The organism is Ostreiculturibacter nitratireducens, assembly GCF_032670585.1.
In the GTDB taxonomy this organism is placed as follows: domain Bacteria; phylum Pseudomonadota; class Alphaproteobacteria; order Rhodobacterales; family Rhodobacteraceae; genus Ostreiculturibacter; species Ostreiculturibacter nitratireducens.
Genome location: NZ_JAVQHL010000001.1, coordinates 1,463,630 through 1,509,306 on the forward strand (window position 1 = coordinate 1,463,630; position 45,677 = coordinate 1,509,306).

Consider the following 45,677-nt stretch of genomic DNA (forward strand, 5'->3'; position numbering starts at 1 on the left):
CGTACCGGGGCCGCCGTTCGTGGTCACGAGGATTTCGGCGAAGACCGACAGAAGGAAGATCGTCTGGATCAGGATCACGACGGTGATGGCGCGCGCGAGGTGCGGGAGCATGATGTACCAGAACCGGCTCGGCCAGCTCGCGCCGTCCATCTCCGCGGCCTCTAGTTGCTCCTGGTCGAGCGACTGCATCGCGGTGAACAGGATCAGCGTCGCGAAGGGAAGCCATTGCCAGCTGACGATCAGGATGATCGAGAGCAGCGGAATCTGTCCGAAAAAGTCTATGGGCTGGAAACCCAGGCTCCTCGCGACCTGCCCGAAAATCCCGTTCACGGGATTCATGAACATGTTTTTCCAGACGAGCGCCGAAACCGTCGGCATCACGAAGAAGGGCGCGATCACCATGATCCGGATGATGCCCTGACCGAACATCGGTCGGTCCAAGAGCAGCGAGAACGCGATGCCGCCGACAACCGTGATCAGCAGGACGCCCCCGACCAGCACAAGCGTGTTGATCATCGCCGCCTTGAAACTCGGGTCGGTCACGAACCAGTAGTAGTTCTCCCATCCCACGAAGGGATTACCGGTCGGCGTGATCAGGTTGTACCGCAGAAACGAAAAATAAAGCGTCAGCGAAAGCGGCACAATCATCCAACAGAGCAGGAGGATCACCGAGGGCGAGATCATCATCCTGGCCGCGGCGCGGGAAGCCTTGGTTGCCATTGGTTCCTCCCTCAAGGTTTTGATCGCAGCGTTGAAGGAAAGGCCCAAACAGGCCCTTTCTAAAAAGCTACACTAAAGGATTCTTGCGGCATCTGGAAAAGCGGGCCGATCCACCGGGACCGGCCCGCCCTGGGAGGAGGTTACTTGATGTAACCGGCCTTGGTCATTTCGCGGACCGCGAACTGCTGGCTGTTGGCCAAGGCCTCTTCGACCGTCATCTGGCCGGCGAGCGCCGCAGAAATCTGCTGGCCAACGTAGTTGCCGATGCCCTGGAACTCGGGGATCGCAACGAACTGGATACCGGTGTAGGGAACCGGATCACGGGTCGGATTCGCCGGATCCGCCGCAAAGATGGCTTCCTTGATGGTCGCAGAAAACGGCGCTGCTTCCAGGTAACGCGGATCATCGGCAATCGAAGCGCGCGTGCCGCTCGGCACGGCCACCCAGCCTTCGGTTTCGCCGACCATCTCGAAGTACTCTTTCGAGGTGCCCCACTTCAGGAAATCCTTGGCGACATCGATCTTCTGAGAGGTTGCCGGGATGGCCAGTGCCCAGGACCAGAACCACCCGGTACCCTTGTCGGTCTCCTCTTTCGGCGCCTGGAAGAAGTCGGTCACGTCGGCAACGCTCGACGTGTTCGGGTTGCGCACGTCGTTGGCGGCCGAGGTCGCGTCGACCCAGGTTGCGCACTTGCCGTCCTTGAACAGGGCCCGGTTTTCGTTGTGACCGTTCGCGGTCGCACCCGGAGGCCCGTACTTGGTCATCAGATCGACGTAGTACGTGATCGCCGCGTTCCACTCGGGACTGTCGAGCTGCGGCTGCCATTCCATGTCGAACCAGCGGGCGCCGAACGCGTTGGCGAGCGGGCCGACGAACGCCATGTTCTCACCCCAGCCGGCCTTGCCGCGCTGGCAGGTGCCGTAGATGCCGTTGTCCGGGTCGTGGAGCTTGGCCACGTAGTCGTCGCGGAACGAGGTGTAGGTGATCTGCTCGGTCGGCGCCGTGAGACCGGCCTTCTCGAACAGGTCGGTGCGGTAGAAGGTGAACGACGTCTCCGAGTACAGCGGCACGGCGTACAGGTGGCCGTCGGCCGACAGGCCGTTGCGCACCAGCTGGAAGATGTCTTCGAGATCGTAGTCGGCGTCATCGCCGAAATCGTCAAGCGGCGCCAGCCAACCGTTGGCACCCCAGATCGGCGTTTCGTACGCGCCGATGAAGATGATGTCGAACGAACCGCCTTTGGTGGAGATATCCTGTGTGGTCCGCTGACGGAGGACGTTTTCCTCCAGCACAACCCAGTTGATCGTGTTGCCGGTAGCTTCTTCCCACTGCGGGGCAAGCTTCTGCATGACGATCATGTCGGCGTTGTTAACAGTCGCGATGGTGATTTCTTCGGCGAAAGCACCGGTGCCGGTGACAAGCGCCATCGCTGATGCAGCAAATAAGGATTTTCTCAAGGTCATCCGATTCCTCCCATGGTCTTAAGAATTAACCGACACGCAGCTAACGACAGGCTCGCCAATGCGTCAAGGAAAAAGTTTACGCGCGTAAATATAAGGTCTGAACCCCTGACCTAACCGCGCGACGGATTGCGCATCATGCGGAGGCGCGCATCACCAGCTTGCCGTCGAACAGCGTCGTTTCGCGCTTCTCGGCTTTCCCGCCGGATTCGATCAGCCGGAACAGCGTTTCGACGCTGCGCTCGGCGATCGAGGCATAGTCCTGCGCCACCGTTGTCAGCGACGGCGAAGTGAAGCGCGAGAACGGGTGGTCATCGTGCCCGGCGATCCGGAGGGCAAAACCGGCACCGCGCCCCACGCGCAGGCCTTTTTCATAGGCTGCCGCGAGGAGGCCAATGGCGAGGCGGTCGTTCGAGCACAGGATGGTATTGGTGGGCAATCTACCTTCGGAGATCACCCTGATCCCCTCGGAGTAGCCGACCTCTTCAAATCCCCAACCCTCACCGTTGACGTGAATCACGTTGGGGGTAAGGCCAAGCGACTCCATCGCACCGATATAGGCGCGCCGGCGCTTGTTCGCGTTCGGGTTGACCGGGGGCATCTCGAAGAAGGTCGGCGGCTCGCCGGTCCGGGAAAGGTACTCGACGATGAGCCCGATACTTTGGAAATTGTTCGAACCCACGAAGGCCTCGCCAACGTCGTCGAGGTTGCTGTCGAACAGGACGGTGGGCACGTCTTCGCAAAACTTTTCGATAATGCGCCGATCGGAGGCGCGCCCGAGCGGCGCGAGCAGAACGCCCGCGGGCTTGAGCGAGCGGAGGCTGTCGAGAATATCGTTTTCCCGGTGAGTATCGCCGTGAGAGCTGAAGAGCGCGGGCCAGAACCCGGCCTGGATGCAACGGCGCTCGATATTGCGGCCAATCTCGGCGAAGAACGGGTCGGCAAGATAGGGCACCACGATACCGACGTACTTTGTCAGACGCCGGTTCTGGTTCATGGCGAAGATGTTTGGCCGGTAGTCGTATTCCTCCAGCGCCTCCTGGATCTTGAGGCGCGTGGATTCCCGGACGCTGCCGGGGTCATTGAAGAATTTCGACAGCGTTGGGCGGGATACCCCGCTCACGGCCGCGAGTTCTTCCATGTTTCGGATCTTGGATTCGTCCATCTGGATATGCCTACACCTGTCGGGCAGCCCCCCTTTACACCGCCGTCGCCGAAGATTCCGCCGAAATCCGCAGTCCCCCTAGATTAAGGGGAAAACTTACTGCGCGTAAAGTTTCATGTTGACTTGAGGTATTACCAATGGCACCGCTTGAACTGCGGTCGGGAAGCTGCACGGCCCGTTTTTCGCGAGGCTGGCCAAGCTCTTTTCTTGGCGTCGCGCCGCGACTGCGGCAGATCCTCAGGGCTGTAGCAGGACGGATTTGGGCATGAAGAAGATCGTCGTCATCGGGGAAATTCTCGTCGAGATCATGGCCGACAGCATCGGGGAAGGGTTTCGTGAGCCCATGGCGCTTACCGGCCCGTTCCCTTCCGGCGCTCCGGCGATCTACATCGACCAGGTCGCCCGCACGGGCCAACCCTGCGCCATCCTGTCGACGGTGGGCGACGACGATTTCGGCCGTCTGAACCTGGATCGGCTCAGGGCGGATGGCGTCGATGTCTCCGCTGTGGGCATCGATCCTGATCGCCCGACGGGCAGCGCCTTTGTGCGCTACCGCGCTGACGGGTCACGCGATTTCATCTTCAACATCCGCCACAGCGCCTGCGGCGTACTGCCCGACAGCGCGGCCGCCAAGAAGGTGCTGGATGGCTCGGATCACCTCCACATCATGGGCTCCTCGCTATCGAGCCCGAAGCTTGTCGACCTGAACCTGCGGGCGGCCCGTGCCATCAAGGCGCGCGGCGGCACCCTGTCCTTCGACCCGAACCTCCGCAAGGAAATCCTCTCGGCGCCGGGGATGCGGGCGGCGATGAGCGAAATCCTCGGCCTGACCGATCTGTTCCTGCCCAGCGGGGGGGAACTGGTCCTGCTTACGGACGCCAAGGAAACCCGGGCCGCCGTCGCCGAGTTGCTGGATCATGGCGTCACGGCCGTCGTGCACAAACTCGGCGCTGTCGGGGTGCATTACCACGACGCCTCGGGCGATGTGTTCGTCCCCGCCTTTGCCGTCGAAGAGGTCGATCCCACCGGGGCGGGGGATTGCTTCGGCGGTGCATTCACCGCGCTATGGTTGCGCGGGACCGACACGCGCGAGGCGCTTACGCTCGCTGCGGCCGCAGGCGCGTTGGCCGTCACCCGCCGCGGCCCGATGGAAGGCGCATCCACGCTCGACACGCTTCGAGCGTTCGTTGCCGGGAAGGCGAAGGAAACGACATGACCCATCCGCTCTTCGGGATTGCGGCCGCCTTCCACGAGGGCAAGCCTGCCGGAATTACTTCAGTGTGCTCGGCCCACCCGGTCGTCATCGAGGCCGCGCTGCGACTGGCGAAGGAAACGGGGCGTCCGGCCCTGATCGAGGCGACCTGCAACCAGGTCAACCAGGAGGGCGGCTACACCGGAATGACCCCTGCCGATTTCCGCGTCTTCGTCGAGAAGATCGCGGACAAGGTGGGGCTCGCCAAGAGGCAGATCATTCTCGGTGGTGATCATCTCGGCCCCAATCCGTGGAAGGACCTTCCCGCCGACGAGGCGATGGAAAAGGCCGAGGCAATGATCGCCGCCTTCGCTGCGGCGGGCTTCACGAAGCTCCATCTCGACACCTCCATGGGCTGCGCGGGCGAACCGGTGGCGCTGCCGGACGAGACGACCGCAACCCGCGCCGCGCGCCTGGCCGTCGCTGCGGAGGCCAACAGGGGAGCAGTCGATCCCGTCTACGTGATCGGAACCGAGGTCCCGGTTCCCGGCGGCGCGCTTGAGGAACTGGACGAACTTGCCGTGACGACTCCCGAGGCGGTCTCTCGCACCCATTCCGTCCATCGGGATGCCTTCGCCGCTGCGGGCGCGCAGGGCGCCTTCGCCCGTGTCGTCGCCATGGTCGTCCAGCCGGGCGTAGAGTTCGGACACGCGGATGTCGTCCACTTCGAACCCGAAAAGGCAAGGGATCTTTCGGCCAGTCTGGCCGGATTGCCCGGGATCGTCTTCGAAGCCCATTCGACCGACTATCAGACCGAGGCTGGTCTCACGGCGCTCGTGCGGAATGGATTTGCCGTACTCAAGGTCGGACCCTGGTTGACCTTCGCATTGCGGGAGGCGCTCTACGCGCTTGACGCCGTGGCCGATGTGCTTGAAGGGCACCCGCCCCGAGGCGCGCTCATGGCCGCGATGGAAGAGGTGATGCGTGCAGCGCCGAACAACTGGAAGAAATACTACGAAGGCGACGAGACGGAACTCTGGCTGCAGCGCCATTTCAGCTACTCCGACCGCATCCGCTATTACTGGCCCTCTCCGAAAGCCGAAGAGGCCGTGGCCCGATTGCGTGCCCGCCTTGATGGCAAGGCCATTCCCGAACCAGTGCTAAGCCAGTACCTGCCCACCGTTTCCGCAGGCGGCGGGGCCGAAGAGATCATGGTAGCCGCCGTTCAAAACGTCCTGCGCATGTACGAGCGGGCCTGCGCCACTTAGCGCAGTCCCCACAGCGTCGCGGGATCGTAGCGACCGAGGCTCCTTGCGGGGCTACGCAGGGGGTTGGCAGACTGACGCGAGCCGATTCCATCGAGGACAGTGACGCTGTCCATTGATGAGCACAAAGACCGGGCCGTTCGACCAGCGAGACGGCCTCTCTTCTCGCATTTCCTGGTGACGGAACTCTCCGAAACCTCGCCTGCGTGATCCAGCGCCTGCCAGAGGCAGTGCATCTCGCCGTTGATCTTCTTGAACATCTCGTAGAGGTGCCATTTCCGGCGCCTTGATCGCATACCCTCGATCCGATGTTTCCCCGCTCTTGGCAGCGGATATCGGCCCGAACCGATGCCCCCTGAAGCGGAGGTTCCGTGGCTGGCGTCGATCCCGCGCTTGTGGAGCAAGTCTTCGACGGTTCAAAGCGACAACGGGAAACGAGCGCAGAGCACTCCTGCCAGCCGGATATTCTCATGGCTGGTCTCGAAATAGCGAAGGAACTTGGCCTCGGCATTTCCAGAAGCCGTGCTGGCCCCGCCCCGCTCACGCCAAGTCGCCCTGACACCGCCCTCTGATCTGCCGCCTTGGGGCTGGCGTTCTGCGGCGGAGCGGCCATACTGCCGATCAAGAGGCTGACGACATGCACGACGAACCGCACCACGAGAACGAACTGGACGAGATGACGGCGCGTGTGCGCGCGCTGGAGACGATCCTCGTGGAAAAGGGTATTGTCGATCCCGCCGCGGTCGACGCCATCATCGAGACCTACGAGCACAAGGTGGGCCCGCGGAACGGGGCCGCCGTCGTTGCCCGCGCCTGGACTGACCCGGACTTCGCGGACCACCTTCGACAGGACGCCACCGCCGCGATAGCTTCGATGGGGTTCGTGGGCCGGCAAGGTGAACACATGGTTGCTGTGTTCAACACGCCCGAAGAGCACAACCTTGTCGTTTGCACGCTGTGTTCCTGTTACCCGTGGCCTGTGCTTGGTTTGCCGCCCACATGGTACAAGGCGCCCGCCTACCGGTCGCGAGCAGTGCGCGAGCCTCGTGCGGTTCTCGCGGAATTTGGCGTGACCTTGCCCGAGACGACCCGCATTCGCGTCTGGGATTCGACTGCCGAGATCCGCTACCTCGTCATCCCCGAGCGCCCGCCGGGCACGGATGGAATGGATGCCGAGGCTCTCGCAGATCTCGTCACCCGAGACAGCATGATTGGCTGCGGACTGCCGCGGCACCCGGAGACGTCATGAACGGCCCCCAGGATGTCGGCGGCCGGCATGGTTTCGGCCCGGTCACCCTGGAAGAGGAAGACGTCCGATTCCATGCGGAATGGGAAAAGAGGGTGTTGGGGATCACGCTCGCATCGGCAGCGCTCGGCTATTGGAACATCGATGCGTCCCGACATGCCCGCGAAAGCCTCGTGCCTGCGATCTACTACAATGCCAGCTACTACGAGATATGGCTCCGTGCCCTCGAGAACTTGCTGGAGCGCGCGGGCGAAATCACCAGGGACGAATTGGCAGAGGGGCATGCCCGGAGCCCGGGCCGTCGCGCCGATCGTTGTCTGACGGCAGCGTTCGTTCCGGAGGTTCTGGCCAGAGGCGGCCCCACCGAGCGTCCTGGATCGGATCCGATCTTTGCCGTGGGTGACCGCGTGCGCACCCGCAATCACCAGCCTGCAGGTCATACACGCCTGCCATCCTACGCCCGAGGCCACACTGGCGTCATCGAGGCGCTTCATGGCGTGCACGTCTACCCCGACAGCAACGCGCATTTCGCGGGCGAGAGTCCATGTCCTCTCTATTCCGTTCGGTTTGAGGCCAGGGAACTGTTCGGCGAAGATGCAGACCCGACGCTGTCCGTCAGCATCGATGCGTGGGAGCCCTACCTTGAACGCGCCTGAAGCCCCCTTTGTTGAGCCGTGGCAGGCTCAGCTCTTCGCCCTGACCGTCGCGCTCAATGAGGCGGGCCACTTCACCTGGACGGAATGGACGGCCGTGTTTGGGCCGCGCGTTCAAGCGGTCGAGGCAAGTTCTTACTGGCAGATCTGGTGCGAGGCGCTTGTCGAGCTTCTGGAGCGTTGCGGGTTCGCGGATGCGGCGGAGGTCCAGGCGCTCACCGAGCGCTGGAAGGCCGCGGCACGCGCCACGCCGCATGGAAAGCCCATTGTGCTTTCCGCAGCACCGTGAACGTGCAGTTCCTGCCCTTTTCCAGCTGATGCGAGACTGATGCGAAACCGTCGCGGCTTGCCCGACCCGCCGCCCCTCGAACGCACCGCTCGGCAAGTGCAGCTGCGCGGTTGATCTTGAGGGTCGCCCGGGGGAAGAGGTTGCGTTCCTAGTTGAAGCGGTTGTGGATCGAGGCGCAGACAGCGGCGTACTTCTGAAGGCTGCGCATCCGCCCGAAGCGGAGCATCGCTCGTTCCTGTCGTCGGAATGGCAGATGGGAGTTCCATGAGCGGTTGTTCGGCCACCGCCCGGCCTCATGGCGGGCATGGCCGAAAGCGATGTCCGACGCCGGTCGCTCCCCTCTCAGAGCGGTACAATCGATTGCGAGTCCGACAGCGCACGCACGCCCCGCTCGGACAGGACATAGTCGTTTTCGATGCGCACGCCGGCGCGCAATTCAGGGCCATAGAGACCTGGCTCCAGCGTGAACACGTCGCCGACCTGGAAGTGGTCATCCCAGCGCGGGTTGATGCGCGGGGTCTCGACCGGATTGAGGCCGATGCCATGTCCCAGGTGGCTCTTGAACCGCCAGCCGCGATAACCGTCAAGGAAACGACCGACCTCGTCGTAGACCGCCCGGCAAGACACGCCAGGGCAGATCATCGACAATGCAAGTTCATGCGCCTCGACGACACGCCGGGCCGCGTCGAGCTGGGCGGCGCTCCACTCCCCGCCGACCGGATAGGTTCGGCAAAGGTCCGAGTAGTAGCCATGAAGCATCACGCCGGTGTCGATCGGGATCAGATCACCGGCTTTCAGCGGCTCGGTGCGTGGCGACCCGCCTGGCGAACCCCCGCGATAGTCGTTTCCCAGTTCGCCGATGGGCTGCCCCGCCGACGATACCGCCGCCGCCTGGTAAGCCGCAAAGAGGTCGATCTCGCGAGTGCCTTCGACCAGGAGCGGCTCAATTGCCGCATAGGCGGCTTCGCCAGCGGCAGCGGCGGCCTCGATCAAGGCGATCTCGTCAGGGTCTTTCGCGCGCTGGCGGGCGAAGAGCTGGCGCTGCATGTCGACTGGCTCGACCCGCCCCACCAGGGTCAGCGGCAGGTCTCCGTCGCTTCCCAGATTGCCGGAACTGGGAATGATATCCAGCAGCGCCTCGACGGCAAGATCGCGCAATCCGGGCCGGAGCGAGGACAGAAATGCCGCCTCGAACACCCGTTCCTCGTCAGCGAAGACCGTCCCTTCGGCGCCTGCCGGACGGCAGATCACCGACGGTCCGTCAGCAAGGATCAGGGCTGCAGCTGGAAATATCTCCCTTGCGCGGTAGTTGAACAACCGCGTCAGCTGGCCCCGGTCACGCACGAGAATCGCACCACATCCCGTCTCTCTCAGATCCGCGCGCAACGCTTCCTGGCGCTTGCGGCAGAAATCCTCGTTCATCTCGTGCCGGACCGTTCTCTGGCGGTTCATGTCGCCCCCTCGTCTGTGTCGTCGCTGGAATAGAAGCAGATCGTCACGTCTTGCTCTCCTTGGTCCGAACCGGACTGCAGGAACTGTCCTGCCAAGGAAGGACCTCTTCTTGCGAGGCCGCAAGAACACCCAAGCCGCTGCAACCCTATCAGGGCAGAACCATCCCGCAATGCCAAAGCAGGAAGCCGAAACCGTGCATGATCGCGCAGCATACGATCCCCTCGCGCGACTTGAGACGCGGGAAGGGCTTCGATTTTCCATGCCTGACCTCAATGCGGCTCCGCTGCCCGGCTGAAGAAAAGGCGAGCCCTGACACGATCTGCAAGAGGCCGGTGGAGAACATATTCCCGAATTGGCGGATTCTGCGCTTGCATGCGGTCCGGAAGGTTCCGTATCAACTCAAATCAAGTGACCTGCTTGACCGCCACTGGATGTTCGGGCTCGAGCCTCCCGGAAGGCAGCTGGGCTACCGGAATGGAGCCGGAGCGATCGGCATCCGTGCGGGGGCAATGGCTCTCTTGTCCGGATCGTCACGGAAAAGGAGGGACCATGCGATATCATACACCGTCAACTTTTGAGGACGCGGTTGCGATTGCAGCCGGATCTGGGGGCGTGACGCGTTTTCTGGCGGGAGGCACGGATGTGCTCGTCCAGATGCGTGCGGGGATGGTGACCCCGGACGATCTTATCGACATCAAGCGCATTCCCGGCGTGCGTGACATTTCGCAGACGGCCGATAGCGGCTGGCGGATCGGCATCGCCGTGTCCGGCGCGGAACTTGGCGAGCATGCGGGCCTCTCCCGCGACTGGCCCGGCGTCGTCGAGGGGATGGAACTGGTCGGCTCGACCCAGATCCAGGGCCGCGCGACGCTGACGGGCAACCTGTGCAACGGCTCGCCGGCGGCGGATTCGGTGCCGGGGCTGGTCGCGGCCGGCGCGAGGGTCGCGATCACGGGGCCGGAGGGCACGCGCGAGGTGGCAATCGAGGAGATCCCGGCAGGCCCGGGCAGGACCACGCTGAAGCACGGCGAGGTTATTTCCGCCGTGATACTGCCGGCGCGCGGCAAGAACGGCGGCGACGCATACCTGCGCTTCATTCCGCGCACCGAGATGGACATCGCCGTGGTCGGCTGCGCGGTCAACCTTCGGGTTGACGGCGACACGATCACCGAGGCGCGAGTGGCGCTGGGCGCGGTCGCGCCGACGGTGATCCTGGCGCCCGAGGCGGCGAAGGCCATCATCGGCACGAAACTCGACGAGGCGGCGCTCGAGGCGCTGGCGAAGGCGGCGTCCGCAGCCGCGACCCCGATCACCGACAAGCGCGGCACGGCCGAGTTCCGCACCCACGTGGCGGGGGTTCTGGCCAAGCGGGCGGCGCGCATCGCCTACGCCCGCGCGAAAGGAGCCGAGAAATGAGCAAGATCCATGTGACAACCAGCGTGAACGGCGACCCGGTCGAGTTCCTCGCCGACCCGCGCGAAACGCTGCTCGACTGCCTGCGCGACCACCTCGGCCTGACCGGCTCGAAGGAAGGCTGCGGAACCGGCGACTGCGGGGCGTGCTCCGTGATGCTCGACGGCCGGCTGGTGAGTTCCTGCCTGGTCCTGGGCGTCGAGGCCGAGGGCAAGCGGATCGACACGATCGAAGGCATGGCGAACGGCGGCGAGCTCCACCCGCTTCAGCGCAAGTTCATCGAACTTGCGGCGCTGCAATGCGGGTTCTGCACGCCGGGAATCCTCGTGGCATCGAAGGCGCTGCTGGAAAAGAACCCGGACCCGAGCGAGGAAGAAGTGCGCTACTGGCTGGCGGGCAACCTGTGCCGTTGCACCGGCTATGACAAGATCGTGCGCGCCGTCCTGGACGCGGCGGCGGAAATGCGGGGGGCGGCGTGATGGCGAAAGACGAGATCAGGACCGAATACAAACTGGTCGGCACCCGGCCCAACCGGCCCGACGGGCTCGACAAGGTTACGGGGCGGGCCCGCTACGGCGCGGACTTCTCGCTGCCGGGGATGCTCTTCGGCGCGGTGGTGCGTTCGCCGCATGCGCACGCGCGCATCAAGCGGATAGACGCATCGAAGGCGCTGGCGCTTGACGGTGTGAAGGCGGTGGTCACGCGTGCCGACTTCCCGACCGGCTTGACCGGCGAGGACTGGAACCTGCAGGAAAACACCATGGCCGGCGACGTGGCGCTCTACGACGGTCACGCGGTCGCGGCGGTCGCGGCCACCTCGGCGCTGCTGGCGCAGGACGCGGCGCGTCTGATCGAGGTCGAATACGAGATCCTGCCGCACGTCACGGACGTGGACGAGGCAATCAAGCCCGGCGCTCCGGCGATCCGGCCAGGCTCGGCCGACCACTCGGTGCCCCCGCACGAGGGCGAAACGCCCGACATGTGCCGGCACAACGTGGTGCGCAACATCGAGTTCGGCCATGGCGACATCAAGGACGGCTTCGCCAAGGCCGACCTCGTGATGGAGCGGACCTACAAGACAGAGGCCACCCACCAGGGCTACATCGAGCCGCATGCCTGCGTCGGCCAGATGGGCGAGGACGGCAAGGGCGAGATGTGGGTCTGCACGCAAGGCCACTGGTTCATCCGCCGGATGTGCGCGGCCGTTCTGGGCATAGAGGCCGCGCAGCTGCGCGTGACCCCGTCCGAGATCGGCGGTGGCTTCGGCGGCAAGACGACGATCTTCATGGAGCCGCTGGCGCTGGCGCTCAGCCGCAAGGCGGGCGGCCGTCCGGTCAAGATCGTTATGAGCCGCGCCGAGGTGCTGCGGGCCACGGGGCCGACCGCGTCCTCCTCGATGGACGTCAAGATCGGGATGACGAAGGACGGCACGCTGACCGCCGCCCGGGCCGAGTTCCGGATGCAGGGCGGGGCTTTCCCCGGGGCGCCGGTCGACATGGCGCTCTACTGCGCCTTCGCCCCCTACAAGATCCCGGCGATCGAGCACATCGGTTACGACGTTCTGGCCAACCGCCCGAAATGCGCGGCCTACCGCGCGCCAGGGGCGCCGATGGGGGCCTTTGCGGTGGAAAGCCTGATCGACGAGATGTGCGGCGAGCTTGGCCTCGACCCGATCGAGGTGCGCCTGAAGAACGCCGTGAAGGAAGGCGACAAGTCGAGCTACGGCCCGACTTTCGGCAAGATCGGCCTGGTCGAGACGCTGGAGGCGGCCCGCGCGCATCCGAACTACAGCGTGCCGCTGGGGCCCAACCAGGGACGGGGCGTCGCCTCGGGCTTCTGGTTCAACCATGGCGGCGAAACATCGGTGTCGCTGGCGATATCCGAGGACGGCACCGTTCAGGTTTCCGTCGGCACCCCCGACATAGGTGGCAGCCGCGCCTCGATCGCGTTGATGACGGCCGAGACCCTCGGCATCCCCTACGAGGACGTGCGGGTGAACGTGGTCGAAACCGGCGCCCTCGGCGTCAACGAACCGACCCACGGCAGCCGGGCAACCTTCGCCAGCGGCAAGGCCGCCGTCGAGGCGGCGCGCCAAGCCGCGCGCGAGATGTGCCGGCGCGCGGCCAAGGAATGGGGAATCGATGAAGAAGCCGTTGTCTGGGAAGACGGCGCGGCCAGGCCTGCGGGGCCCAATGCCGGCAAGTTCCCCCCGATGACCATAGCCGAGATCGCGTCAAGGATGGGCAGCACCGGCGGCCCGATCTCGGGCCACCACGAGTCCGTTCCGGGAGGCGTCGGCGCCAGCTTCGGGACCCACGTCGTGGATGTCGAGGTCGACCCCGAGACCGGGCGCACGACCATTCTGCGCTATCTCGTGGTGCAGGACGCCGGCCGGGCAATCCACCCCTCCTATGTCGAGGGCCAGTACCAGGGCGGGGCTGCGCAGGGCATCGGCTGGGCACTGAACGAGGAGTATGTCTATGGCGACGACGGGCGGCTGCAGAATCCGGTGTTCCTCGACTACCGAGTGCCGGTGGCATCGGACCTGCCGATGATCGACACTGTGATCGTCGAGGTGCCCAACCCGGGCCACCCCTACGGCGTGCGCGGTGTCGGCGAAACGGGGATCACCCCGCCCTTGCCGGCCATCGCCAACGCCATCGCCGTGGCGACCGGCGCCCGCCTGCGCCACCTGCCGATGAACCCGCCGAGGGTCTTGGCGGCAATCCAGGCCAAGGACCGTGGTTGAGGTAAACCTCTGGTCCGGCCTGCGCCGGTTCACGGACGGAGAGATCGTGGTCTCGGTCGAGGCCACGACAGTCGGGGAATTGCTGGATGCGCTGGTCAAGGCGCATCCAGGCCTCGCTCCAGTGATCGAAGCCGGCGTCTCCGTCGCCGTTGACGGCGAAATCATCACGGGCCGCCAGCACCCGGTGCCCGCAGGCGCCGAGGTCTACCTCATGCAACGCCTGAAGGGCGGCTGAGGCAAGGGACCCGCGCCCAAGAAGCGCCCTGCCACGCTTCAAGGCGAGTTTGCCTGACACGCCCACCAAAACACCGGCGGGCGAATGGATTCTCCGTCTCGACAATCCGTTGGCCTCCCCCGGACGCGAAGCGAAAGCCTGAGCGCACGGGGGCGAACCTGCTGCGAACCGCCGTTCGCTCAGAGGTCAACCGACGGGAGCGATGGTTTCGCGGCGGAGGCTGTCACGGATCGAATTTGCATGCGCCGCGATCGCTTCCATCGGGGCGAACCAGACCTCACCCGTCTCCAGCGCGCGCTCGATGAGCCGTTCCATCTCCCGCCAGCGGGCGAGCCGGCCGGTGAGGAATGGGTGCAGCACCGGCATCCAGAATCCACCCGCCTCATGCATCGCGTCGAATTCTTCGGCGAAGGCACGCACGCCGTCCGAGGGCGCCCGGATTGGCATCAGGTAGTCGATCTCGGCGAAGTGGGCGAAAGGCGGCCAGTCGTCGGTGCCCCAGTGCGGCGGAATCTCGATCAAGTCGCCCTTCGGCGTCTCCACGAGGTATGGCAGGTCGTCGGCCATCATCGAGCTGTCGTAGAGGAAGCCGTGGTCGACAAGCCGGTCGACCATCGCCGGGGTCAGCGAATAGACTGGGGCTCGGTAACCACGCGGCTTGCGCCCGGTCATCGAAACATGCACTTCCATCGCGCGCTCGAACAGCTCGGCCTCGACCGCGTCGGAATGCCCCATCGGGTCTTCGTGCATCCAGGAATGGTGGCCGATTTCATGGCCGTCCCTCAGGATCGCCTCCACCGTGGCGGGGTATTCCCGCATCACCCAAGCAGGAATGAAGAAGGTCTGGGTAAGGCCCAGGCGTCGGTAGCTCTCGAGGATGCGCGGCACCGCCACCGTCGGGCCGTATCGGCCCATCGAGACTGCCTGCAACCGGAGGTCGGCATCGTCCGGCCGGGCGGCGCGGATCAGTGAGTCGGCGTCAATGTCGAAAGTGACACAGGCGGCGCTGCGCTTGCCTTCGGGCCAGTCGATTGGGTGCAGAAACATTGGGGCGGGCTCCCGGATCTAGGGGCGCGTTCATGGGGCATTGCCCTGGTCCGCGCATACGGAAAACAGCGCGACGAGATCGTTGCGCAGACGCGTCTCGATCTCGTCCTGTGTCATGTCGTCGGAGGAGATGAACTCTATGAATCGGGCGTTCTGGAGCTGGAACAGCGCGCGGCCGAGATGCAGCGGGCTTACCTCCTTGGCGAGGCGCCCCGCGGCCTGCATCGCTTCGAGCCGCCGCACCAGGACGAGGGCAAGCTGTTCGTCGAGCTTGGAATAGGCCTTGCTGAGTTGGGTGCCCGCTTCCGTCGTGACAGCCGCGATCACCTGGCGCCAGATATCCTTTTCAAGATTGGTGATCGCGTGCTCCATGATCTGGCGTGCGAATGAGAGCGTGAGCGCGACCAGCCCGCCATCTTCGCGCGACAGCGACGCGTCGAGCCGCTCTATCAGCCGCTTGTCGCTTTCGATAACGAGGGCGAGCAGCACACCGGCCTTGGTTCCGTAGTAATTGTGCACGGTCACGCCGGACACGCCGGCGGCGACGGCGATGTTTTCGATCGTCGTCTTGTCGTAACCCTTCCTTTTGAAAAGGTCTTTGGCAGAAGACACGATCCGGTTGCGCCGGTCTTCCTTCTGTCGTGCACGCAGGCTGCTCACCACTTCCTCCTTGGGTTGACCGTGACATTCGGCCAGCGGGCTATTTTGGTCAAGAACAAATTTTTATTGCATAAACCTTTTTAGTCTGTACAGAATTTGGCATGGACAAGATTTCACGCCAGCAGCGGAGAAAAACCATGCGCCAAGTTCTCAACATCGCCGCCGCCGCGGCGCTTCTGGCGGGAGGCGGCGTCGGCGCCGCGGCCGCCGATACCGTTAACATAGGCATCTGCGTCTCCTGGCCGGGCTACGCGATGCTCAAGGTCGCCGACGACAACGGGCTCGTCGCCGACCACGACCTCAACTTCACGATCTTCGAGGACCCGCTCGGCGGGCATGCCGCGCTCGCGGCCGGGCAGATCGACGTCTACGGCTGCACCGCCGACTACACCCCGCTCGTGGTCGACCGCGGCACCGACGTGGTGAACGTGGCTTTCATGAACCCGTCCTACGGCGTCGACCACGTGATCCTCGCCCCCGACATGGCGATCACCGAGCTGCCCGGAAAGAAAGTGGCCGCGCCGCAGGCCTACATTGGCCAGCTCCTGATGGGTCTCTGGCTGGATTCGGAGGGCATCGCCCCGGACCAGGTGGAATGGGTGAACCTGAACGCCGACGAGGCGGTCGGGCCGATGATGTCGGACGACCTCGCCGCGGCTTACATGTATGAGCCGTGGATTTCCAAGGTGCTTGAAGCCAAGCCGGGCGCGAAGAGCGTGGTGGACACCTCGGATCCGGACATGCTGAAGACCGGCATCTTCATGGACGCGCTCTACATGAACAAGAACTTCATCGCAGAACACCGTGACACTGCGGTCGCGGTGCTCAAGGCGCGCTGGGAGGGCCTCGGCTACTGGAATGCCCATACCGAGGAGGTGAACCAGCAGATGGCCGACTTCCTTCAATGGCCGGTCGAGGATATCGGCTACGTCATCGGCAACGACGGCAAGAGCCTGCTTGGCGGCATCTACATGATGGACTTCGACGAAAGCGCCCGCATTTGCGGCGTGCTCGATGGCGATGGTCCGTTCGGGATGGCCAATGGCTCGATCGTCGACACCGTCGCGCTCACCAACGACTGGTGGATCAAGCTCGGCCTGATGACCAACAAGATCGACGCCGCCGCGGGCATCGACTGCAGCCTCATGGCCGATCTCGTGGCTGCCGGCTACCGCCAGGAACTGACGGCACACTGACGCATCGCGGGGAGCGCCGCACTTGGCGCTCCCTGCTCCACCAATCGGAGCATGGCCGTGACGGAGCGTTCGCGATCCAAACCTTTCCTCCGGCTGCGCAAGCCGGTCGGCCGACGCCAGAGCATTTCCTCTGCGATAGCCATCTGGGTTCTGTTCTTCGGTGTCTGGGTCTTCGCTTCGGCTTCCGGCATGGTCAACGAGTTGCTGGTACCCGCGCCGCAGCAGGTCTTCGCCACGACCATCGACCTGTTCTTCGGTCGCGGCTTCGCGTCCGACGTGTTGATATCGATCGGCCGCGTTCTCGCCGCCTTCGCGATGGCGGTCGCCGTCGCCGTGCCGCTCGGCGTGATGATGGGCAGTTTCCCTGCCATCGAGGCGTTCATAGCCCCCTTCGTTTCGGCCTGGCGCTACCTGCCGGCGCCGTCGTTCATCCCGATCCTGCTGATGTGGTTCGGCACCGGCGAGGCGCCCAAGTTGGCGCTCCTGTTCATAGGGGTGATCTTCTTCCTCATCACCCTGATCATGGATCACACTAAGAACGTGCGCGAAGAGCTGGTGGAGACGGCGCTCACGCTCGGCGCGCGCCGCGGGACGGTGGTGAGGCGCGTCATCTTCCCGGCCGTCTTGCCCGATATCGTGGTGGCGATGCGCCAGATGCTGGCTATGGCCTGGACCTACCTGGTCATCGCCGAGATTGTCGCTTCGACCACCGGCATCGGTGCGATGATGATGCGCGCCCGCCGGTTTCTGAAAACCGACGAGATCCTTTCCGGCATCATCGTGATCGGCGTGCTCGGCCTCGCCTTCGATCTCTTGTTCGCCGCCCTGCACCGCTGGGCCTTCCCCTACCTGCGAAAGGCCTGAACATGACCGCGACGACCACCGACTCCGCTCTGGAAATCCGCGGCATCACCAAGGCGTTCGACCTCGGCGGAGGCCGCAGCGTGACGGCGGTCAAGGACATCAACTTCGCGGTCGAGCGCAATTCGATTTGCGTGTTGCTCGGCCCGTCCGGTTGCGGCAAGTCAACGATCCTGAGGATGATGGCGGGCCTCGAAACCCCGACGTCGGGCGAAATCTTCATCGGCGGCCGAACAGTCGACGGCCCCGGACGCGACCGCGGGATGGTTTTCCAGGCCTACACCTCGTTCGACTGGCTCACCGTCCGGAAGAACGTCGAGTTTGGCATGGATATCAACGGGGTCGCCCCAGCCGAGCGGCGCGAGAGGGCGGACCGTTTCATCAAACTTGTCGGCCTCGGCAAGTTTGCAGACGCCTACCCCTCGCAGCTCTCTGGCGGCATGCGCCAAAGGGTGGCCATCGCCAGAACGCTGGCGAATGATCCCGAAGTGCTTCTGATGGACGAGCCTTTCGGGGCGCTCGACGCCGAGACACGGTGGCTGATGCAGGAACTCATGATCGATGTCGCGGAGAAGACGAACACCACGATGGTCATCGTCACTCACGACCTCGAAGAAGCGATCTTTCTGGCCGACAAGATTGTGTTTCTGTCCAGCCATCCAGGCCGGGTGAAAGAAGAGATCGTGCCGGCGTTCAAGCAGGGCCATCGGATCGGCGACAAGGAACGCGCGGTGAAACTCGACGGCTACGCCGAGCTTGAGTCGCACCTGATGCGGCTGATGCGGGAAGAGGGGCGTGGCGCGGAATGAGTGTAAGCTTCGATTTCACCGGCAAGACGGTGCTGGTGACCGGTGCGTCGAGTGGCATTGGCCATGGCGTGGCTGAGGGCTTTGCCCGCGCCGGGGCGGACCTGATCATTCTGTCGGATACGCAGGCGATCCATGACGCGGCCCAGCGGATGCCGGGCAAGGTCCGCGCGATCCAGTGCGACATCGCCAATGCCGCGATGGTCACGGAAAGGCTCGCCGGGATCGACCGGGTCGATGTGCTTGTCAACAACGCAGGGCTCGAGCGCCCCACCCCGCTCACCGGCGAAAACCCGGCGGGCAACGCGACCTTCGAACGCATCGTCGCGATCAACGTCACCGGCACGCAGAACGTGACCGACACGTTGGTGACACGTATTCCAGACGGCGGACGCATCATCCTCACCGCCTCGATCTGGGCGCGCACCGCCGTGCCCGGGTTTTCGGCCTATGTGGCCAGCAAGCATGCGCTGGTCGGATTGGCGCGGACCTGGGCACAGGAGCTGGGGCCGCGCGGCATCCGGGTGAACGCCGTCTGCCCGGGCTGGGTCAAGACCGGCCCGGCGATGAACTCGCTACGCGAACTGGCGAAGGCCAGTGGGCGCAGCGAGGCCGACGTCGAGGCCGAGATCATGTCCGCGCAGGCGATCGACGGCCTTATGGAACCGGCCGACATGGCCGACATCTACATGTTCCTCGCCTCGTCGGGCGGGGCCAACATCACCGGCCAGGCGATCAACGTCGACCGCGGCGAGGTTATGTCATGAGCCTCGCTGGCAAGGTCGCCCTCGTCACCGGGGGCTCGCGCGGGATCGGCCGGGCGATTGCGCTGGCGCTGGCCCGGAAGAGGGCAAAGGTCGCCTTCTGCCATCCCGGCGATCCGGCCGCCGGCGCGACGCTCAGCGAGATCCAAGGCCTGTCCATGGGGATGGAACAGACCGCCGACGTGTCGGATGAAGCGGCGGTGGAGGCGTTCTTCGATGCCGCCACGGACGCGTTCGGCCCGCCGGACATCCTCGTCAACAATGCCGGCATCCTGCGCCAGAGCCCGCTCGCCAAGACCGGTGTGGAGGAGTTCGACCGGGTGATCGCGGTGAACCTGCGCGGCACCTTCCTCGCCTCGCGCGCCTTCGTGCGCCGTGCTCAGGCGGGCCGGATCATCAACATTGCCAGCGACCTCGGCATTCTCGGACGCGAGGAGATGTCGGCCTACACCGCATCGAAGGGGGCGATCATCGCGCTCACTCGGACACTGGCGCGCGAATTGGCCCCGAATATCCTGGTGAACGCCATCGCCCCCGGGTCGATCGAAACGGACATGACAAGCCCCGCGAGCATGAGCCCCGAGCAGCTTGCGAAGGACATGGCGACACCGCTCGCCCGCTTCGGCCAACCCGAAGATATCGCCGCGATGGCCTGCTTCCTCGCGGGCGCCGAGAGCAACTTCGTCACCGGCCAGTGTTTCGGCGTGAACGGTGGCAGTGTTATGACCTGACAGGACCCGAAAAATGACAAGCGACCCCTTCTTTCACCCCGTCTCCGGTTTGGATCTGCCCCGTTTCGCGGGCATACCCACCTTCATGCGCCTGCCGTATGTGCCGCTCGACCACCCCCGGCTTGCCGAGGTGCAGATCGGCCTGATCGGCTCGCCCTGGGATTCGGGCACCACCAACCGGCCGGGACCGCGCCACGGGCCGCGCCAGCTACGCGACATGTCGACGATGATCCGCGCCCAGAACGGCGCGACCGGGGTACGGCCGTTCGAGTTGGCGAACATCGCCGATCTCGGCGACGTGGCCCCGAACCCCGCCGATCTGCAGGACGCGATGGCACGGATCACCAGGTTTTTCGAACGGGTCCAGGCGGCCAGCATCCGCCCCCTGGTCGCCGGCGGCGACCACCTCAATTCGCTGCCGATCCTGCGCGCGCTGGGCAAGTCCGAACCGCTCGCGATGATCCATTTCGACAGCCACACCGATCTGTTCCACAGCTATTTCGGCGGCAACATGTATACCCACGGCACCCCCTTCCGCCGGGCCATCGAGGAGGGGCTGCTCGACCCCAAACGCGTGGTCCAGATCGGGATCCGCGGCACGACGTACGACAGCGAAGACCGCGATTTTGCCGACAGTGTCGGTGTCCGAGTGATCCCTATCGAGGAATTCCATGCCCGTGGTCCCGAGGACGTGATGATCGAGGCGAAGGAAATCGTAAGCGAGAGGCCGACTTACGTCTCCTACGACATCGACTTCATCGATCCCGCCTTCGCCCCTGGCACCGGCACGCCCGAGGTCGGAGGCCCCAATTCATACCAGGCGCTACAGGTCGTCCGCCTGCTTGACGGGGTCGACATCGTCGGCGCAGATCTCGTCGAGGTCTCGCCTCCATTCGATCAGTCCGGCGCCACGGCGTTCCTGGGAATCTCTGTGATGTTCGAGATCCTGTGCCATATGGCTGGTGCGGTGAACGGCTAGACGGACGGGAGCTGTCCAGACGGTGGTGTCAGACTAGGCTCAGGACCTATTGATCTCGCGCTTGCGGCATGATTCAGGCTCCGCAATGAGGCCTGAGCATGAGCAACCTTTTCTGGCTGACGGACGCGCAGATGGCGCGCCTTCAACCGTTCGTCGGGCAATCGATCCACCGGATCGATTGCTGATCCGCCTCACTCCCCAAGAGCCATGGCAAGCCACGCGTCGACGACCGGCGTGTCCTGAGCGGCATAATCTTCATCAATCGCAATGGCTTGCGCTGGTGCGACGCGCCCAGGGAATATGGACCGTCGAAGACGCTCTACAACCGCTGGAAGCGTTGGGGCGACATGGGGGTCTTTGCCCGGATGATGGAAGGTCTGGCCGCCGAGGGCGCCGAGCAGGAGACCGTCACGACCGACGCGACCTACCTGAAAGCGCACCGCACGGCTTCGAACCTGCGGGCGAAAAAGGGAGATGCGGGTGTCTGATCGGGCGCACGAAGGGAGGGCTGAACACCAAGCTGCATGCGGTCACGGATGCGAAGGGCCGCCCTCTGCGTTTCTTCATGACGGCGGGCCAGGTCAGCGACCATACTGGCGCTGCCGCGCTGCTGAGTAGCCTGCCCGGGGCCGACTGGCTGCTCGCCGACCGGGGCTATGATGCAGATTGGTTCCGCGACGCCTTGAAAGACAGGGGATCAGGCCCTGCATCCCGGGCCGGAAGTCCCGCGGCAAGCCCGTCAAATATGACAAGCGCCGCTACAAACGCCGCAACCGGATCGAGATCATGTTCCGCAGGCTAAAGGATTGGCGGCGCGTGGCGACCCGTTACGACAGATGCCCAAAGGTCTTCCTGTCCGCCGTCGCTCTCGCCGCAACCGTCATGTTCCGGCTTTGAAAATCAATGAGTCCGGAGCCTGATGGATCGTCGCGCCCATCGGCCGCCAACCTGCGGCGGATCGCGCTCCACTTCGGGGTCCGGCCTGCTGAACTCATGCTGCCGCAGGAGGAATTCGAAAACCATCCCAACGTCACGTCTCTGCTTTACGGCGCGGCGCAGGGCAACGTCGGTCCCGATGGGTTCGACAGCGCCTTCCTGGGACAGACGATCCCGCTTCGCCGATATCTTGGCTACTACCTGAGCTATTTCCTCTCGCATAGCTGGGAGAACTCGGTCATCTGTGCCATGGTCCGCCTCGACGAGTACGAGGGCATGGTGCGGTGCCGATCGCTCGAGCGTTCGGTCGATCCGGAAGACGGTTCACTGTTCCTGTCCAAATATAGTGGACGCGTCGCTTTTCTTGGCGGCCGCATTTTTGTCATGGAATTCCGGACGCTGGCGCGCGACGCACTGGTGGAGACTGTACTCAAGCCGAACATGCGCATTACCGCCAGCCGGATGATATCCAGGCTCGTTTTGAAGTAGCGGAAGGGGCTGCGCTTCGTCATGGGCAGACGCTGTCCGGCACCTCGGCCCGACGCAAACCAAGTTCTTCTGACAAGGCCGGCCAGGAAGGCGCGCGGGCGCGATGCATCTGGGTCAAGAGGCCGAGCCGATCCTGGCGCGGACCACGGATGCCGGGTGACGCGGCGCCTGGGAGAATACCTCTTCGACGAAGGCGAAAAAGGCAGCGCGGCGGGCCTCGCGGCGGGAGCGGAGCGCCTCGCGCTCATGTGCGGTCGGTGCTGTGTGGGCGGCGGCGGGGTGCTTCATCAGGTCGGTGTTGAAAGGCATCATCATGGCTGGTCTCCTTGGCTGGTGACCCAAGATTGCCGGGCCCAGTGCCACTCCGCTTGAGGGCAGGCCTTGGAAACCCCTGCGTTTGCCCTGTGATTTTGCTGGGGACGCCGGGAAGAACTGCGATAACATCCCCGTCATGCAACATCGTTTCGCCGATTGCGTCCTCGACGATGCGCGCCTGACGCTGACGCGGAGCGGCGCGCCGGTGGCGGTGGAGCCCCGGGTATTCGACCTCATCCACCTCCTGGTGCGGAATGCTGGGGAACTCGTCACCCGCGATCGCATGATCGAAGAGGTTTGGCAGGGCCGCATCGTATCCGAAAGCGCGATTTCGGCCTGCATTGCCGCCGCGCGCAAGGCCGTGGGCGACGACGGCAAGACGCAGGCCGTCATCCGCACAGTGGCGCGACGGGGGCTGATGCTGGTGGCCGAGGTCACGGCGGTGGGGGCAGCAGCCCCCTTGCCCGAGCCATCCGCCGATGCGCCGCGCCCCGCGACCGTCCCCCGCGTGCGCTACATTGCCGGGGCGGGTGGACAGCCTATCGCCGTCTCGGTGAATGGCAGCGGTCCGCCACTCTTGCGCGTCGATGCGCCGGCCTGGGACATCGAGGTGGAATGGACCTCTCCCTACTGGCGCGATGCGACCGAGGCGCTGGCGCAGTCGTATCGCCTGGCCCGGTTCACCAGGCGCGGCTTTGGCGACGGGGGCGATGCGGCGCCGCGGGTCGACTACGAGGCGCTGGCCGACGATATCGGCTTGGTGGCGGATGCCGCGGGCTTCGAGCGCTTCGCGCTGTTCTCGCAATCAGGCGGCATCCACGCCGCGTTGCGCTTTGCCGTGCGCCACCCATCGCGTGTCAGCCGGCTGGTCATTGCAGGAGGCTACGTCGAAGGCCGATCCAGGCGCAGCGGGACGGACGTGGCGAACGACGCGTTCCGGCGCCTGGTGTCCGAGGGCTGGCGTTCCGAGGCCGAGGGGATCGGCGCCGCTTTCATGTTCGCCTATCTGCCCGAGGGTCCGCTGGACGCAATCCTTGCTGCCGCGAGGAACCTCCAGGGATCGGTCACGAAAGAGGCCGAACTGGCGCTCAGGGACGCAATCAACGCGGTGGACAACAGCGCGCTCTTGCCGCAAGTGCGCTGCCCGACGCTGATCGTCCATGCCCGGCACGACGCGGTGCATCCGCTGTCGGAAGCCCGCAAGCTAGCCGCCGGGATCCCGAACGCCGAGCTTCTGGTGCTGGAGACGGCCAACCACCTGCCGCTGCCCGGCAAGCCGGCATGGGATGTTTTCCTCGCCGCCTTCCGCGATTTCATGGACGCGGCGCCGTGATCCTGTGGCTCGCCGATTACGAACTGGACAAAGAGCCCATGACCCTGACGTGGGGCGGCGCGGCAACCGGCATCAGGGAGAATCCGTCTCGCTTTTGCGGTCGGGCTGGTGTTGGCAGGCCTTCTTGGTCGCCTCGTTCGTCAGGTGGGCCAAGTCGTGATGAACCAAGTACCGCGGCAACGCGCTGTGACCGGCGTAAACCGCAGCTCCCGGCCCGAAGCTGCCGTTCAACTGGTGTTCGCAATGCTGCGGCGCTGCCCGTCAAACCGAACCTTCAACGATAGTGCAGCATCTCGAGTCGTGTGACGGCCGCTGTGCGGGACGAAGAGGCCGTATGCTCTGGACACACGCGACGGCTTCTCAGCGGACCAGAGTGGCCGTCGTCGCCTGCGTTCTCGTATTCAGAGTGCAGCTTCGACGATGGCCACCGGTACAGGAACGCGAAATCCGCCCTCATCTCCAAAGTTCTCGCGCACGTTGTCCGTAATCTGTTCCTGGATGGCCCCTATGACTTCAGGCTCCTGACCCTTGATCAGTTGGGAAGCAGCTACCGTGGCAGTAAGGAAGATCTCGAACAATTCTCCAGGTTCCGAGAGCTCCCAAAATGCCGGAACGATCTCATGCGAGACCACGCGCAACCCGGATACCTTCATCATTTCCCGTGCGCCCTCTGGTTTCGCAAATACGAAGAGATCGGGCTGTGCTGGGGCTTTGGAGAAGTCCGCATTGCCTCTGATGGCGCCAAAGACCGTTCCGAACGCTGGCGAAACATCGGGAGCTGCCCACGTAGCCATGAGAAATCGACCGTCTGGCCTTAGAACTCTCTGGACTTCCGACAGAGCCTTCTGCTGGTCGGGAAGATGCATCATTCCAAAATTGCAGACCACCTGATCGAATGCACCATCGTCGAATGGCAGCGATCCTGCATCTCCCTGCCGCAGATCGGCTTCAGGTGCGTTCAAAGCTGCACGGGCCAGCATCTCGTTCGAAAAATCCAGCCCCGTCACCTTTGCGCCAGCGTCGCACAGCATGGCTGTCAGAGTTCCCTGCCCACAGCACAAGTCGAGGATAGACTTGTCCCTCGGGGAGCTCCGTTCGACTAGAACCCGGGCGATAGAGTCGGTTACAGGAACGAACTTGTCGACATATGCCGACACGAGCCCTTCATTTGCCCAGCCATCGCGCTCTCGCGCGGCAAATTCACCGAAATCCTGCATCAGTTCCACCCTTGGCAGCCAGCGATCATGCCAAACTCAAGGTAGCACGAAAACGAAAGTTGATGACGGCCGCTTTCAGCCCAGTGCTGACATCTTGTCCGGCGGTCAGCGGACCGTGCCGCGCCGCGCCGAGCTTCCCGCCTGACACCGCAGAAGTCACCATTCTCCGTTCTGCCCCTGCTGCAAGCCCTTGCGGTGGTGCTGGCAGACCAATTCGGACCAGTCTCCGCCGGGACAGTGAAACTGCACCTTATCCCGTGCAGAGACCGCGTCATTCGGCGAGAGCGGCAGCTCGGTTGGCCTTGAAGAGTGATCTGCTGGAGAGATTGCGCTCCTGGTCGAAGCGGTTTGAGGCGGAGGCGTGGACCGCGGCGAACGTCTGCAAACTTCGCATCCGTCGAAAGCGGAGCATGACCCGCTCGCGTCGTCGGAACGGAAGGTGCGAATTCTCTGCTCTGTTGTTCGCCCATCGGCCCGTCTCCTGCCGAGTTACTCTGACAAGACCTTCCTGATTGAATTGGCTGGAAACGGAGGCGTGAACGACGGCCTCGGGACTGGTCGAGCTACTTGAAGGGGTTGCGCTCCGTCATGAACCGACGCCACGGAGCCGCCCTGCACCCTTCAGGCAAAGCTCGTCTGACACTGCTTTGGGTCTGCCTCTCGGATGTTGCGGATCGGCAAGGGCTTTTGACATCACCAGACCTGCAGAAAGCTGACTGGCTCTGTGCCGGTGCGGTCGGATCCGTCGACCGCCAGTTCCGCTTCGAGACCTTGTGAGAGCGACATCACAAGGTCGAGGCACGCTTTGAGTTCACCAGTGCTGAAGTGGCTCAGGATTCGCAGCGCGTCTTCCCGATTTCCGCCTGCAACCGCGTGTTGGGCTATTCGCAGGTACGATGCGACAAGGCTCTCCAACGCCTTCTCGCGCGCCTGGAACACGGCTGTTACCCGCTCGAGAGCTGGGTGGCCCAAAAGCTGCATAAGGTACAAGAGCCGTTTTGATTCATAGAATGCCGACCGGTGGGCTTCGACGATCTGCGGCACGAGAGATACGCTATCGATGACGCCACTAGCGGCTTTGCGCAGATCCATGAAGCGGCGTGACTCGCCGGTCGTCAGATAGCGCCGTGGCCCGTACTCGGCGGGCACGCGATCCTGACCCAGGAATACCGGAGAAAACGGTGCGGCCAAAGCGCCAGTGGCGGAGTGCCACATTAACTGCAGGCCCGGGTCCGGCACATCAACAAGGGGTACGATCTGGCCATAGCCAGCCGTGTCCCCGGTCAACCTTTCGGTGCGCACGGCCCAGATCATGTCCTCCAGCCCGATCTTTTCGGGGCGCGCGGCGCGGGCCTGCATCTCGGCTTCGATCCAGCAGATGCCCTCCCATCGTCCCTTGCCGTCACCGTAAATCGCATTCGCGTCGAAAGGTCCGTCGGAATACCACCCCATCTCGCGCGCGAAGCTCACGAAGTTCGGCGAACAGAGGAAATCCGGGTGATCGGCCCGATCGACCGGCACTTCGAGCACATAGCCGGGGCGCGAGGCGCGGATGCTGTCGGGACCCAGCCGTTCGGCGACCCAGAGGCCTTTGCCGCCAGCGAACTGGATCATCACCCACGCTTCATTGGCATCGGCAAAGAGGTGGGAATTGCCGCCATAGGTGGCCTCGCCATGTTCGGCTATCAAAGCTGCGCAGATTTTGACCGCCTCGCGAGCGGTGCTGGCCCGCTCCATCACGATCCGGGCAAGATCACTGTAGTTCAGCCCGGCCTGATCCTTCGGCGTCATCTCGATCAGTTCCCTGCGCGAGGTCGACCAGACATCGCGCACCGCCAAGCCTTTCTCGTTCAGGCCGCCATTGGTGATGGGTGCGGGCACGCCAAGGTAGTAGGAATAGCTTACGCGCACATGGCGCAGCGTCTTCGCCACTTGCGGAATTTTCGTGCGACGGCCCGGCATGTCTGCCTCAGGCCCGACGCCGACTTCGATAAGCGTACCGTCGGGATGGTCCATTGCCGGTACGATCTCCAGCCAATGGGACGAGGGTTCGTCACCATAACCACCCAGCCATGCATGGCCGGTGCGTGAGTGGTTCTTGCCAACATAAATCGCGTAACTCACGCGCGCTCTCCGATTTCTTCTGTTTGGGCCTTGTAGACGCAAGTTCCCCGCCGCCATGTCTCAACCACACAAATTCCGTCGATCCCGTCAGGAGTGCTGAGGGGGTTGCGATCGAGCATCACCAGATCTGCCAATTTGCCGGGCTCGAGGGAGCCACGCTCGTGCTCCTGAAAAACCTGCCACGCTGCGTTGATCGTATGCGCACGGAGCGCCGAGAGCGCACAGATACGCTGGTGCGCACCGAGAGTGCGCCCGGAAAGGGTCTTCCGATTAACCGTCGTGTGGATCAGCTGAAGCGGCCGTGTCGGCGTCACCGCCGCATCGTTGTGAATGGTGAAGCGGACGCCCGCCCGTTCCGCCCAGCCCGTGGGTGAAATGTTCTGCGACCGCTCGGGGCCAAGGATTTCCTCGTAGTGCTTGTCGCCCCAGAACCAGACGTGGGCGGGAAAGAAGCTGACCGTGACACCGAGTTCGGCGCAGCGAAAAAGCTGGTCCTGCCGCATCACCTGCCCGTGGATAATCGTATGGCGATGATCGTCGCGCGGGTTCGCATTCAGCGCCGCCTCGATCGCATCGAGATAGATGTCCGAGGCCGCGTCGCCGTTGCAGTGCGTGTGAATCTGGAACCCCATGTCATGGAGCTTCTTCACTTCGGCGAAGAGCGCCTCGCGGCTTGTATAGGGCAAACCGGTATCCGGCGCCTCGCCTGGCGCACCGGTGTAATAGGGCTCGGTCAGGTAGGCTGTGCGCATGAGGAAGGACCCGTCTGTCAGAAGTTTGCGCGGACCGAGCGTGATGTGACGGTTTTCCGGCCAGGTCCTGCCAAGGCCGATTTCGGAGAACTCAGGTTCGATCTCGGCGACCGGCAGGAGAACGAGGTCGATGTCGGGATCGCCGTCCGCCGCAACATCGGCGAACAGTTCCAGAAGCGGCATTGCGGCCCATGAGTTCTGCGCGAGAGTCACGCCGTGGGCGAGATATTCCTCGCGTGCTGCGGCGAAACAGCGGCGAAAATTCGCGCGGTCGATGAGGAAATGCGTATCCCCCATCTCTCCCATCGCCGATAGCCCCTCGATCCCGCCGGTGAGACGGCTCGAGGCGTCGCGCAGATAGCGCCCGCCGGCGGGGTCCAAGGTCTCTTCGGTCACCCCGTAACGGGCGAGCGCCATGGAATTGGCGACACCGCAATGGCCCGACGTGTGGATCACCCAGATCGGGTGGTCTCGGCTCAGCGCATCGAGTTCGTCCCGGGTGGGCATCCGCCCCTCGGCGAGCGCGGTCTCGTCCAGAGCCGCGCCCATCACCCATTCTCCACGGGGTGTCTCGCTGATCTTTGCACGCAGCCGGTCGAAGACGTCGGACAAGCTCCGACATTCACCGCGCGGGGGTGAGGCGAGATCGGCACGCAGAAGTTTGACGAGGGCGCTGTCGGGGAAATGGCCATGCGGGTCGATGAATGCCGGGACAAGCGTCCGCCCGGCCAGATCGATCTCTGTCGCGCCGGGGAGCGCCGCGCGGACCTCGCAAAGCCGGCCAACCGCGGCGATGCGCTCCCCCTCGATGCCCACGGCTTCCGGTGTCGAATTGCCTTCGTCCAGAGCCAGAATGGAACCGTTCGTGAAGATCGCGGCGCTCATGTCGCGGCCTGAACCTCGCGCGTCCAGATTTCGGGGAAGTGGCAGCGATGCGCCCCGTCGACGCGGACTGTCCATGCGGGCGCTTCCACCGAACAGCGCGGCTGTACGAAGGGGCAGCGGGTATGGAACTCGCAGCCCTTGGGCCTGCGGAGGACGCTCGGCGGCTCTCCGGCGAGTTCCACCCGCATGAGCTGAGCATCGGGGTCTGGCTCGGGGTTGGCGGCAAGAAGGGCAAGCGTATAGGGGTGCTTCGGGCGGGCAAAGACCTCCTCAGTCGGGCCTTCCTCGACGAGCTTGCCGAGATACATGATCCCTACCTTGTCAGTGATGTGCCGCACCACATTGAGGTTGTGGGTGATGATCAAGATGGCGAGCCCAAGCTCGTCCTGAAGCTTCGCGAGGAGATTCAACATCTCGCCCTGAATGGAGACGTCGAGGCCCGCAGTGGGCTCATCGGCGATCAGAAGCTTCGGATCGAGCGCGAGAGCACGAGCGACGCCGACCCGCCGCGCTTGCCCGCCAGAGATCTGATAGGGATAGCGGGCGGCAAACTCCGGCGGCAATCCGACCATAGCCAGAAGCCGCTGCGCCTCGGCATCGAGATCGCGGCCCTTCATGCCCTGGATTCGGAAAGGTTCCGTGATCAGCGACTTGATCGTGAGCCGCGGAGAGAGCGAGCCGATCGGGTCCTGGAACATCATCACGATCTCGCGCCGAAGCTTGCGGAACTCCGCCTCCGGCAGGTTCACGAGTTCTTGGCCCTGGTAGAGGATCGAGCCTTCGGAGGCGTGATGCAGCCCCGCCACCGCGCGGGCGAGCGTCGTCTTGCCGGACCCGCTTTCACCGACAATGCCGTAGGTCTTGCCAGCCTCGACGGTCAGGCTGACACTTGAAACGGCGTCGATGCTTCCAGCGGAGGAAAAGATGCCACCGCGGACGCCGAAGCGGACGAAAACATCGCGGATTTCGAGAAGCGCGCTCATGCGGTTTCCCTCTCTTCAATCAGCAAGCAGGCGGCCTGATGGCCCGCGCCCGCGCTCCGCATTTCGGGCCGCGTGGTGCAAGCGGCATGGCGTCTTTCACATCGCTCGGCGAAGATGCAGCCTCGGGGCAGGTTGATGAGGTCAGGGATGTTTCCGGGGATGGTCGGCAGGACGCGCGTACTGACCTTGATATGGCCCGGATCGCATTCGAGAAGCGCGCGAGTATATGGGTGCGCCGGATTGTGGAACACATCCCGTACCGATCCGGACTCCACCACCTCGCCGGCGTACATCACCACGACCTCGTCGCAAAGTTCGGCGATCACGCCGAGATGGTGCGAGATGAAGAGGATCGAGCAGCCGACCTCTTCCTGCAACTCCTTGAGCCGCTTGATGATCTGAACCTCCAGCGTTGCATCGAGCGCCGTCGTCGGTTCGTCGGCGATCAAAAGCGAAGGTTTCGCCATCAGCGCCATGGCAATGGCGATGCGCTGGCGCATACCACCGGAGAATTCGAACGGATACTGGTTGAGCCGAGCCTCAGGGTCCGGGATGCCGACAAGCGCCAGCATCTCGGCCGCGCGCTTCAGCTTTTCGGTCTTGGTCTTCTTGTCGCGATACTGGATGTCCACCATCTGGCGTCCGACGGTCAGGACCGGGTTGTGGGTCTGCATCGGATCCTGGAAGACCATGGAGATGTCGGTGCCCCTGAGCGCCCTCATCTCAGCTTCTGAACGTCCGAGAATGTCGGCGCCTTTGAAGCGCACCTCGCCGGAACCGACGCGAGCATTCGGAGCCATCAGCCGGATCACGGAGGAGATCAGCGTTGACTTGCCGCAGCCCGACTCGCCGACGATGCCGACGATCCTGCCCTCCGGGATCATCATCGAGACGTTCCTCAGCGCTTTCAGGCTCCCCCGAGGGGTGTCGTAGCTGATGGAAAGGTCGCGGATGTCGAGAACCGTCATCACTTGCCCCCTTTTCCACGGAGTTTGGGATCGACGACGTCACGAAGCGCCTCGCCAAGGAAGGTGAAGCCAAGCGTCGTGAGGATGAGCGGGATGCCCCCGGCGACGATCAGCCAGGGCGTGTTGCGGATAAGCGCGTAGCCGTCGTTAAGAAGCGAACCCCAGGACGGTGTGGGTGGCTTCACCCCCATACCGAGGAACGAAAGCCCCGCCTCAAGCCCGACGACGGTCGGGATATCCATCGCGGCAAGTACCGCGAGGGGGCCAAGTACGTTCGGCACGATATGAACGGCCATGATCCGCGGCACGCGTGCGCCGAGCGAGCGTTCGGCGGTTATGAACTCGGCCTCTTTCAGGGATTGGGTCAGCGTACGCACGACCCGGCCGTAGGTCGGGATTGAGGTCATCATGATGACGACGATGACGGTATTGAGGCTCGGCCCCACCAAAGCGACCACGGCGAGCGCGAACATGACGGTCGGGAAGGCGCGCACGGTGTCGAAGAAGAGCACGATCAGGTTGTCGAGCCATTTCGGCCCGTAGCCGGCGATCATGCCAAGAACCAGACCGATGGCGATGGCGCCGCCGATCGTCGGCAGCGCCACCTGCAGCGCCACGCGCCCACCCCAGATCACGCGCGAGAAAGTATCGCGGCCAAGCTGGTCCGTGCCCATGAAGTGGGCGACGTTCGGCCCCTGCAGCCGGTCCGGGATGTTCATCGCGATGGGGTCATAGGGCGCGATCCAGGGCGCGAAGAGCGCGGAGGCGACTATAAGCGCCACTATGATCAGCCCGGCGAGGCCCATGGGATCGCGGACGAGGTGGTGCATGATCTCGCCCAGTTCGGAACGAGGTCTGGGCGACGAAACGGCGGTGTCGGTCAAGGTCTCGCTCCCTTACTTGCCGGCCCGGATGCGCGGGTCGAGGATGGCGTTGATGATGTCGGCAAGCGTCGTCGAGGCGACGAAGATCAGCGTGGAGAACAGGACCGAGCCCATTACGACCGGGTAATTGCGGGTGGTGATCGAGTCGATCACCAGCTTGCCGAGGCCCGGGCGAGAGAAGACGATCTCTGCAAAGACTGCTGCCGAAAGGAGGAAGCCCATTCCGACCCCGATCACGGTGACGGTGGGAAGGATGGCCAGCCTGAGCGCGTAGCCGAAGATTATCCGCCGCTCTGGAAGACCGAAGGCGCGGGCGGTACGGATATGGCCTTCGCCCATCACTTCCAGCATCGAGGCCCGGACGAGCCGCGCGATGTAGCCTACCCAGGACAGGCCGATAGCGAGGCTCGGCAGGACAAGGTGGTGAAGCTGGTCGGCCCAGTCGCCGGGCTCCCCGGCGCCGATGGCAGGGAACCACTGGAGCTTCACGGCGAACAGCAGGAGTGAGTAGAGAGAGACGACGAAGGCAGGAACCGCGATGAAGGATACGGAGAGAACCCCGGTCAGACGGTCGCCCACAGTGTTGCGATTGACCGCGGAATAGCAGCCTAGCGCGATGCCAAGAACCGCCGACCAAGCGATCGAGACGAGAATCAGCGTCAGCGTGTACGGTATCTGACCAAGTACGATCTGGGTCACCGGACGGTTCGAGAAAACGTCCATCCCAAGATCGCCCCGCAGCATGTTGGCGAAAAACAGACCGATCTGCACGGGCAGCGGTTTGTCGAGCCCCATCCGCGCTTCAAGCGCCGCGCGCATTTCCTCCGTCGCCTTGGGTCCCAGCATGGTGGAGACCGGATCGCCCGGGATCATGTGGATGATGAGGAAGAGGAGCGTCACCGCAAGAACGGTAATCACCGCCGCAAGCCCCAGACGTCGCAGTATGTATGTCAGCATGCTCCCCTCCCGAAACGCAGCCAGGGTCGTTGAGTAAAGGGGGCACGGGCGAAACCGCGCCCCCTCCGGCCACAGGGAGATCTCAGGCCACGCCGAAGTAGCGGTAAAGCGGCAGGCCGTCTGGACGCAGCGCAGGCTTTATGGTGTTGCGGTAGATCACCGGCGTCGCCTCGTGCGTGATGAACTTGTAGGCGCCCGATTCCTCCATCAGGTCCTGGGCGCGGGCATACATCTCGGCCCGCTTGGCCTGATCGCTCTCGGACTGTGCGGCAAGGTGGATCGCGTCGAACTCGTCCGAACGGAAGCGCTCCCAGTTCCAGACGCCTGCCTGTTCCTTGATGAACCATGCGGTCGCATAATACGGATCCGGCGTCATCGAGAAGCGGTTCAGAACCAGTTCGAGATCCTCGTTGGAACCGAGTTCCCAGAAAGTCGCACCCTCGTGCAGCCGGATCTCCAGCGTGATGCCGATCGCGGCGAGGTTCGCCTGAATGATTTGGGCCGCGGTGACGTTCGCGGACTTGTTCAGCACGTCGATGGCGAGCGAGACGTTGGTTTCGCCGGATTCCGCCAGGAGTGCCTGCGCCCTTTCCACGTCCGCCGCGATACCCGTGAGCGGCGCTTCCCGATGCCCGGGCAGGCCCGGTGCGATGATACCGGTCGAAGGCTGAGCCGCGTCGAAATAGGCGCCCGCCATTATCGATGGCACGTCGATGGCGTACTGGATCGCCTGCCGCAGCTTGGGGTTCTGCAGCTTAGGGTTGTCGAGGTTCATCCCGACCCATACGTAATAGAGTGAAGGATATTCCTCCAGCGTGGCACCCTTGATCGGGTTCGACTTCAGGCGCTCGACGGAATCGAGGCTGACGCGCGTGAAGTCGATCTCGCCGGCCTCGAAGGCGATCTCCGCGGCCTTCTCGTCGTCGATGTGGAATATCTGGATCTCGTCGAAGGCGACCGGATCGCCCTTCCAGTCGGGGTTGCGGGTTAGTGTCGTCTTCTGTTTCGGCTCCCAGGAACTGTGCAGATAGGGTCCGGAGGTCGCGACAGGCTGCGTATCGATCTTGCCGCCGACGGATTCGAAGGCCTTCTTCGACACGATGTTACCGGCGATATAGGGCAGCGTTATCGACCAGAGCGGCTGGAAGGCGTTCTTGAGAACGATCGTTCCGGTGCGCTCGCCGGTGACCTCGACGTGGTCGAGCGGCCCCCAGTCGGGCTTGTTCGTCGATTCCAGGGCGTCATCGATGATCCGCTCGAAAGAGAACTTGACGTCCTCGGCCGTCATCGCCCCGAAGCCGTTGGTGAAGCCAACATTGTCTTTCAGCGCGAAGTTGATGTGGGTGTCGTCCGCTTGCTCGATCATGGCGGCCGCGTCGAGCTGCCAGCCCCATTCGCGCCCGGGCTTGTACTGGATGAGTTTGTTGTAGATCAGCGCCTGAATTTCCTCGTCCACGACGCCTTGGCTGAATGCCGGGTCCATGGACCGGATGTCGGCGTAGGTGCGCGTGCGCAGCGTGCCACCGGCCGCATAGGCGGCACGCGGCATCGAAAGACCGGCAGCGGAAAGAACGCCAAGTGCGGTCGCGCCCTTCAGAAACGCGCGGCGGGGCAGCCCAACGCGGCTCCAGGCAATATTTTGTCCATTCATCGTAATCTCCCTGTCAGTGTTCTCCCGCCGTAGCGCGGCGCGATTCAGGCAAGAGAAGCTTGGATTCCGCCCGTAAACAATTTCGCGGCCGGCAGCCACCGGACGCGAGTTTATGCTGTTTGCGCGTCAAGTCGCGATATAGATTGCCGGGGTAACCCGAAGGGGACTCAACGAAAGGACCGGACTTGGACGACGTGAGCATCGCTGCGAACCTCAGGCTTCTGTGTTCGACGGAGCCATCCATTTCCGCGATCTGCCGGCGGATTGGCATCAACCGGCAACAGTTCAACAAGTACCTTAATGGATCGTCGCGCCCATCGGCCGCCAACCTGCGGCGGATCGCGCTCCACTTCGGGGTCCGGCCTGCTGAACTCATGCTGCCGCAGGAGGAATTCGAAAACCATCCCAACGTCACGTCTCTGCTTTACGGCGCGGCGCAGGGCAACGTCGGTCCCGATGGGTTCGACAGCGCCTTCCTGGGACAGACGATCCCGCTTCGCCGATATCTTGGCTACTACCTGAGCTATTTCCTCTCGCATAGCTGGGAGAACTCGGTCATCTGTGCCATGGTCCGCCTCGACGAGTACGAGGGCATGGTGCGGTGCCGATCGCTCGAGCGTTCGGTCGATCCGGAAGACGGTTCACTGTTCCTGTCCAAATATAGTGGACGCGTCGCTTTTCTTGGCGGCCGCATTTTTGTCATGGAATTCCAGACGCTGGCGCGCGACGCACTGGTGGAGACTGTACTCAACCCGATCGGACGCGGCCAGCTCAGCTACCTGCGTGGCGTAACGTTCGGGATTACCAGCCGGCAGCGTACGCCCTTCACTTCGCCGATTGCATGGCACTACCTTGGCAGAGACATCGACCTGCGGGCCGCCATGCGCAAAGTCGGGCGTTTCGATCGCCACTCGCGGCAGCTCGATCTCCGGGCATTGAAAATACTCTCCGGGGATAGCGCGGCTCCAAAGCCGTGAGCTGAGTCACTGGATTGACGCTTGCCCTGCACCACGAGCTCCTCAGATTGCGGTGTCAGGCCAATTCGAACCAGCCTCAGCCAAGACAGCAATACTGCCTCTCATCCCGCGCACAGACCACGCCACTCGGCAAGGGCAGCGATCCGGTTCAGCTTGAGGAGGTTTCGACTGGGGAGGCTACGTTCCTGATCGAAGTGGTTGGAGACTGAAGCGTGGACAGCGTCGAATTTCTGGAGACTTCGCATGCGTCGGAACCGGAGCGTAGCCCTCTCCCGTCGTCGGAACGGCAGGTGTGAGTTTTCCACCCGATTGTTGGCCCATTTACCCGTTTCTTGTCGGGCTTCAGCTCTGAGTTGCCACAGGTCGGCACTATAGGAGCGGAGCTTTTCAATGACGATGGCCTCAGGCTGACCATGCTTGCGCATTGCTTTCCTGAGGAATTTCAAGGCGGCCTTCTTGTCCCGGGTCCGCGTCACGAAGCTCTCCAGGGCCTCGCCCTCGTGATCAAAAGCCCGCCAGAGGCAGTGCATCTCGACGTTGATCTTCACGAACATCACGTCGACATGCCATCGCCAGCGACTCGACCGCGTTCCCTCGATCCCCCGCTTTCGGATCTCTGTAACGAACATCGGACCGAAGCGATGCCACCAGACCCGGACCGCCTCGTGGCAAACTTCGATCCCACTCTCGTGCGGCAAATCCTCGACATTTCGCAGCGAAAGCGGGAAGCGGGCGTAGAGCATCACCTCTGGCGGAACGTGCTCCACTGGGTCATCCCGGGAAGCTAGACAACCGTCCTCCTCGCCATAATGTCCGTCCCTCTGACAAGGCCTTTCAGCTCATGAAGTCGAGTTTGCGATAGCCGCCGCACGCGCAAGGATCTTCTCAGCACGGCGCACGACAGGCAGGTCGACCATGCGGCCGTCAACGGAGACCGCGCCGATGCCTTCGCGCTCGGCCTGGGTGAAGGCCGAGACGACGCGCCTCGCGTGGGCGACACGATCCTCGCTCGGAGTGAACGCCCGGTTGAGAGCGGCGACCTGGCTCGGGTGTATCGCGAAGCCACCCTCGAACCCGAGGCGGGCAGAGGCATCAACGATCCGGACGAAGGCGTCCTCGTCACGGAACTGCGCGATGCTGCCGACGTAGCCCAGCGGCACGATCCCGGCGCGGCGAGCAGCGATTGCGATCTGCTGGCTCGGATAGAGCAGCGCCGTCCAGTCGGGCTCCATCCCCATTTCGCCCGCGAAGTCCTCGGTGCCGAGGTTGAGCGCCTTGAGCAGAGGATGCGCCATCGCGATCTCCGCGGCGTTGAGCAGACCGGCGGGCGTCTCGATCAGTCCGATGAGGACGGGCGGAGGACCGGGAACGCGTTCGGCCAACGCAGAAGCGATTCGTCGGACCGTCTCCGGAGTCTCGATCTTGGGCAGGATGAGGATGTCCGCGCCCGCGGCGAGCGCCGCGCGCAGGTCTTCGGCCTGCGCCGCGGCCTCTGCATTGAGACGAACGGCCACTTGCTTGCGCGCGCGGTGCAGGAGCGCCGCGCTGTCGGCGAGAAGCGCGCGCGCGGCGAATTTCTCCTGGTGAGGAACCGAATCCTCGAGGTCCAGGACGACGACGTCAGCATCACCCTCCGCGGCCTTTCTGGCGTACTTCTGGACGTGCGCCGGGGTGTAGAGGAGCGACCGCCAAAGGGGATGCTGCATCGATTGATCCTCCTCAGGCGCCGAGGCGCTGGTCGAGGATGCCCGTCGCGCTGAGCGGCGTCGCACCGTCGGCTTCGAGGAACGCCGTAGCCAGATCGCACGAGCCGCCGCTATCGACAACCTTCTGCAGGAGTTGGGCACGCGTCATCGGCGTGGCAGGGCCGCCCGGCACGTGGACCGTCTCCTGTTCAAGTACGCGGCCATCGGCGAGGGTCACGGTAATCGTCTCCGGCGTCGACGGACCTATGTCGCCCGGGTCGCCCGGCGGCAGCTCGTAGGCCTCGATCGCAACATCGGCGGTCATGCGCTGCCGCAGCGGGTCGGAGAAGCGGTGCTCAAGGAAGTCCTCGGGCGTCACATGGCCCGTCAGGAGGCCGGTCACGATGCAGTAGGCCACCGAGAAGCGCGCCTCGGCGTCGTTGGTGGGCACGCCGAACCCGGCGACGCGCTGGAACGGCGCCGGCATCCTGATGCGGATCGAAGCGATCTGGTCACCGGGCGCCAGCCTCTCGTGCAGGCGTTCGGCGCCGTGGATGGGCCGGTGGGTGTAGGCGCAGCTCGGCCAGAGCTTGCGCAGAACCGGGAAGCGGTGCACGGCGCGGCCGGGCGTCCACTGCTCCATCATCCGCGAGAAGCCGAGCGACTCGGGCGTCCCGTAAACCTGTCTGACGCCACGATACCCGTCCCAGAGCTCGCGGTTGGCGGTCGCCCCCTCTCGCGCCAGGAGCGCCGCACGCAACCCCGCCTCCGCCGCCATCCCGGCATGCATCGCCTTAACGTCGGTACCGAACTGCGCCTTGAGACCCGCCGACGCGCTGACCGCTATCGACATGGCGTTGGCCATCTCCTCGGGGCCGAGGCCCAAGGCACGTGCCGCCGCGGCCGCGGTCCCGACCGGCCCCAGCGTCGAAGTGGAGTGCCAGCCAGCCTCGTAGTGGCCGTATCCCAGCGCCATGCCCATCCAGACCACCGTCTCGTAGCCCACGGCCCAGGCTTCGCTGATCTGATCGATCGTCATCGGCAGCAGCCGTGCGAGCGCGAAGAGCGCAGAGAAGATCGGCGTGCTCGCATGGCTGGAGCCAGAGAGCTCATAGTCGTCGAAGTCGATGGCATGCGCGCGGGTGCCGTTGACGAAGGCGGCGCCGAGCGGCGACAGCGAAGCGCCGCCGCCGATCGGCACGACGCCGCCCTGCGGCACGCCAAAGGACATCGCGGCAAGGCCCGCGCGGGCCTGCTTCTCGCTGGTCCCGAGGACAGTGCAGGTCAGCGTGTCGATCAGGCTGACGCGCGCTTCCCTGGAAGTCAGCGCGTCGAGGTCGAGATGCGGCTCGGTGGCCCAGTCGGCGAGCGCCCGGGAGAAATTGGGGTCGATCTTCTTGAGCATGTCTCTTTTCTTTCAGAACTCCGCCGAGGCCGTCATGGCCAAGGCGCCGTCGTGCCGCCGCGCCCATAGGGCGAGGCCCGTCTCCTCCGTACGGCCCTCGATCCGGAACGGCGCCATACCCGAGAGCGGAGCGAGCCCGCGGAACGAGAACCGACGCGGCGCGCGCTGCCTCGTCCGCACCGCAAGGTCCACGAGTAGGGTGGCCGTGAGCGGTCCGTGGAACACGAGCCCCTCGTAGCCTTCGACCTCGCGGGCGTAGTCCACGTCGTAGTGGATGCGGTGCCCATTGAAGGTCAGGGCGGAGTAGCGGAAGAGCATGACCTGAGTGGGCGCGACCTCCTCGCTCACCTCCGCGTCGGCGGGGGCCGGCGTAGGGGTGGGCATTGGCGCGTTGGGAGCCGGATCCTCGCGATAGACGATGTCGTGCTCCTCGGTCATAGCGAGCGTCTCGCTGGCGCGGATCTCATGCCGCACCGTGACGAAGCAGAGCTTGCCGCTCCGCCCCTCCTTCTCGACGACGTTCTCGATTGTCGAGCGCTTTGAAACCGCGGTCCCGAGCGGCATTGGCGCGTGAAACTCGAAGCGCCCGCCCGCCCACATGCGGCGCGGCAGCGCGACCGGGGGCAGGAAGCCGCCTTTCTTCGGATGGCCATCACGGCCAAGCTCGCGCGCGGGCTTGGCCTCGAGAAAGTAGAACCAGTGCCACAGCGGCGGCAGGGCATCGCCGTCGGCAAGCGTCGGTACGCGATCCAGGGTCGCCTGCATGAAGCGGGCGGGCTCGGGCCGCAGGACGTCCTGACTGAGCTCGGTACGACCGATCCAGTCGGTCATGGGGGCGGACATCGGGAACTCCTTTCGAGATATCAGGCAAATTCGGCGCGGAGGGCCGGCCCGTGCGCGCCAAGGGCCGGGGCGGCCTTGAGAGCGGATGCGTCCGGCGCCTCGATCCAGCGGATGGGCGGGGCGGGTATATCGATTGCGGCACCGGTTTCGGTGACGACGGTGCAGCGGCGGAGGGCCGGATGACGGCCGAGATCCTCCACCGAGTTCACCCCGCCGAAGGCGACGCCCGCCTCGGCGAGGCGCGCGCGGAACTCCTCTTGGGTCATCGTGCGGGTGACGGCGCCGATCATCTCCTCGAGCGCGTCGCGGTTGGCCACGCGGTCGTTGTTCGAGGCGAAACGCGGATCCTGCCACGCCGAGTCCGAGCCGAGGACCTGCGCGCAGAACCGCTGCCATTCGCGCTCGTTCTGGATCGCAATCAGCGTGAGCGCGCCGTCGGCGGTCTCGAAAGCGCCGTAGGGGGCCATGCTAGGATGACGCAGACCGACACGCCGCGGCGCACCGCGGCCGTACTCATGGTGGATCAGCGGCACGCTCATCCAGTCTGCCGCGACATCAAAGAGCGAGATCGCCAGCGCCGAGCCCCGGCCCGTCCGCTCGCGCAGCATCAGCGCTTCAAGAACGGCGGCGTGCGCCGTCATCCCCGCGCCGATGTCGCAGATCGAAACGCCGATGCGCCCCATCTCGTTTACGCCGCCGCTGATGCTTGTAAGGCCGGACTCTGCCTGGATTAGGAAGTCGTACGCCTTGAGATGTCGCGCCGCCTCGCTCTCGCCGTAGCCGGTGATGTCTAGGGTGATCATACGAGGGTACTTTTCGCGGAGTTCAGCCGAACCGAAGCCCGCCCGGGCCATCGCCCCCGGCGCGAGGTTCTGGATGAACACGTCCGCCCGGGACAGGATACGATGGAGGAGCGCCGCGTCCTCGGTGTCGCGGAAATTCAGGGTCAGCGATTCCTTCCCCTGGTTCGTCCAGGCAAAGTACGAGCTGGTGCCCTGCGCCGCGGCGTCATACCCCCGCGCGAAGTCGCCCTCGGCGCGCTCGATCTTGATGATGCGCGCTCCGGCCTGCGCCAGCCGCGCAGTGCAGAAAGGTGCCGCCAGGGCCTGCTCGACCGAGACCACCAGCAATCCGTCCAGGGATTTCACGTCAGTTCTCCAGTTCTTCGTATTGCAGTTCAGATTTGCCGTTCCGGCATCCGCACGATCAGACCGTCGAAGGCTTCGGTGACCTTCAACTGGCAGCTCAGCCGCGAGGTCGCGGTATCGGGCTCATGTGCGAAGTCGAGCATGTCGTCCTCGAGTTCCTTGCGGGGCGGCAGCCGGTCCACCCAAGCCGTGTCCACGTAGACGTGGCAGGTGGAGCAGGCGCAGGCGCCACCGCAATCAGCCTCGATGCCGGGGATCGCGTTGTCTCGCGCGCCCTCCATCACGGTCTTGCCGGGGGAGAGCTCGACCTCGTGCGGTCGGCCGCCATGTTCGATGTAGATGATCTTGACCATGTCGATGAACTTTCGCTTTCAGTTTCTCGGACGACGGGCCCGAGACGCGGCCAGCCGCCTCTTCTCACGCCGCTAGGCGACCGGAATCAGGAGCGGTGCGCTTGCCGCCTGTAAGGGGTTGGCGATCAGCTCTGCGACGTCCGCACTGTCGGCAGGTGCCTGCTTGGCGATCCGTTCGCCAATCCCCAAATCGACGACGGCGAGGAGTCCGGCGCCACCGTTGCACCAATCGCCGTCGATGGAGTTGTGCCAATAGGGTCTAAGGTCTGTCATAACGCGCTCCACAGGCCCCGGGAGCGTTCTGCCGCCCGGGACCCAGGTCAGGTCGAAGTTGGAAGGTTTGCGGTGAGCTTAAGCCTCGACAGCCTCGCGCATCCACTCCTGCAATATCTTGATCGAATGCTCCGAATTCACGCCGCAGGCGGGGTCCAGAACCAGCGGACCCGGTTTGTAGCCGCGCGACTTGAGACCGCGATGCACGGACTCGACAAGGGTAATGTCCTCCGCGACCGTCGTCTGGCGGTCCTGCACGGCGAGTTTGCGAATGATGTCGTTTTCGACCCCGCCCGGCGTGTACCAGCCGCGCCACACGGTGCAGTGGTCGACGTCATGCGCGCGCCAGTGGTAAGTGTTCAGGATGTTCCCCGGATAGCACTGGAACGAGAACATCGGCCACAGGAACCAGGAACGGTAGTCGCCCGCGCGCGGATTCGATGACAAGTCGATCGGGTAGCTCATCTTCTCGAGGCTCTGGCACTCGGTCGTGTGACGCAGCACGTAGCCGCCGTTGGCGTCGTGCTGGATATCGTAGGTCTCGGGTTTGATGACGCCTTGGGCGAAGGTGGCGTGGTTCATCGGGCAGTGGTAGCACTCGGAGTAGTTCTCGACCGAAACTTTCCAGTTGCAGTGCTCCTTGATCTCGACCCACTCGAGCGGCGCGAGTTCGTCGACATGCGGCACGAACTCGGCCAGTTCCTCGCGGACGCCTGGATACCACTCGTCCATGGGCGCCGCGTCGTCGTCGAGGTTGACGAAGAGAAAACCGTGGAAGTCTTCGGTACGCACCTCGGTAAGGCAGATGTCGTTCCGGTCGAGGCCCTCCACGCTATTGATGTTCGGACCGGCGCGCAGTTTGCCGGTCAGCTCGTACGTCCAGGCATGGTACGGACATACCACGACCCGCGCGCTGCCAGTGCCGCTGACCAGTTCGTGAGCGCGGTGCTGACAGACGTTGTAGAACGTCCGCACCACTTCATCACGGCCGCGAATGCAGAAGAGGTTCTGCCCGGCGATCTCGAAGGTGAAGTAGTCCCCGACGTTCGACACCTGAGAAATGTGCCCGGCGAACTGCCATGTCCGGGACAGCAGACCCCGCATCTCGCGGTCGAACCCCGCTGGGTCGGTGTAATAGCTTGGATTGAGCGAGCGCGTGAGCTGGACGTTCATGGCAGGTCTTCCCGATAGATCCCGAAGGTGCGGCGGCGTTGGTGCGATTTCCCGATCCTTTCGACGATCTGGTCGCGGGCCGGGGCGATGACGTCCTGGGTGTTGCCCAGAACCCGGCGCGCAGCCCTCCGCGCTGGCTGAGTGAGGCTGTCCCACCCATCAGCGAGGCGGTCGGGATTCGCATATGGTACATTTGTTGCGTTCATTGTTGACGCTGGTACATATGTCCCTTTATGAAGTCCACATGTTTTTTTCGTCCCGGCAATTCCTCCGGTGAGGAGACGCGATGACCCCTGGAGCAGCGACCAGCACGCCCGCCGTGCGCAAGAGGCGCACCAGCCAGGCAAGCGCCGCGCGCCCGCAAGCACCAACTCCATAGCCTTCCCCACCCGACCAGCCAGAGAGGGTCACGTGATCGATACCAGAGTTCTCATCGTAGGCGCCGGTCAGGCCGGATGCTCCGTCGCCGCCAGGCTCCGCGCTCTCGGGCATATGGGCCCGATCACGCTGATTGGAGAAGAGCCGCATCCCCCCTACCAGCGCCCGCCGCTCTCCAAGGCGTACCTTCTCGGCGAGATGCCCCGCGAGCGGCTGTTCCTGCGGCCGCAGACCTTCTACGCGGACCAGAACATCGACCTGAAGCTCGGCGCCAGCGTAGACTGGATCGACCGTGACGAGAACACTGTGACCGTCGAGGACGACACGCTGCCGTATGACCACCTCGTGCTGGCGACCGGGGCGACGCCGCGCCGCCTCCCGGCCGCGATTGGCGGCGATCTTCCCGGCACCCATGTCCTACGGGGGATCGCAGACATCGATCGGATCGCGCCGGAATTCGAACCCGGGCGCCGGCTTGTTGTGGTGGGCGGGGGCTACATCGGCCTCGAGATTGCCGCCGTTGCGGCCAAGCGCGAACTGAACGTCACGATCATCGAGGCCGCCCCGCGCATCCTCGGACGCGTCGCCGCGCTGGAAACCGCGGCGTTCTTCCGCGACCTGCACCGCGACCACGGTGTTCGAATCCTGGAGGACACGCAGCTCGACCGCGTCACGGGCACTGACCGGGCGGACGGCGTTCTGCTGAGCGATGGCCGACATATTGCCGCCGATTTCGTTGTCTTCGGGGTCGGCGTGGCGCCGAACACGCGCCTCGCAGAGTGCGCCGGCCTGGCCGTCGAGAACGGCATCTGGACGGACGCCTACGGCCGCACATCCGACCCGGCGATTTGGGCAGCGGGCGACTGCGCGTCGCTGCCCTTCCTCGGCAAGCGTGTCCGGCTTGAAAGCGTCGGCAACGCCATCGACCAGGGCGAGGCTGTGGCCGCGAACATCCTCGGCGCCGCCGAAGAATACCGGCCGAAGCCCTGGTTCTGGTCCGACCAGTACGACACAAAGCTCCAGATTGCCGGCCTGAATGCAGGCTCCGACACGGTCGTCGTCAGGAACGCCGGCGCTGGCTCCGCCTCGATCTGGTACTATCGCGATGCACAACTGGTTGCCGTCGACGCAATCAACGACCCACGCGCATACATGATTGGCCGGCGGATGATCGAAGCGGGTACCTCACCCGCGCCCGCCGAGATCGCGGCCAACGACCTGAAATCTCTTCTGATCCAGTCGGCGCGACACGAAACGACCGTTGCTGTCGGGGTGGCGGGACAGAGTGCTCAGGCGACTGCGAACAACGGTGGGTGATGAGGATCAAGCGGCTAGGAAGGTGCTGTCACTCGAATTCGTACTAGTCGCGGTCAGTGAAGCTGTGCTGCCCCTTAACCAGAGCACAAACCGCGCCACTCAGCGAGAGCGGCGGTGCGATTCAGCCTGAACAGGCGACGACCGGAGAGGCCGCGTTCCTGGGTCAAATGGTATGCGACGGAGGCCTGGACGGATGCGAACTTTCGAAGACTTCGCATGCGCCGGGACCGAGCCATTTCCCCTTCCCGTTGTCGGAACGGTAGACGCGAGTTCTCCGCTCTGCCGTTCACTCAGCGACCCGTCTTATTGCGAGCATCAGCGCCGAACTCCTTTAGCGCCGTGCAGTAGGAGCGAAGCTTCTCAATGACCATATTTTCGGGTCGACCATACTTGCGCATTGCTTTCCTCAGGAAATTCAAACGCGGCTGTCTTGTCATTTGTATTGGTGACAAGCCTTTCAAGCACTTGGCCCTCGTGATTGACCGCCCGCCACAGCTAGTTAATTTCGCCGTTGATCTTCACTAACATCTCGTCGAGATGCCATCTCCACCGGCTGGACCGCATGCCTTCGATACAGCGCGTGCGCATTTCCGGATCGAACGTCGGGCCAAACCGATGGCGCCAGCGCGGGATCGTCTCGTGGCGGGCATCGACGCCACTCTCGTACATCAGATCCTCACATTGCGAAGCAAAAGCGGAAACCGGACGCATGACATCACAGCCAGGCGCATGATCTCGGGGCAGCTCCCCGAGTAGCGGAATGGACTGAGTATCATCTTCCCCAGGCGCCACCAAGCGCCCCGCCCTGCCCCGCCTCAAGCCGAGTTCTTCTGAGAAGACCCTCGAAGGCGACCTGCCGCAGGCTACGGATAATCGCGATGATCATGGCGTGTGCGATCGAGGCGATCTCACCCACGGTGCAAAACGCCCATGTCCTGCAATTCTTCGGAACTTGGCGACGGCCTTCCGCGCCTCGGGCGTGAGTACGTCCCGTTCGTCGACGAGACGCGTGAGCGCGTTTAATGATACATCTGTGGCATTTATGATTGACGTTGGTATGTTTGTACGCTTAGCGTCCCCCGAGAAAATGCGACTCTCGTTCGGGAAATTTCCAATGCCGGAAACCGCTCTGCCCTCTTCGGGGCGCGTCGTGAACACAAGCAGCGGGATCAAAGGTCCCGACCTCGCCTGTTACCTCGCGCGTGGGGGGTGGGCGAATGCCGTCATGTCGGAAAGGGCCGCACTGGCCAAGGGCTCTGCCAGCGACGGGGCGGGGCGTATGAGACGCTCAAAACCTGCGACGAACGGCTGATGGCAATGCTTCGCAGCAATCCCGACGCAGCTTGCTTGCCCCATCGTACAGGCGGCCTGCCGACGGTTTCCGAAATGCTCTTCATCGGCAAGAGCGTTCGCGCCTATCGCGACACTCTGGCGTCGGACGTCGAGGCGAATGCCCGGTCCAACGCGACCCTCCGCGAGAACGACGTCTTCAAGCAGCCAGGCAAGTTTCACCCCAGCCTCTTGGTGACCCAGGCGGATTTCGAGTGGGCGGAGCCCGTGATCGAAGGCGTCGCGTGCGCTTTGAACACGAATTCAGGACACCGACATCTCAGAAGGAAGAAGCCATGAAGGTCCTCGTGCCCGTCAAGCGGGTGATCGACTATAACGTGAAGGTTCGCGTGAAGGCGGACGGGACGGGTGTCGATCTCGCCAACGTCAAGATGTCGATGAACCCGTTCGACGAGATC

The 45,677-nt window shown here is 64.1% G+C and carries 45 protein-coding genes and 5 pseudogenes (1 of these 50 cut by a window edge); 22 read left to right on the top strand and 28 right to left on the bottom strand.

Going from position 1 to position 45,677, the window contains the following annotated elements:
• The 3 genes from ABCN56_RS06975 to ABCN56_RS06985 all read right to left on the bottom strand — a co-directional run.
• A protein-coding gene (locus ABCN56_RS06975) for a carbohydrate ABC transporter permease (protein WP_343080037.1) crosses the window boundary here: on the bottom strand, positions 1-720 show its 5' portion. The gene continues 153 nt to the left of window position 1, outside the view; only the first 720 of its 873 coding nucleotides appear in the window; it begins with the start codon at positions 718-720; the stop codon falls past the left edge of the window.
• 140 nt (positions 721-860) lie between these two features.
• A complete protein-coding gene (locus ABCN56_RS06980; RefSeq protein ID WP_343080038.1) occupies positions 861-2,183 on the bottom strand; it encodes an ABC transporter substrate-binding protein in 1,323 nt (440 codons plus the stop codon).
• Positions 2,184-2,316: 133 nt separating this feature from the next.
• Positions 2,317-3,345: a LacI family DNA-binding transcriptional regulator gene (locus ABCN56_RS06985; protein ID WP_343080039.1), complete on the bottom strand. Its 1,029-nt coding sequence runs from the start codon at positions 3,343-3,345 to the stop codon at positions 2,317-2,319.
• 265 nt (positions 3,346-3,610) lie between these two features.
• Here ABCN56_RS06985 and ABCN56_RS06990 point away from each other — a divergent pair, with 265 nt between their 5' ends.
• From ABCN56_RS06990 to ABCN56_RS07010, 5 genes are all read left to right on the top strand, one after another.
• The gene (locus tag ABCN56_RS06990; protein ID WP_343080040.1) at positions 3,611-4,561 is read left to right on the top strand and encodes a tagatose kinase; all 951 of its coding nucleotides are present in this window, start codon (positions 3,611-3,613) and stop codon (positions 4,559-4,561) included.
• A complete protein-coding gene (locus ABCN56_RS06995) occupies positions 4,558-5,805 on the top strand; it encodes a D-tagatose-bisphosphate aldolase, class II, non-catalytic subunit (protein WP_343080041.1) in 1,248 nt (415 codons plus the stop codon). Before ABCN56_RS06990 ends, ABCN56_RS06995 begins: the two co-directional genes overlap by 4 nt.
• 634 nt (positions 5,806-6,439) lie before the next feature.
• On the top strand, positions 6,440-7,051 hold the full coding sequence (nthA, locus tag ABCN56_RS07000) for a nitrile hydratase subunit alpha (protein WP_343080042.1): 612 nt from the start codon (positions 6,440-6,442) through the stop codon (positions 7,049-7,051).
• Entirely contained in the window at positions 7,048-7,704 is a 657-nt protein-coding gene (nthB, locus tag ABCN56_RS07005; RefSeq protein ID WP_343080043.1) for a nitrile hydratase subunit beta, read from the top strand. Before nthA ends, nthB begins: the two co-directional genes overlap by 4 nt.
• Entirely contained in the window at positions 7,691-7,990 is a 300-nt protein-coding gene (locus ABCN56_RS07010; protein WP_343080044.1) for a nitrile hydratase accessory protein, read from the top strand. The genes nthB and ABCN56_RS07010 overlap by 14 nt, the downstream gene beginning before the upstream one ends.
• 88 nt (positions 7,991-8,078) lie before the next feature.
• On the opposite strand, the pseudogene ABCN56_RS07015 reads toward ABCN56_RS07010, so the two are convergent.
• Positions 8,079-8,291: pseudogene (locus ABCN56_RS07015) on the bottom strand (IS6 family transposase); the annotation flags it as partial.
• 41 nt (positions 8,292-8,332) lie between these two features.
• Complete coding sequence (locus tag ABCN56_RS07020; RefSeq protein WP_343080045.1) at positions 8,333-9,442, bottom strand: M24 family metallopeptidase; 1,110 nt, start codon at positions 9,440-9,442, stop codon at positions 8,333-8,335.
• A gap of 549 nt (positions 9,443-9,991) precedes the next feature.
• Here ABCN56_RS07020 and ABCN56_RS07025 point away from each other — a divergent pair.
• Genes ABCN56_RS07025 through ABCN56_RS07040 form a run of 4 tightly spaced genes read left to right on the top strand, consistent with a single transcriptional unit; the run spans position 9,992 to position 13,839 of the window.
• On the top strand, positions 9,992-10,858 hold the full coding sequence (locus ABCN56_RS07025; RefSeq protein WP_343080046.1) for an FAD binding domain-containing protein: 867 nt from the start codon (positions 9,992-9,994) through the stop codon (positions 10,856-10,858).
• Positions 10,855-11,334, top strand: a complete 480-nt coding sequence (locus ABCN56_RS07030) for a (2Fe-2S)-binding protein (RefSeq protein WP_343080047.1) — start codon at positions 10,855-10,857, stop codon at positions 11,332-11,334. The genes ABCN56_RS07025 and ABCN56_RS07030 overlap by 4 nt, the downstream gene beginning before the upstream one ends.
• Positions 11,334-13,604 (top strand): xanthine dehydrogenase family protein molybdopterin-binding subunit, encoded by a 2,271-nt coding sequence (locus ABCN56_RS07035; protein ID WP_343080048.1) that lies wholly within the window; start codon positions 11,334-11,336, stop codon positions 13,602-13,604. The genes ABCN56_RS07030 and ABCN56_RS07035 overlap by 1 nt, the downstream gene beginning before the upstream one ends.
• On the top strand, positions 13,597-13,839 hold the full coding sequence (locus ABCN56_RS07040) for a MoaD/ThiS family protein (protein WP_343080049.1): 243 nt from the start codon (positions 13,597-13,599) through the stop codon (positions 13,837-13,839). Before ABCN56_RS07035 ends, ABCN56_RS07040 begins: the two co-directional genes overlap by 8 nt.
• 186 nt (positions 13,840-14,025) lie before the next feature.
• Here ABCN56_RS07040 and ABCN56_RS07045 read toward each other — a convergent pair whose 3' ends face one another.
• Complete coding sequence (locus tag ABCN56_RS07045; RefSeq protein WP_343080050.1) at positions 14,026-14,886, bottom strand: polysaccharide deacetylase family protein; 861 nt, start codon at positions 14,884-14,886, stop codon at positions 14,026-14,028.
• Positions 14,887-14,916: 30 nt separating this feature from the next.
• The gene (locus ABCN56_RS07050; RefSeq protein ID WP_343080051.1) at positions 14,917-15,546 is read right to left on the bottom strand and encodes a TetR/AcrR family transcriptional regulator; all 630 of its coding nucleotides are present in this window, start codon (positions 15,544-15,546) and stop codon (positions 14,917-14,919) included.
• Between the two features lie 137 nt (positions 15,547-15,683).
• Here ABCN56_RS07050 and ABCN56_RS07055 point away from each other — a divergent pair, with 137 nt between their 5' ends.
• From ABCN56_RS07055 to ABCN56_RS07090, 8 genes and pseudogenes are all read left to right on the top strand, one after another.
• On the top strand, positions 15,684-16,742 hold the full coding sequence (locus tag ABCN56_RS07055; protein ID WP_343080052.1) for an ABC transporter substrate-binding protein: 1,059 nt from the start codon (positions 15,684-15,686) through the stop codon (positions 16,740-16,742).
• 57 nt (positions 16,743-16,799) lie between these two features.
• Entirely contained in the window at positions 16,800-17,606 is an 807-nt protein-coding gene (locus tag ABCN56_RS07060) for an ABC transporter permease (protein WP_343080053.1), read from the top strand.
• A gap of 2 nt (positions 17,607-17,608) precedes the next feature.
• Positions 17,609-18,412 carry an ABC transporter ATP-binding protein gene (locus tag ABCN56_RS07065; protein ID WP_343080054.1) on the top strand — a complete coding sequence of 268 codons (804 nt, stop codon included), beginning with the start codon at positions 17,609-17,611 and terminating at the stop codon, positions 18,410-18,412.
• Positions 18,409-19,176: an SDR family NAD(P)-dependent oxidoreductase gene (locus ABCN56_RS07070; protein WP_343080055.1), complete on the top strand. Its 768-nt coding sequence runs from the start codon at positions 18,409-18,411 to the stop codon at positions 19,174-19,176. Before ABCN56_RS07065 ends, ABCN56_RS07070 begins: the two co-directional genes overlap by 4 nt.
• On the top strand, positions 19,173-19,904 hold the full coding sequence (locus ABCN56_RS07075; protein ID WP_343080056.1) for an SDR family NAD(P)-dependent oxidoreductase: 732 nt from the start codon (positions 19,173-19,175) through the stop codon (positions 19,902-19,904). The genes ABCN56_RS07070 and ABCN56_RS07075 overlap by 4 nt, the downstream gene beginning before the upstream one ends.
• A gap of 13 nt (positions 19,905-19,917) precedes the next feature.
• The gene (speB, locus tag ABCN56_RS07080) at positions 19,918-20,883 is read left to right on the top strand and encodes an agmatinase (protein ID WP_343080057.1); all 966 of its coding nucleotides are present in this window, start codon (positions 19,918-19,920) and stop codon (positions 20,881-20,883) included.
• Between the two features lie 98 nt (positions 20,884-20,981).
• Positions 20,982-21,780, top strand: a pseudogene (locus tag ABCN56_RS07085) (IS5 family transposase).
• A gap of 6 nt (positions 21,781-21,786) precedes the next feature.
• On the top strand, positions 21,787-22,308 hold the full coding sequence (locus ABCN56_RS07090; RefSeq protein ID WP_343080058.1) for a hypothetical protein: 522 nt from the start codon (positions 21,787-21,789) through the stop codon (positions 22,306-22,308).
• A gap of 114 nt (positions 22,309-22,422) precedes the next feature.
• On the opposite strand, the gene ABCN56_RS07095 is transcribed toward ABCN56_RS07090, so the two are convergent.
• A complete protein-coding gene (locus tag ABCN56_RS07095; RefSeq protein WP_343080059.1) occupies positions 22,423-22,623 on the bottom strand; it encodes a hypothetical protein in 201 nt (66 codons plus the stop codon).
• Positions 22,624-22,759: 136 nt separating this feature from the next.
• Between ABCN56_RS07095 and ABCN56_RS07100 the strand changes: the two genes are divergently transcribed.
• Complete coding sequence (locus ABCN56_RS07100) at positions 22,760-23,956, top strand: alpha/beta hydrolase (RefSeq protein ID WP_343080060.1); 1,197 nt, start codon at positions 22,760-22,762, stop codon at positions 23,954-23,956.
• Positions 23,957-24,357: 401 nt separating this feature from the next.
• Here the strand turns inward: ABCN56_RS07100 and ABCN56_RS07105 are convergent, their stop codons facing one another.
• The 9 genes and pseudogenes from ABCN56_RS07105 to ABCN56_RS07145 all read right to left on the bottom strand — a co-directional run bounded on the left by ABCN56_RS07105 (position 24,358) and on the right by ABCN56_RS07145 (position 34,377).
• Positions 24,358-25,173, bottom strand: coding sequence for a class I SAM-dependent methyltransferase (locus ABCN56_RS07105; protein ID WP_343080061.1), 816 nt, complete (start codon positions 25,171-25,173; stop codon positions 24,358-24,360).
• Positions 25,174-25,444: 271 nt separating this feature from the next.
• Positions 25,445-25,702 (bottom strand): annotated as a pseudogene (locus ABCN56_RS07110) (DDE-type integrase/transposase/recombinase); the annotation flags it as partial.
• A gap of 164 nt (positions 25,703-25,866) precedes the next feature.
• Positions 25,867-27,297, bottom strand: a complete 1,431-nt coding sequence (locus ABCN56_RS07115) for a C69 family dipeptidase (RefSeq protein WP_343080062.1) — start codon at positions 27,295-27,297, stop codon at positions 25,867-25,869.
• Positions 27,294-28,934 (bottom strand): amidohydrolase, encoded by a 1,641-nt coding sequence (locus ABCN56_RS07120; protein ID WP_343080063.1) that lies wholly within the window; start codon positions 28,932-28,934, stop codon positions 27,294-27,296. The genes ABCN56_RS07115 and ABCN56_RS07120 overlap by 4 nt, the downstream gene beginning before the upstream one ends.
• Positions 28,931-29,917, bottom strand: coding sequence for an ABC transporter ATP-binding protein (locus ABCN56_RS07125; RefSeq protein WP_343080064.1), 987 nt, complete (start codon positions 29,915-29,917; stop codon positions 28,931-28,933). Before ABCN56_RS07125 ends, ABCN56_RS07120 begins: the two co-directional genes overlap by 4 nt.
• The gene (locus ABCN56_RS07130) at positions 29,914-30,885 is read right to left on the bottom strand and encodes an ABC transporter ATP-binding protein (RefSeq protein WP_343080065.1); all 972 of its coding nucleotides are present in this window, start codon (positions 30,883-30,885) and stop codon (positions 29,914-29,916) included. Before ABCN56_RS07130 ends, ABCN56_RS07125 begins: the two co-directional genes overlap by 4 nt.
• Complete coding sequence (locus ABCN56_RS07135; RefSeq protein WP_343080066.1) at positions 30,885-31,769, bottom strand: ABC transporter permease; 885 nt, start codon at positions 31,767-31,769, stop codon at positions 30,885-30,887. Before ABCN56_RS07135 ends, ABCN56_RS07130 begins: the two co-directional genes overlap by 1 nt.
• Before the next feature lie 12 nt (positions 31,770-31,781).
• Positions 31,782-32,726 (bottom strand): ABC transporter permease, encoded by a 945-nt coding sequence (locus ABCN56_RS07140; protein WP_343080067.1) that lies wholly within the window; start codon positions 32,724-32,726, stop codon positions 31,782-31,784.
• A gap of 82 nt (positions 32,727-32,808) precedes the next feature.
• Positions 32,809-34,377, bottom strand: a complete 1,569-nt coding sequence (locus ABCN56_RS07145; protein WP_343080068.1) for an ABC transporter substrate-binding protein — start codon at positions 34,375-34,377, stop codon at positions 32,809-32,811.
• Positions 34,378-34,571: 194 nt separating this feature from the next.
• Between ABCN56_RS07145 and ABCN56_RS07150 the strand changes: the two genes are divergently transcribed.
• Complete coding sequence (locus ABCN56_RS07150; protein ID WP_343080131.1) at positions 34,572-35,354, top strand: helix-turn-helix domain-containing protein; 783 nt, start codon at positions 34,572-34,574, stop codon at positions 35,352-35,354.
• Between the two features lie 101 nt (positions 35,355-35,455).
• Here the strand turns inward: ABCN56_RS07150 and ABCN56_RS07155 are convergent, their stop codons facing one another.
• From ABCN56_RS07155 to ABCN56_RS07195, 9 genes are all read right to left on the bottom strand, one after another.
• Complete coding sequence (locus tag ABCN56_RS07155; protein WP_343080069.1) at positions 35,456-36,097, bottom strand: IS6 family transposase; 642 nt, start codon at positions 36,095-36,097, stop codon at positions 35,456-35,458.
• A gap of 96 nt (positions 36,098-36,193) precedes the next feature.
• Positions 36,194-37,060, bottom strand: coding sequence for an HpcH/HpaI aldolase/citrate lyase family protein (locus tag ABCN56_RS07160; protein WP_343080070.1), 867 nt, complete (start codon positions 37,058-37,060; stop codon positions 36,194-36,196).
• A gap of 13 nt (positions 37,061-37,073) precedes the next feature.
• Positions 37,074-38,444: an MmgE/PrpD family protein gene (locus ABCN56_RS07165; protein WP_343080071.1), complete on the bottom strand. Its 1,371-nt coding sequence runs from the start codon at positions 38,442-38,444 to the stop codon at positions 37,074-37,076.
• Positions 38,445-38,456: 12 nt separating this feature from the next.
• Positions 38,457-39,287, bottom strand: a complete 831-nt coding sequence (locus ABCN56_RS07170) for an HTD2 family dehydratase (protein ID WP_343080072.1) — start codon at positions 39,285-39,287, stop codon at positions 38,457-38,459.
• A gap of 20 nt (positions 39,288-39,307) precedes the next feature.
• The gene (locus tag ABCN56_RS07175) at positions 39,308-40,435 is read right to left on the bottom strand and encodes a CaiB/BaiF CoA transferase family protein (RefSeq protein ID WP_343080073.1); all 1,128 of its coding nucleotides are present in this window, start codon (positions 40,433-40,435) and stop codon (positions 39,308-39,310) included.
• A 29-nt stretch (positions 40,436-40,464) separates the two neighbouring features.
• Entirely contained in the window at positions 40,465-40,788 is a 324-nt protein-coding gene (locus ABCN56_RS07180) for a 2Fe-2S iron-sulfur cluster-binding protein (protein ID WP_343080074.1), read from the bottom strand.
• Between the two features lie 72 nt (positions 40,789-40,860).
• Positions 40,861-41,061 carry a hypothetical protein gene (locus tag ABCN56_RS07185; protein ID WP_343080075.1) on the bottom strand — a complete coding sequence of 67 codons (201 nt, stop codon included), beginning with the start codon at positions 41,059-41,061 and terminating at the stop codon, positions 40,861-40,863.
• A 78-nt stretch (positions 41,062-41,139) separates the two neighbouring features.
• A complete protein-coding gene (locus ABCN56_RS07190; protein WP_343080076.1) occupies positions 41,140-42,234 on the bottom strand; it encodes an aromatic ring-hydroxylating oxygenase subunit alpha in 1,095 nt (364 codons plus the stop codon).
• A complete protein-coding gene (locus ABCN56_RS07195) occupies positions 42,231-42,440 on the bottom strand; it encodes a hypothetical protein (RefSeq protein WP_343080077.1) in 210 nt (69 codons plus the stop codon). The genes ABCN56_RS07190 and ABCN56_RS07195 overlap by 4 nt, the downstream gene beginning before the upstream one ends.
• A gap of 205 nt (positions 42,441-42,645) precedes the next feature.
• Between ABCN56_RS07195 and ABCN56_RS07200 the strand changes: the two genes are divergently transcribed.
• Complete coding sequence (locus tag ABCN56_RS07200) at positions 42,646-43,929, top strand: NAD(P)/FAD-dependent oxidoreductase (RefSeq protein WP_425466077.1); 1,284 nt, start codon at positions 42,646-42,648, stop codon at positions 43,927-43,929.
• 74 nt (positions 43,930-44,003) lie between these two features.
• On the opposite strand, the pseudogene ABCN56_RS07205 reads toward ABCN56_RS07200, so the two are convergent.
• Positions 44,004-44,705: pseudogene (locus tag ABCN56_RS07205) on the bottom strand (IS6 family transposase).
• On the bottom strand, positions 44,702-44,845 hold the full coding sequence (locus tag ABCN56_RS07210; RefSeq protein WP_343080078.1) for a hypothetical protein: 144 nt from the start codon (positions 44,843-44,845) through the stop codon (positions 44,702-44,704). Before ABCN56_RS07210 ends, ABCN56_RS07205 begins: the two are co-directional and overlap by 4 nt.
• A gap of 470 nt (positions 44,846-45,315) precedes the next feature.
• On the opposite strand from ABCN56_RS07210, the gene ABCN56_RS07215 reads away from it, so the two are divergent.
• Both ABCN56_RS07215 and ABCN56_RS07220 read left to right on the top strand, forming a co-directional pair.
• On the top strand, positions 45,316-45,558 hold the full coding sequence (locus ABCN56_RS07215; protein WP_343080079.1) for a hypothetical protein: 243 nt from the start codon (positions 45,316-45,318) through the stop codon (positions 45,556-45,558).
• A pseudogene (locus ABCN56_RS07220) lies at positions 45,555-45,677 on the top strand (electron transfer flavoprotein subunit beta/FixA family protein); the annotation flags it as partial. The gene ABCN56_RS07215 and the pseudogene ABCN56_RS07220, both read left to right, overlap by 4 nt.

Bases quoted from the DNA above. Each gene is read 5' to 3' on its own strand.
- ABCN56_RS06980 (WP_343080038.1), bottom strand. From the start codon at position 2,183: ATGACCTTGAGAAAATCCTTATTTGCTGCATCAGCGATGGCGCTTGTC.
- ABCN56_RS06985 (WP_343080039.1), bottom strand. From the start codon at position 3,345: ATGGACGAATCCAAGATCCGAAACATGGAAGAACTCGCGGCCGTGAGC.
- ABCN56_RS06990 (WP_343080040.1), top strand. From the start codon at position 3,611: ATGAAGAAGATCGTCGTCATCGGGGAAATTCTCGTCGAGATCATGGCC.
- ABCN56_RS06995 (WP_343080041.1), top strand. From the start codon at position 4,558: ATGACCCATCCGCTCTTCGGGATTGCGGCCGCCTTCCACGAGGGCAAG.
- nthA (WP_343080042.1), top strand. From the start codon at position 6,440: ATGCACGACGAACCGCACCACGAGAACGAACTGGACGAGATGACGGCG.
- nthB (WP_343080043.1), top strand. From the start codon at position 7,048: ATGAACGGCCCCCAGGATGTCGGCGGCCGGCATGGTTTCGGCCCGGTC.
- ABCN56_RS07020 (WP_343080045.1), bottom strand. From the start codon at position 9,442: ATGAACCGCCAGAGAACGGTCCGGCACGAGATGAACGAGGATTTCTGC.
- ABCN56_RS07025 (WP_343080046.1), top strand. From the start codon at position 9,992: ATGCGATATCATACACCGTCAACTTTTGAGGACGCGGTTGCGATTGCA.
- ABCN56_RS07030 (WP_343080047.1), top strand. From the start codon at position 10,855: ATGAGCAAGATCCATGTGACAACCAGCGTGAACGGCGACCCGGTCGAG.
- ABCN56_RS07035 (WP_343080048.1), top strand. From the start codon at position 11,334: ATGGCGAAAGACGAGATCAGGACCGAATACAAACTGGTCGGCACCCGG.
- ABCN56_RS07045 (WP_343080050.1), bottom strand. From the start codon at position 14,886: ATGTTTCTGCACCCAATCGACTGGCCCGAAGGCAAGCGCAGCGCCGCC.
- ABCN56_RS07055 (WP_343080052.1), top strand. From the start codon at position 15,684: ATGCGCCAAGTTCTCAACATCGCCGCCGCCGCGGCGCTTCTGGCGGGA.
- ABCN56_RS07065 (WP_343080054.1), top strand. From the start codon at position 17,609: ATGACCGCGACGACCACCGACTCCGCTCTGGAAATCCGCGGCATCACC.
- ABCN56_RS07070 (WP_343080055.1), top strand. From the start codon at position 18,409: ATGAGTGTAAGCTTCGATTTCACCGGCAAGACGGTGCTGGTGACCGGT.
- ABCN56_RS07075 (WP_343080056.1), top strand. From the start codon at position 19,173: ATGAGCCTCGCTGGCAAGGTCGCCCTCGTCACCGGGGGCTCGCGCGGG.
- speB (WP_343080057.1), top strand. From the start codon at position 19,918: ATGACAAGCGACCCCTTCTTTCACCCCGTCTCCGGTTTGGATCTGCCC.
- ABCN56_RS07090 (WP_343080058.1), top strand. From the start codon at position 21,787: ATGAGTCCGGAGCCTGATGGATCGTCGCGCCCATCGGCCGCCAACCTG.
- ABCN56_RS07095 (WP_343080059.1), bottom strand. From the start codon at position 22,623: ATGATGATGCCTTTCAACACCGACCTGATGAAGCACCCCGCCGCCGCC.
- ABCN56_RS07100 (WP_343080060.1), top strand. From the start codon at position 22,760: ATGCAACATCGTTTCGCCGATTGCGTCCTCGACGATGCGCGCCTGACG.
- ABCN56_RS07105 (WP_343080061.1), bottom strand. From the start codon at position 25,173: ATGCAGGATTTCGGTGAATTTGCCGCGCGAGAGCGCGATGGCTGGGCA.
- ABCN56_RS07120 (WP_343080063.1), bottom strand. From the start codon at position 28,934: ATGAGCGCCGCGATCTTCACGAACGGTTCCATTCTGGCTCTGGACGAA.
- ABCN56_RS07125 (WP_343080064.1), bottom strand. From the start codon at position 29,917: ATGAGCGCGCTTCTCGAAATCCGCGATGTTTTCGTCCGCTTCGGCGTC.
- ABCN56_RS07130 (WP_343080065.1), bottom strand. From the start codon at position 30,885: ATGACGGTTCTCGACATCCGCGACCTTTCCATCAGCTACGACACCCCT.
- ABCN56_RS07140 (WP_343080067.1), bottom strand. From the start codon at position 32,726: ATGCTGACATACATACTGCGACGTCTGGGGCTTGCGGCGGTGATTACC.
- ABCN56_RS07145 (WP_343080068.1), bottom strand. From the start codon at position 34,377: ATGAATGGACAAAATATTGCCTGGAGCCGCGTTGGGCTGCCCCGCCGC.
- ABCN56_RS07155 (WP_343080069.1), bottom strand. From the start codon at position 36,097: ATGCTCTACGCCCGCTTCCCGCTTTCGCTGCGAAATGTCGAGGATTTG.
- ABCN56_RS07160 (WP_343080070.1), bottom strand. From the start codon at position 37,060: ATGCAGCATCCCCTTTGGCGGTCGCTCCTCTACACCCCGGCGCACGTC.
- ABCN56_RS07165 (WP_343080071.1), bottom strand. From the start codon at position 38,444: ATGCTCAAGAAGATCGACCCCAATTTCTCCCGGGCGCTCGCCGACTGG.
- ABCN56_RS07170 (WP_343080072.1), bottom strand. From the start codon at position 39,287: ATGTCCGCCCCCATGACCGACTGGATCGGTCGTACCGAGCTCAGTCAG.
- ABCN56_RS07180 (WP_343080074.1), bottom strand. From the start codon at position 40,788: ATGGTCAAGATCATCTACATCGAACATGGCGGCCGACCGCACGAGGTC.
- ABCN56_RS07185 (WP_343080075.1), bottom strand. From the start codon at position 41,061: ATGACAGACCTTAGACCCTATTGGCACAACTCCATCGACGGCGATTGG.
- ABCN56_RS07190 (WP_343080076.1), bottom strand. From the start codon at position 42,234: ATGAACGTCCAGCTCACGCGCTCGCTCAATCCAAGCTATTACACCGAC.
- ABCN56_RS07195 (WP_343080077.1), bottom strand. From the start codon at position 42,440: ATGAACGCAACAAATGTACCATATGCGAATCCCGACCGCCTCGCTGAT.
- ABCN56_RS07215 (WP_343080079.1), top strand. From the start codon at position 45,316: ATGCTCTTCATCGGCAAGAGCGTTCGCGCCTATCGCGACACTCTGGCG.